The organism is Vibrio tapetis subsp. tapetis, from assembly GCF_900233005.1.
In the GTDB taxonomy this organism is placed as follows: domain Bacteria; phylum Pseudomonadota; class Gammaproteobacteria; order Enterobacterales; family Vibrionaceae; genus Vibrio; species Vibrio tapetis.
On sequence record NZ_LT960611.1, the window covers coordinates 57672 to 115342 of the forward strand.

Genomic DNA, 57671 nt, shown 5'->3' on the forward strand with positions numbered 1-57671 from the left:
ATACCGCGCCTTTAATCTCGTCTTTGATTGAACCAAGGGCATCAATGAAGTGATTTACCGTAGAACCAGTACCTACGCCAACAATGCTGCCTTCTTCTACGTATTTAAGCGCTGCCCAACCAGCGGCTTTTTTCATTTCATCTTGAGTCATGCCTATCTCCTGAATATAAATGGTATCGTTTGCTAAAAACGGCGCGATTATAGCCTGTTACTGTTTGGATTCCCATTGCCAAGTTTGGCTTGGTGTCAAAATAATGGGAAGCGGTACGTCCCAGGTTTCGTAAGTTAGCTTAGTCACTTGTTGGCAATCATGGGCAAGGCCTATAGCGATGGCATTTTGATTGTGAGCAAGCCAAGGGGCAAGGGTTCGGTCATAATATCCACCGCCCATTCCCATTCGCTGGCCAGTGGCATCAAATGCGACAAGCGGAGTAAAAATGATGTCGATGTCGTTAACAGGAACAATATCGAGAGCAGTGAGCTTAGGTTCTTGTATTTTATAGCGATTGAGCACCATTTTAGTATCAGGTTGGTATCGAAGGAACACCAGTTGCCCTTTTGAAAACGGGTGGATAACCGGCAAACAGACTTGGTAGCCTTGTCGCCAGAGCCATTGAATGCTCGGCATAGGATCGATTTCACCATCGGCTGCTAAATAGATAGCGACGGTGTTAGCGTTTTTTAATTCGGGAAGCTGACGAATCTGTTTGAGTAGTTGTTGCGAAGCGTGCTGTTGTTGGGGGGCAGTGAGAGCTTGACGTTTCGTTCTAATAGATTGACGCAGTTGCTTTCGATAAGAAAGGTGATCTAGTTGGTTGTGTGGCGTTTGTTGCATGAGGGTACCCCAGAGTGCCGTTGAGAACAATGACCCTTGAACCAGTTCGTTCAAGGCGGGTCAGCAATGGTTACCGTAGGCTTCTCGGTACAAGCCGAGCATGCTCAATAGCGACTAAATACTAACCCTTAAGGATTGCTTATCGGCTCGGGGACTTAGTCCTCTGACAAACACCCCAGGGTAAAACTATTTTTGCTGTCCTAGCTGTTTTAACGCCCCATCAAGTGACGCTGCAAGCGATTCCATGCGCTCAGTAATTTGGCTCGACTTTCCATCGGCTTTTTCTTTTGATACTTGCAGTTCATAGCAAATATTCAGTGCCGCAATGGTGAGTAGTTTTTCAACATTGTTCACTTTTGTTCGTTCGGTCATGTCTTTTAAACGAGTATCTAGGTCTTCCGCTGCCTTGATCAGTGATTCTTCTTCACCGGGAGGACAGTTTACACGGGTTAACTTACCTAAAATTTCAACTTCAACAGCTTGACTACTCATTCAAATAAACTCTTTTACGTTACAAAGACAGCCTGACTACGTGTATGCCGCCGAGAGGGAAACTATAGGTAATGCCTCTCTAAGATTCAAGCTTTTCACTCACGCTTTGCTTAATTGAGTGGCTAACTAGCTACGAAAGCAGCAAATTGACGCATTGCTGCGCATAATACTCACCTTGAGCGTTTTCGCTGGCAGGCTGAAATGATAGCATTACTGTAATTATTAGCTATCAGTGAATCCTTTGTATATGAGTAAAATATCTTTGCCTAGCTATCAGGCACTTGAACAAGAACTAAAGTCAGCACAAATTTCGGTGACGCCCGCTGAATTACATGGCTTGTTAACAGGGATGGTCAGTGGTGGACTTGAGATGGCTGCCAACACATGGCAAACATTGCTATACGATTACACCAATGACGGTATGGGCTGGCCAGTGACGTCTGTGACGATGGCAGAAAGTATTCTAAAAGCGACCAGTGCAGAGCTGCTAAGTAGTGACTTTGAATTGACTCTGATTTTGGCTGAAGATGGTGCAGAGTTGGTCACATTAGCCGATGGTCTGTCAGATTGGGTTAACCACTTTATCTCAGGGCTAGGTTTGATAGATGCTCAACTAAATAAAGCGGAAGAAGACGTTAAGGAAGCACTGCGCGATCTAGAAGAGATCGCCAAGCTTGGCATTGATGAAGAAGACGATATGGCCGAGCAAGCAATTCTACTCGAGCAAGTGATTGAGCACGTAAAAGCTTGCGTGATGACGGTTCATCTTGCACTTGGCAGTAAGCAGTCCATCGAGACTAAACCGACTCTTCATTAATGGAATAATATGAAACGTTACGACATCGTTATCGCTGGTGGCGCGATGGCTGGGGCAACGCTGGCTCTGGCGCTCAATGCGTATTGCCAAGATACACTCTCAATCGCGGTTGTAGAGCCGTTTTTGGCTCAGCATGAAGAGCATCCTGGCTATGACTCTCGATCGATAGCGCTTTCATATGGCACGGTAGAGTTACTTAAAGACATGCAGTTGTGGTCTGCTATTAAGCCGTATGCGGTGGCGATAAATCACATCCACGTATCCGATCGTGGTCATGCTGGAATGACGGATATGGATGCCAATGAATTAGGCATTGATGCGTTAGGTTACGTGGTTGAATTGGCTGATACTGGCCGGGTTTATCATGAAAAGTTGCAGCAAGCGGCTAATATCGACTTTTTATGCCCAGCTTCGGTGACGTCGATTGAGCGCGATTCAACGTCGGTTTCCTTGTTGTTATCGAGCGGTGAAACTATCCAAGCTCCACTGTTGGTGGCAGCGGATGGTACACAGTCTGTTTGTTGTGATGACATTGGCTTAAAGCAAACGGAACAAGACTTTGGCCAGGTTGCTGTTATTGCAAATATTACGGCTGAACAAGCGCATGAAGGGCGTGCCTTCGAGCGGTTTACTGAGTCAGGACCATTAGCGTTACTGCCTATGTCTGAAGGGCGATTATCGTTAGTTTGGTGTTTGTCTCCTGACGAAGCTAATAAAGTGCTGTCTTTATCTGACAGCCAGTTTTTAGTTGAGCTTCAGAGCGCATTTGGTTGGCGGCTTGGCCAATTTACTCTAGCAGGATCTCGCGCAAGCTATCCATTGCTACTTCGCACCAGAGAGCAGTTTATCTCTCATCGGGTTGCGGTGATTGGTAATGCGGCTCAAACGCTTCATCCCATTGCTGGTCAAGGGTTTAACCTCGGGATTCGTGATGTCGCGACGCTGGCTCAAGAAATATCTAAAGCAGAACAAGATATTGGTGACTACCAACTTCTCAGTTGTTATGCAAAACGTCGTAATTCAGATAGAAATCAAACCATTATGTTGACGGCTGGGTTGGTTCACTTGTTTTCCAATGATTATCCCGCCATGCGTATTGGACGTAACTTAGGCCTTATGTTGATGGATAACGTTTCACTTGTTAGATCACCGTTATTACGCAGGACTATGGGGTTAGTAGAGAGATAATATGATGCAAAGTTTTGATATTGCGATCGTCGGTGGTGGCATGGTGGGTTTGACTCTAGCGGCTGCACTGGCAAAAACGGAACTGAGAGTTGCGATTGTCGAGGGTAAACTGCCAAGTAGTGAATTGAATGAATTGCCGGACATTCGAGTGTCGGCATTGAGTCGCTCAAGTGAGCAAGTGTTGAGACGTGTTGGTGCGTGGTCAGGAATAGAACAGCGCCGCGCTAGCCCATATGTCGCGATGGAAGTGTGGGACAAAGACAGTTTTGCTTCTATCGACTTTCATGCCAATCACTTATCGCAGCCTAATTTAGGCCACATTGTTGAAAACCGTGTCATACAGCTTTCGTTACTGGATCGTATTAAACAACTGGATAACGTAACGTTATTTGCTCCTCAGAAGTGCCAGTCTGTCGTTGTTGGTGAGAGTGAAGCGTGGATAACACTAGATTCGGGTCAAGCGCTCACGGCTAAGTTGGTGGTGGGAGCGGATGGTGCGCATTCATGGTTACGCCAGCAGCAAGACATACCATTAACCCATTGGGATTATGGTCACCATGCTTTGGTTGCCAATATTAAAACTGAACTGCCGCATCATTATACCGCAAGACAAATCTTCACTCCGGAAGGGCCGTTGGCATTTTTGCCGATGCAAGACGCTAATATGAGTTCAATTGTTTGGTCGACAGAGCCTGAACAAGCAGAAGCATTGGTTGCGATGTCTGATGACGAGTTCAACAACGCGCTTGCTGCTGCATTTGATGTTCGACTCGGTCTGTGTGAAGTCAAAGGAGAGCGTCAGGCTTTCCCATTAAAAATGCGTTATGCACGAGACTTTGCCAAGGAGCGTGTGGCACTAATAGGTGACGCTGCACACACAATACATCCGTTAGCAGGGCAAGGTGTGAATCTTGGCTTATTGGATGCAGCAAGCTTGGCACAAGAAGTCACAAGGCTTTGGCAAGAAGGTCAAGATATCGGCTTGAAACGCAACCTAAGGCCGTTCGAACGTTGGCGCAAGGCGGAAGCTGCGAAAATGATAACGTCAATGCAAGGCTTCAAGGATTTGTTTGCAGGGGATCATCCGGCTAAGAAATTGCTTCGTGGTGTTGGGATGTCTGTTGCTGACAAATTACCGGGTGCAAAAAACCTCATTATGGAGAGAGCGCTTGGCTTGAAAGGTCAATTACCGGATATTGCTAAGTAGCCAGTAGGTTAAAATAAAACAGGGCTGATGCATGCATCAACCCTGTATAAATTCTTATATTATTACTAAAGCCTTAATTTAGTGTAAATACTCAATTTTTATGCATACGCACATTTCAATCGAGATATCTCTTGATTAACTTCGTTCACGGTTTGAAAATGACGTTTTTCAGCCTTTGCTGGTAAAATCAGTTTACCGTTATCGAATTCGAATTTCCCTATTCCGTAGATATAAAGTCTGCCTTTAAAAAGCCGACTTATGTGTTTCGCTATCATGCCAGGCGTGTAGCGTTTAAACAGTCTCATACCTTTATCCTTATTTTTCTAGCGCGACAGATTATAAAAAATATACCGCGACAATTTTGTGATTGGACTGGGGTAAAATGCAGTAATTTCAATTTCAATTGGCGAATTGTGCTGGGATTATCATTTACTCAAGACAAATCCCTGCTTTGTGTGACTAGTTCCTCATTTAACACGGACGAAAGATTAAAAAGCAATCAGTGGAAGATGCGCATGTATTCGCACAGATTATAAGAGTAGACCAAGTTAGAAAGGAATTAGTTTCATTGTAACAAAAATAAAAAAAAGCCCGCATTGAGAATGTCGGGCAAATAGTCACAGATGTATTACACAAAAAGTGGATTCACTTTTACCGCCTAGCAGATCGAACGCCCGCATTAAAAGGACTGAATCAGCATTGGCGGCAAGAAACACATTACATGAAAAATATAAAAATGACTAATTATTCATTAATATCGTATAAATATATATTACCTTTGGTTGTTATATGAGGTCGTTGTCTAGTTATTAATGCAAGAATTATCTTGTTACATCTAAAACTATAGATCTCGAACGATATTCGAGATGAGGGGGGAGCAAAGACCCAAGAGGTCTTCTAGCGTGAGCGCTAATCCTGCCATGTTCGAGCCACTGCTAATGGTGACTTCGTTTTGTTTTAACAGCTCAGAGTCAAACACAATAGGCATTTTTGTAGACAGTCCGATCGGAGCCACACAACCCACTTCGTAACCGGTGACTTCTAGTAGCTCATTAGAACTGACACAAGTCATTCGCCTGCAATTCAGCTCCGCTCTAACTTTTTTGGGATCAACTTGCCTATTGCCTGGCACGCAGGCTAAAGCATATTGATTACCCATATCTCTAAGTAAGATGGATTTCACCATTTGCTCTGGGCGGCATTGCCTTTGCGAAGCGGCGTCTTCAATGCTGGTGGCTGGCGTTTTGTGGGGGAGCAGGCGATAATTCACCTGCTTTTTCTCAAGATATTGAGTTATCGAGGTGCTATTACTCATCTTCTTCCAACGAATAAGGCAGCGCTTCAATTTGCCAGCGAGTTTCTGGTTGGTCAGTTAAGCGTAGTGCCGTATCGAACTCGATGTCTTTTGGTAAGACGATGAGGCCACAGGCTTTATTGTCGTCAAACTGGTACTGAACAATAAGAGAGCCAGCATTACGCCAGTTTTCACCAACTGCGCGCTCTAGAGTGGCATCTGCCGGTAACTCTGCTGATAGCTCACCCGTTACCTTAAATAATGCTCGTTTGTTCATACCTCGGTATTTTGCTCTAGCGACGGTTTCTTGTCCTGTATAGCAGCCTTTAGTAAAACTGATCCCGCCTAAAGCTTGTAAGTTGAGAGCCTGAGGAATGTGTTGATTTTGTTGAGATGCCGAGATACTTGGCAAGCCAGATTCAACTTCAGCCCAGTCCCAGATGCTATCGTTCGTCAATTCAACTGGGCTGTTAGCAATAACAGCGTCTGCATGATCCGGTTGAATAGACAGCAACCATCGCTTATCGTCGAGTTTGACTGCGGTCCCACCTTCAAATGCCGTCACACTTTCTTCAGTGTTGACAAAGCTACTGAGCCAATGCTTGGCATCATCACCCATCACACCTAGTAAAATGTCGTCACTTTTTTTGATTTCAACTTTGGAAAAAACCGCGTATTTTTTTATTTCATTCAGTGCGGTTTCAAAAGCGCTGGCACGAGTAATTAAGGCGTAGCCATCAAGGTGATGGAATAGGCGGAAGATGCTCCACATTTTTCCTTTTGCATCACAATGAGCCCCTAATGTGGACTGATTCGCTTCTAGAGAGACAACATCACAAGTGATCTGGCCTTGCAGGTAGGATTTTTTGTCATCTCCAACCATCGAAATGGCCGACCAAGAAGTGAGTGGGCATACAACCAGTGGTGGTAATGCTTGGGTTGAAGTGTGAGCTTGTTGCGTGAGCGATTGTTGCCAATTCATATTGAAGCTACCTAGGTTCTTTATCTATGCAGTTATGGTAAACGGTCTGTTACGGTTTGTCAGTGTTTGTGCTTTTTCTCATCAATAAAAGTTATTCGGCTCTGGAGTCTGTGACTTGCTTAGTGGTTGTAAGCTTTGGCTCTTGCTAAACTGCTTTCACAATGACATAACGCCACTAGTTACGATGCCTACAAGGTATTTTTTGGTGAATTTATTGATTCTTATTGAGGAGTATCCATGTACACGCCAGAAGCAAAAGCACGCGTTAAATGGGGCTGTCGCCGCGGAATGCTAGAATTAGATGTAGTTATGATGCCGTTCTTTGATGAATGTTTTGAAGCATTGACTGAGCAAGAGAAGAACGACTTTGTTTCTTTATTAGAATGCGATGATCCTGATCTATTTACGTGGGTCATGGGGCATGGGCGCAGTGAAAATTTAGGGCATGCCTCTATGGTTGATAAAATTGTTGCTCACAACCTCAGCAAGGTCCGTTAGTTTTCAGTTAGCGACGTCCTATCATGCCTGCATAATTCGTAGTGTGACCGCTGCGATTATTGTGTGGGCGTTATGCTCTTCTTGGTTGCCCACCGCAGCCACGCTGTACCTGTGTTTCGTTATTTTTATTCCACGCAATTGGGTTCAGCTCTATCCTCCACAAACTTTGGGTCTATTTACGTGCTCATTGGATGGAGGCATGGTGATAAATAGCACCGACTATCAAGTTGCGCGAAGTTGGCGATTATTCTTTGCAGTTGTTGTTGTCATTCAGACTCGCGAAAGTGGTCGGATAGTTATTTGGCGCGATCAATGTGAAGAGCAGCACTACCGGAGATTGTTATACCTATTGCAACAATTAGAGAATAGCTAAGTTTAAAATGGTCGAAAAAAAGAGCGCTCAGCGCTCTTTTAAGTCATAAGAAGAATGACATTACTTCTTGTTAACTCTCTGTTCCTATTTCTTATTTGGAACGAGAATTGTAGGCTGGCTGTTTTCAGCGAGCTCTGGGTAATCTAAGGTGTAATGTAGCCCTCGGCTTTCCTTGCGTTGCATCGCACACTTCACCATTAACTCAGCAACTTGCAATAAGTTACGAAGTTCAAGTAAGTTATTAGACACTCTGAACGTGCTGTAATACTCGTTAGTTTCTTGCTGCAACAATTGGATGCGACGTAATGCGCGTTCTAGACGTTTGTCAGTACGAACAATGCCCATATAGTCCCACATGAACAAGCGTAACTCATGCCAGTTATGTTGAATGACGACTTCTTCATCTGAACAGCTAACCTGACTTTCATCCCAATGGGGTAGGCTAGGTGGAAGTTCGGCATCCTTGATGTGTTTAACGATATCTTTAGCGGCCGACCAAGCATACACCACACATTCCAGTAGGGAATTCGACGCCATGCGGTTAGCGCCATGAAGCCCGGTATAGCTCACTTCGCCAATTGCGTAGAGTTGGCTTAAGTCGGTTTTACCCTGTTGATTCACCATCACACCGCCGCAGGTGTAGTGCGCGGCAGGAACAATTGGTATTGGCTCTTTGGTCATATCAATGCCCAAGTCTTGCAAGCGCATATGAATCGTAGGGAAGTGCTTAGTAATGAACTCTGCTGGTTTATGGCTGATGTCGAGATACATGCAATCTGCACCCAGTCGTTTCATTTCAAAATCAATCGCACGAGCAACGACATCTCTTGGTGCCAGTTCTTCTCGTTCATCAAAATCGGGCATAAAGCGAGAGCCATCAGGGCGACGAAGGTAAGCACCTTCACCGCGTAAGGCTTCCGTTAGCAGGAAGTTTCGAGCTTCTGGATGAAACAGGCAGGTCGGGTGGAATTGATTGAATTCCAAATTGGCAACGCGACAACCCGCGCGCCAAGCCATCGCGATACCATCACCAGACGAAACGTCAGGGTTCGACGTGTACTGATAAACTTTCGAGGCTCCGCCTGTAGCAAGCACGACAAACTTAGCACGTACAGTTTCAACGTGCTCTCTGTCCCGATTCCAAATATAAGCACCGACTACTTTGTTCGCATCGCCGCCGACTTTGTCTTCGGTGATCAAATCTAACGCGTTGTGGCGTTCAAAAATATCGATGTTTGGATGATTGTGGACGTTGTCTTGTAGCGACGTTTGCATGGCCATGCCTGTGGCATCTGCCGCGTGTAGAATACGACGATGACTGTGTCCGCCTTCACGTGTTAAGTGATAGCGTGGGCTGTCATCGGAGTCGTCATCTTCGCGGTCAAATGGTACTCCGCCGTCAATGAGCCACTGAACGCATTTCTTTGCGTTTTGGGCAATGAAGGTCACAGTGTCTTCTTCGCACAAGCCGCCGCCAGCAATTTGAGTATCTTCTACGTGAGATTCGATACTGTCAGATTCGTCGAATACAGCGGCGATACCACCTTGTGCGTAAAAGGTGGCCCCTTCGCTGCGAGGTCCCTTGCTAAGTACAATAACTTTACCATGTGGTGCAACACGTAACGCGAGCGATAAACCCGCGGCACCACTACCAACCACTAACACATCACATTGATGTTCACGGTGTATGTTCATATAACTTTCAAAATCCCAGAATATCCTAGAGCCAACTAACGGACTCTATTTACGTCATTAGCAAACTGCTAATCCCTTTATCCACTCAATGGTGATGACGTTTTTTTATTTGTTTTCTACGCCCGACTGAGTCGCTACACTGCAGGATACATCACATTGCGACAGAAAATTGGTAAAAAAAACACAAAGCATTGAACTTTTTTTCTACCAATGAGTCACAATAGTGCTCATGTAAGCGGTGGTGTCAATACTACAATTGGCAGATTTTTAGCTCATCCCTATAAAGGTGAGGGCTAATAACTATAGGAGTACACGCTCGAATGAGCGAGCAGCTAACTGATCAAGTATTGATAGAGCGAGTTCAGCGAGGAGATAAGCAGGCGTTTAACCTTTTGGTGATTAAATATCAAAACAAAGTTTGCAATCTAATTTCTCGCTATGTGAGCAACTCCGGAGACGTACAAGATGTAGCACAAGAGGCGTTTATTAAAGCGTATCGTGCCATTCCTAACTTTAGGGGTGAAAGTGCTTTTTACACTTGGCTCTATCGGATCGCCGTCAATACGGCTAAAAATTATATCGTTGCCCAAAGTCGTAGACCGCCAGCAACGGACTTAGATGCTGAAGAAGCAGAATATTACGAATCAGGCAGTGCGTTAAAAGAAATATCGAACCCTGAGAACTTAACGTTGTCCAAAGAATTGCAGAACGTTGTGTTTGATGCGATTGAAGCACTACCTGAAGACCTAAAAACGGCAATGACGTTGCGCGAGCTGGACGGCCTTAGCTATGAAGAAATAGCTGAAGTAATGGATTGTCCAGTAGGCACAGTACGTTCCCGAATATTCCGTGCTCGAGAAGCGGTTGAGAAAAAAATCAAACCGCTTATTGCGCACTAACCAGTGAATGAAATGGTGAAAATAATGGCTGACAAAGAAAAACTTTCAGCACTCATGGATGGAGAAAGTGTCGATCAAGCTCTGCTTGCAGAATTGGCGCACGATGCAGAAGGTCAGAAGTCTTGGCAGAACTATCACTTAATTGGTGATGTTATGCGGGGTGAGAACCCTGTAAGTGCCGAATGGGACATTGCTGGTAAAGTCGCTTTAGCTCTAGAAGATGAGCCTGCACACCATATTAATCCAACCCCTGCGGTTGAAGCTCAACCCACCCCAAGGGAAGCTCGTTGGACGATGCCGAGTTGGTTATCGCAATTTGGACAAGTTGCAATGGCGGCGTGTGTTTCCCTTGCGGTCATACTTGGTGTTCAACAGTATGGTGGTGTAGAGGGTAATCCGGCTCAAGCTGAATTGCCGGTGTTACAAACTATCCCATTTTCGGGCAGTGCGGAGCCGGTAAGCTTAACGGCAAACAGCGCTCACTCTTCATCATCTGAAGCACAGTTAATGGAGCAGCGCCGTCGCGTGAATGCTTTATTACAAGATTACAACCTTCAGTTGCGTCTAAATAGTAAAGCTATTGATGACCAAGCAAACAATCTGGAACCGGTAGTAGAATGAAAAAAACTCTGATCAGTGCACTAGCACTGTTCAGTTTGGTCAGTTACTCAGCCTCGGCAGAAGAAGCATCTGCCGAGGCTTTGTTGCATCAAATGAACGAAGCTAGTCAGCAATTAAACTATGAACTCTCGTATATTCTGATCAAAAAGAACAGCATTGAGCCTTTGTTGTATCGTCACGCCAAAAGAGATGACCTTCATTTAGCGCATTTGGTTTATTTGAGTGGACCCAATCGAGAAGTGATCCGTCGCGGTGATGAAGTCAGCTATATTGAGCCCGGTGTTGATCCGTTTTCCATCGAATCAGGCGAGATGGTTGCCCCAATCATCCCTATGCTCAAAACTGACGTGACAAAGCTGAGCGATTATTACGATTTTGTTAAGTTAGGGCGTGCTCGTGAAGCGGGCTCTCCAAGTCAAGTGATCCGTATTGTACCTAAAGACGGAGAACGTTATTCCTATGTATTGTGGGTGGATGAGCGCAGTTATTTACCATTGCGTGCCGATCTGGTTGATCGTGATGGTGAAGTTCTAGAGCAATATCGAACCATTTCTTACGCGGTGAACGAAAAAATCTTCGATCACATGTCGGGTCTGAATGACATCCAGTTACCTGAAATTCTTACACTACCTGAAGCGGCGAAAACCGATTCATTTTGGCAGGTTACTTGGGTGCCTGACGGGTTTAAAGCCAACAACATGAACCGCTATCGTATGGCAATAACGGATAAAGTCGTTGAGAGCCAAATGTTTACCGATGGGCTGTTCAGTTTTTCAGTGTATGTTGCTGAAAAAGATGCGATGTCATTAAAAGGGCAACTGGTTCGCCAAGGCAGGCGCACTTTGCACTCTTTTGTTGTTAATGATAAAGAAGTTTCCGTGGTTGGGGATATTCCGCCATCAACAGTAAAACGCATTGCGCTCTCGGTTAAAATGGATCCTGTAGTCAATGTGACCAAACCGGGTGTGAGTGCTGATAGTAAAGCGGTATCCACACCATGATGACTGCATTGGCTACCGTTGCTTCGGTTGAATCGACGGAACATGGCTTTCGGGCTGAGCTAAGCTGTGAGCAGCAAACGAGTTGTTCACATTGCTCATCGCAAAAAAGTTGCGGTACAGGCATAGTGTCTAAAGCGGTTGGCAATAAAAGTCATACATGGTGGCTTGAGACTTCCGACAAGGTTGAATCAGGTCAAGTTGTCGAAATCGGCCTACCTGAGAAACAATTGCTGCAATCTGCTGCTGTTGTATATTTATTCCCGCTGTTTTTTCTTATGCTCGGTGCAGCCGTCGGCCAGTTTTGGCTTGCGCCAATGTTAGGAGGCGGTGAGGGCAGTATCATTTTGTTATCCTTTGCCTTTGCAGTGCTTGGCTTCATGCTTGCTCGTTATTGGACTCAGAGAAATGAGCACCAATCGGTTGAAAAAGTCACTTTAATCCGGATTATGGGGCAACCTTTGAAAGGAATTGCTACATTTGATGATAGCGGCAACGCCTGAAATTCGGTAGAATCGCCCAACTTGATCGAAATGCCAGCAAATTTTGGCGTTTCTCCTATCCATTTTGCAAGAGTTAAGTCACCCCATACCTATGAAAAACATTCGTAATTTTTCGATTATTGCCCACATCGACCACGGTAAGTCGACCCTTTCTGACCGTTTAATCCAAGTTTGTGGTGGATTGAGTGAGCGTGAAATGGACGTACAGGTCCTTGACTCTATGGATATCGAGCGTGAGCGCGGTATTACCATTAAAGCACAAAGTGTAACCCTAGATTACAAAGCGAAAGATGGTGAAACCTACCAGCTTAACTTTATCGATACTCCAGGACACGTAGACTTCTCGTACGAAGTTTCTCGCTCTCTAGCAGCGTGTGAAGGTGCATTACTCGTTGTTGATGCCGGTCAGGGCGTAGAAGCTCAGACACTGGCCAACTGTTATACTGCGATCGAAATGGATCTTGAGGTTGTACCAATCTTAAACAAGATCGATTTACCTGCCGCTGATCCTGAGCGTGTGTCAGAAGAGATCGAAGAAATTGTTGGCATTGATGCAATGGAAGCAACGCGTTGTTCGGCTAAAACAGGTCTTGGCGTTGACGAGGTTCTAGAAAACATCGTATCAGCAATTCCTGCACCTGAAGGTGACCCTGAAGCTCCGTTGCAAGCGTTGATCATCGACTCATGGTTTGATAACTATTTAGGTGTTGTTTCTTTGGTTCGAGTTAAGAATGGCTCACTAAAGAAAAACGCTAAAATAAAAATGATGAGTACTGGTCAGGTATGGGGCGTTGATCGTCTTGGTATCTTCACGCCAAAACAAATTGATACAACGGAATTAAACACTGGCGAAGTTGGCTGGGTTGTTTGTGGTATTAAAGACATCCTAGGTGCACCAGTAGGTGACACCATTACACTTGCAAAAGATGGCTGTGAAACTCCGCTACCAGGTTTCCAAAAAGTGAAACCACAGGTTTACGCGGGACTGTTCCCTGTTTCATCTGACGATTACGAAAACTTCCGTGATGCATTGGGTAAGCTTAGCCTGAATGATGCTTCGTTGTTTTACGAGCCAGAAAGTTCAGCGGCGTTGGGTTTTGGTTTCCGTTGTGGTTTCTTGGGCATGCTCCACATGGAGATCATCCAAGAGCGTCTAGAGCGTGAATACGATCTAGACCTAATCACGACAGCGCCAACCGTAGTATACGAAGTGGTGAAAACAGACGGTGAAATCCTGTATGTTGATAGCCCAGCGAAACTACCAGCGGTTAATGATTTAGAAGAAATTCGTGAACCGATTGCACGTTGTAATATCTTAGTGCCGTCGGACTACCTAGGTAGCGTTATTACCTTATGTGTAGAAAAACGTGGCGTGCAAGTAGACATGGTTTACCACGGTAACCAAGTTGCGATCACTTACGACTTGCCAATGGCAGAAGTTGTATTGGACTTTTTCGACCGCTTGAAGTCAACGTCTCGTGGTTATGCGTCATTGGATTACAACTTCCACCATTACCAAGAATCAAGCATGGTTCGTGTTGACGTTCTACTGAACGGCGACAAGGTAGATGCGCTGGCGATCATCACTCACAAAGACATCGCACAATCACGTGGTCGTCTATTGGTCGAGAAGATGAAAGAGTTCATTCCTCGTCAAATGTTTGATATTGCGATTCAAGCTGCAATTGGTAACCACATCATTGCGCGCTCGACCGTGAAGCAATTGCGTAAAAACGTAATCGCAAAATGTTACGGCGGCGATATCAGTCGTAAGAAGAAACTGCTTAAGAAGCAGAAAGAAGGTAAGAAACGTATGAAGCAGATCGGTAACGTAGAACTGCCTCAAGAAGCCTTCTTGGCAATTTTGCACGTAGGTAAAGATTAATAGAACTTAATCTTGGCTGAAGGCTCCAATAAATAACCAATCAAGGAAAGGGTACTTAGTTGCCCTTTCTTGTTTTATTGATTCAACCTAAATTTCAACCGCAAAGGGATTTTAATGGCTAATACATTTTCACTCATCCTAGTGATCGTAACCTTGGTTACTGGCATTGTTTGGGCGCTAGAGAAGTGGGTATGGGCAAAGAAACGCCAACAAACGCTAGGGCAAGTTGAAGCACAAACCGCAAACGGTCTTGATGCGGCAACTCAAGCTAAAGTGGTTGCGCAACCTTGGTGGATTGAAAATAGCGTTTCAATATTTCCTGTGATTGCGTTTGTATTGGTGCTTCGTTCATTTGTGTACGAACCATTTCAAATCCCATCAGGTTCAATGATGCCAACGCTTTTGGTTGGTGATTTTATCTTGGTAGAGAAATACGCCTACGGCCTAAAAGACCCGGTATGGCGTACCCAGTTGGTTGAAACAGGCAAGCCAGAGCGTGGCGACACGGTGGTGTTTAAGTACCCACCACAACCTAATATTGATTACATCAAGCGTGTTGTTGGTATGCCAGGCGATACGGTGAAATATAATGCTCGTAAAGAGCTATGTATTCAGTCTGCAGGCGAGAAAACCTGTCAACCTGTTCCAATGAACAATGTAAAAGAAAGTCAGTTTGTTCAAAATGGTATTCCGTTGATTCAAATGAATGAGCTGCTTGGTGAACAAGAACATCAAATTTTGGTGCATCCATTAGCACGAGATCAGGTTGAGCGTTATCAGCCTCGTCCAGGCGTTGCAGAATGGGTGGTACCTAAAGGTCAGTACTTTGTTATGGGTGATAACCGTGACAACAGTGCAGACAGCCGTTACTGGGGATTTGTCCCTGAAGGCAATTTAGTCGGCAAAGCGGTCGGTATTTGGATCAGCTTTGAATTTGAACGAGACCCAAGCAGCGTATTACCGTCTTGGATCCCTACTGATGTGCGTTTCAACCGCATCGGTGGCATTAATTAATCGAGAGAGTATGACTACTCCAATAGCGAAACTACAAAGAAGGATCGACTATCAGTTCAATGATATCGATCACCTAGACTTGGCACTGACACACCGCAGTGCCAACAGTAAACACAATGAGCGTCTTGAATTTCTGGGCGATTCAATTTTAAGTTTTGTCATTGCAGATGACCTCTATCACCGTTTCCCTAAAGTGAACGAGGGTGATATGAGCCGCATGCGCGCAACACTTGTGCGTGGAAAAACACTGGCTGAGTTAGGCCGTGAATTTCAACTTGGAGACGACTTAAAATTAGGTCCAGGCGAACTGAAAAGTGGCGGATTCCGTCGTGATTCAATTTTAGCGGATGCCGTCGAAGCCATCATTGGTGCTATATACTTAGACAGTGACAGTGAGACAATTCGTCAAGTCATCCTAGCGTGGTACAAGACTCGTTTAGATGCCATTGAGCCGGGTATTTCACAAAAAGATCCAAAAACTCGCCTACAAGAGTTTTTACAAGGTCGAAGAAAGCCGCTTCCTGTCTACGAAGTGACTAAGATTAAAGGTGAAGCACATAACCAAGAGTTTACGGTTGCGTGTGAAGTGGCAGGTTCAGATGAGCCTGTAATAGGTAAAGGCAGCAGTCGTCGCAAGGCAGAACAGTCGGCCGCTGAATTGGCATTAGGATTATTGACAGATGTCTGATAATAACGAATTCGATTTGGATGCGTACTTTGCGTCTGGTGAAGGAAAAAGCACTGATCCAGAAAATCAGCATTGTGGTTTTGTTGCAATCGTTGGTCGCCCTAATGTGGGTAAATCAACCTTGCTAAACCAATTGCTTGGTCAGAAGATTTCGATTACTTCACGTAAGCCGCAAACCACTCGTCACCGTATTATGGGTGTTGAGACAGAAGGTGACTATCAAGCAATTTTTGTTGATACCCCGGGTCTGCATATAGAAGAAAAACGTGCAATTAACCGTTTGATGAACCGCGCTGCAAACAGCTCACTAAGTGATGTGAACTTAGTGTTGTTCTTGGTTGATGGTACGCATTGGACTGCTGACGATGAAATGGTGTTTAACAAGCTAAACAAAGCCAATTTCCCAGTTGTGTTGTGCATGAATAAAGTCGATAACGTTAAAGACCGTAACGACGTAATGATGCATATGCAAGCACTGACTGAAAAAATGGACTTCGTTGATGTTGTGCCAATTTCAGCAAAACACGATACCAACATCGACGTTTTACGTAAGCATGTTCGTGCGCACTTGCCAAAAGCCGCGCACCACTTCCCTGAAGAATATGTGACTGACCGTTCTCAGCGTTTTATGGCGTCTGAAATTGTCCGTGAAAAGCTGATGCGATTTACCGGTGAAGAACTGCCATACTCAGTAACGGTTGAGGTTGAGCGTTTTGACTACAATCCAGAAACTGATGGTTTTCATATCAATGCGCTTATCTTAGTTGAGCGTCTTGGTCAGAAGAAAATGGTGATCGGTAAAGGTGGTGAGAAAATAAAAATCATCGGCCGTGAAGCTCGTCTGGATATGGAAGAACTATTCGAACGCAAAGTGTACCTAGAAACTTGGGTGAAAGTGAAATCAGGTTGGGCAGATGACGAACGAGCACTGCGTAGCTTAGGTTACATTGACGATTTATAATCGCCACCATCAATAATTTCAAAGGGAGTTTCGACTCCCTTTGTTGTATTTGGAAAACACATGTCAGACGGACTACAGCGTTGCTTTGTTTTACATCGCCGCCCATACAGTGAAACCAGCCTAATACTTGATGTCTTCAGCGAAGAGTACGGTCGCGTGTCTGTCATGGCGAAAGGAGCGCGAGGTAAACGCTCGAATTTGAAAGGTGCCCTACAGCCATTCACCCCATTGTTGATGAAATGGTCAGGCAAGGGCTCTATGCGGACGCTCAGGCAGGCAGAGCCTATTAGTTTAGGTTTGCCTATCTCGGGCATTAACCTCTATTCCGCCATGTATGTAAACGAGCTAATTGGCCGTGTGATTGAAAACGAAACCCCTTATCCAGCCCTGTTTCACGACTACCTGCAAGCACTCACTGAACTCGCTCAAAATGATAATCCTGAGCCGGGTTTACGTCGATTTGAGCTAGCGCTATTGTCAGCATTAGGCTACGGCGTCGATTTTTTACATTGCGCAGGAACGGGCGAAGCTATTGATCCGACTATGACTTATCGTTATCGTGAGCAGAAGGGGTTTATTGCGAGCGTTAGAAACGATAATCTCACCTTTCTAGGCGATGAACTGATTGCTATCAGTGAACGCCGCTTTTTGACTCAACAGCAGCTTAAAGCGGCAAAGCGCTTTACCAGAATTGCATTAAAGCCGTTTTTAGGCGGTAAACCATTAAAAAGTCGAGAACTGTTTATCCCAGTTCTACGAGCACGGAGTATTGGAAAATGAGCTCAATCCTTTTAGGCGTCAATATTGATCACGTAGCCACATTGCGAAATGCACGCGGCACTAAATACCCAGATCCTGTCCATGCAGCGGAAGTTGCAGAACGTGCAGGCGCGGACGGCATTACCATTCATTTACGTGAAGACCGTCGTCATATTACTGATCGCGATGTGCGCATTCTAAAAGAAACCATACAGACCCGTATGAACTTAGAAATGGCCGTTACCGATGAAATGGTCGAGATTGCTCTTAAAACCCAGCCTGAGTTTGTTTGTTTGGTGCCTGAAAAGCGTGAAGAGCTAACAACAGAAGGTGGCTTAGATGTCGTCGGTCAACTCGACAAGATCAAAGCCGCGACAGAAAAACTGACGGCTGCTGGCATCAATGTGTCCTTGTTTATTGATGCAGACCGCGCGCAAATTGATGCGTCAAAAGCGTGTGGTGCTCCTTATATTGAACTTCATACCGGCCAGTATGCGGATGCTGAAAATGAAGTCGACCAAAATGATGAACTGAAAAAAATTGCGGCTGGCGCAAGCTATGCAGATAGCTTGGGTATCAAAGTGAATGCTGGCCATGGTTTGACTTATCATAACGCGGCGCCGATTGCTGCTTTACCTGAAATCTTTGAACTTAACATTGGCCACTCAATTATTGTCCGTTCAATGTTTGATGGATTAGGAAAAGCCGTAGCAGATATGAAAGCGGTTCTGGAACAAGCTCGTCGCTAATGGCAATTTTGGGGCTAGGTACTGACATCGCTGAAATTGAACGGGTCGAGAAGGCATTAGCAAGAAGCGGCGACGCATTTGCGAAACGTATTTTAACCGATTCGGAATATGAACAGTTCAGTCAACTTAAGCAACAAGGGCGATTTTTAGCGAAACGATTTGCCGCTAAAGAAGCCGCCTCTAAGGCTTTGGGGACTGGCATTGCTAGCGGTGTGACATTTCATGACTTTGTCGTTTCAAATGATGATAAAGGCAAGCCTTGTTTGGTCTTACAGAACAAGGCTCAAGAATTGGCACTAGCGATGGGGGCTAAGGGCTATCATCTTTCCATTTCTGATGAGCGTCATTACTCTGTTGCGACTGTGATCATTGAAAGCTAGTGAATAAGTAGTTAAAGCCAAACGTTAAAAAGCCCGTTGATATTAATATCAGCGGGCTTTTCTTTTTAGGGGTTTAGTTGTTACTTATTGGGGCTTTCGTTACCGAGCTAAAATTCATCAATTAATTGGGTTATTCTAGGTATGGCTTGGCACTTGCCATGACCTTTTCCATCTCGTCTTGAAGTTCGAACAGTTCAGGTTCTACATTCTCTATTGAATCGCCAGAACGAAGTGATTTTTCAATAACCGCACATAATTGCTTTAATCTAGGGACGCCGCTGTAGGAGCAGCTACCATGTAGCTTGTGAATATGGTGGATCAATTGATCGTTATCGCTTTGCTCTGTGTTTAAGACTTGTTCAACAAATACTTCGACCTCTTGAATATACTCGACCAGCATCTGCAGCATTTCTTTCGCGAGATCTTCTTTGTTGGCTGCTTGCTTTAAAGCTTGCTGCCAGTCGATGATCACATCGGTAGGAGCTTCTAGTGTAACGGGAACATCCGTCACCGTTGATAGGTCAACTCGGTCCACTTGATGCTCGATAATTTGTGGGCTCCAGTGCACCAAAACTTGCTGTAAAATGTGTTCTTCAATTGGCTTAGTCAGGTAATCATCCATGCCAGCTTTGAGTAATCGGTCACGCTCTCCAACCATAGCGTGAGCGGTGACTGCTATGATGGGAGTGTGCGAATTCAACGCTATTTTTTTAATTTCTTGGCAGGCTGTGACCCCATCCATTTTCGGCATTTGAATGTCCATCAAGATCATATCAAAGCTTTGTTCCAATGCCGCTTGAACGGCTTCTTCACCATTGGAGCATGTAACGACCTCTTCAACACGCTCGGACAGCAGCGCCGAAATTAACTTTAGGTTAGCTCGGTTGTCATCAACCGCCATGATTTTAAGTGGCAGTCGAGTCGATGTTGGCTCGATAGCCGGTTCATACATAATGGCATCGGGTTGATCTTTCGCTAAGCTATTGAGTAATTTACGGCGAGAAATTGGCTTAGTGATGCACTGAACGCTGTTGTTGGCGACTAAATGTTCAGCAAGCGCCAGTTCGTTACTTGGTAAGCCCACCACGACTTGTGGCGCGATGCTTTGAGCCTGTTTTAACCACTTATCAATGGTATTACTATCGTATTTTTGATTGGGTGATAGGTTAAGCAAAGCATAGTCATGAGCTTCAATGTTCTCTGGCATACTTGAACGATAGTTAACGATAAAGCCTTGCTGGCTCAATTGTTGTTGAATGACAGATGCGGCCTGCATGTTTGGTTCAACCAGCAGTAAACGTTTTTGTTGGAACTGGCTTAGATCGATATCGTGTGTCATCGGTAGGTCGCTAGCTGCCAAGCGAAGCGTAAACCAGAACGTAGAACCTTGATGCAATCGGCTGGTTAAGCTGATTTCGCCCCCCATTTGCCCGACCAGTTTCTGAGTAATGACAAGACCAAGGCCTGTACCACCATAGCGGCGGGAAATACTGGCATCGGCTTGGCTAAAGGCTTGGAAAAGCTGAGACTGCTGGCGTTCAGAGATACCAATGCCGGTATCTCTAACCATAAACTGTAATTCAATGATGTCGTCTTTCTGCGAACGAAGTTCAACACTAATGTCGATGTTGCCGCGTTCAGTAAACTTGATGGAGTTGCCAACTAAGTTGGTTAGAATCTGTTGAATACGTAGGGGATCGCCGACTACGCCAGCCGGTACTTTAGGGTCGACCTTTAAAGTCAGCTCTAAGCCTTTTTCATGTGCGCCTGTCGCTTGCAATGCGGCCACTTCTTCCAGGCACTCTTGGAACTCAAATGGAATGTTTTCAAGTGCTAGCTTACCTGCTTCAAGCTTGGAGAAGTCTAAGATGTCGTTGATGATGCTGAGCAAGTTATTGGCTGAGCGCTCGATGGTAACCAAGTAATCCTCTTGGCTAGGAGAGAGGCGAGTTTTGAGCATCTGACGTGTAAAGCCAATGACACCATTTAGTGGGGTTCGCAGTTCATGGGACATGTTGGCTAAGAACTCAGATTTCACTCGTGCCGCTTCTTGAGCTCGTTTCTTCGCAATATCCAATTCAACGTTTTGTATTTCTAGTTGTTCTAGGGTTTCACGTAAATCGGATGTGGCTTGGTCGATACTGTGTTGCATTTCAACATGGTATTCAGACAATGACATGGCCATTGCGTTGATGCCATTTTTTAACGCATCGAGTTCTCCATGCATTTTGCCTTCAATACGTACATCCAAATGACCACGGCGAATTCGATCCACCATGTTTTTCATGTGTGTGATTGGCAGTGTGACATCTTGCATCAGCCGATAGGCGAATAAACCGGACAAACCAAGGCCTAAAATCAATACCAGCAGCGCAGCAAAGATTTCTTGGTACTGTTGAAGGCGTAAGGCGGAGAGATCCAGCTCGATAGCAATATACCCTAACGCCTGATTGAGCTCTGTTTTACCTCTTTGTGGTGAGGAAAACTGACCTTCTGCTAGAATGGGGGTTCGAATGATTAAATCGGTGTCGATCAACTCTATCGTACTGAGCAGCGGAATAGGCCGTGTTTTATCGAAGGTCAATGACGCAAAATTAGGATGGAAGTTAGAGGTGACAAATAGCTCGTGATTGGTGTCAAACACAGCAATGCTACGTACGATCTGAGAATTCTTACGGTGAGCATAACTAATTAGGCGGCGGACAGCCTCTCTACTTTGTTGAGTCATGCCATATTCACTAGCAATAGCTAAAGGCTCTATAATGCTTTGGCCGGTTGAAATCAGCTGATTTTCTAGGTCGTTATAGCGATTTGAAGTGAAGAAGGCACTCAGCAGCAGACCAATAATTAGGGTCGGCGCTAAAGTTAAAGTGATCACGCGCGCTCTTAAGCCGTATCGGGTCATGTTCTCATTACTGTCTGGATATGGGAAAATACTCGTACAGACAAGTATAATCATAGAAATAAGCAGCTAGCTTAATAAAGTCTGTATTATTCGACAATCTCTCTGGTGTCAAATAGTGACTCTATCGGAGAAAACACCGATACCATAGACAAATACACTGAAAAGCACTTGAGCAAATAGGCAAATAACTATGGCCCGCTTCTATAAGCCGACTAAAAATACAAAAATTGATACAAAACACCAACAGGTTACAGTAACAAAGCTGGATCATCACGGCGCAGGGATGGCTTTTGTTAATAAAAAACCGGTATTTATCGAAGGTGTTTTGCCTGGTGAAGAGGTGGTTGTTCAATTTACTGAGCAAAAAAGTAAATACGCTAAAGCCAAGCTCATTAAAATGAAAACAGCCAGCGCACAGCGCGTTGAGGCTCCTTGTCGTTATTACAACGAATGCGGTGGCTGTAACATGCAACACCTTGCTCACGAGGCGCAGGTGGAAAACAAACAGCAAGCGCTCACTCAGTTGATGGGTAAGTTTGCAGGAGAGTCGATTACCTTAACGGATTCGATTATTTCTCAAGCGCAAGGCTACCGTCGTCGCGCTCGTATCAGTATGCAGCGAGATAAGAAAACCCATCAATTTAAGTTTGGCTTTAGGCAAAAAATGAGCAAGCAGATTGTGACGGTAACCGATTGCATGGTGCTAGCTCCAGAGTTAAACGTGTTGCTTCCTAAGCTAGAAAAGTTATTAAGTGGCTTTAAGCCGATCGATAAGCTTGGTCACCTTGAGTTGGTGTTGGCAGATAACGGTGTGGTGCTTGTATTACGACATTTAGCTGAGTTGAAAGCGCAAGAGCATCAATCTTTAGTCGATTTCGCCGAGCAGCACGCATTAACATTGTATTTGATGCCAGAGGCGGGGCAGTTGGATCGTATTTGTGGTGAAGAACCGTATTATCAAGAAGTCGGGTTACCCTTGTCCTTTGCGCCTAATAACTTCGTACAAGTTAATCAAGTGGTGAACCAATCCATGGTTGAGCAAGCGCTTAATTGGTTAGATGCGAAAGAAAATGAACGTGTGTTGGATCTGTTTTGTGGTATTGGCAACTTTAGCTTACCTTTGGCAAAACAAAGCAAAGAAGTGGTCGGTGTTGAAGGGATTGATGAAATGGTGCAACGTGCCACTCACAATGCCCAGTTAAATCAGATTGAAAATGCACATTTTTATCAAGCGGATTTAGAGCAAGACATGACTCAATCTGTATGGGCTCAAAGTCAATTCGATAAAGTCTTGCTTGATCCTGCCAGAGGTGGAGCTGCAGGTATTGTTGAACAGATTTCATCACTGGGCGCCAAAGCCGTGGTGTATGTCTCGTGCAATCCTGCTACCCTTGCTCGCGACAGTCATAGCCTTTTACAACAAGGCTATACGCTAAAAAAACTCGCGATGTTGGATATGTTTCCTCATACCAGTCATTTAGAGAGCATGGCACTGTTTGAAAAATAAAAAATCCCGTAAAATAAGGGAACCATAAGGCCCGGAGTGGTCTATTAGTCTGTTGCTAGAAACTAGGAAAGAAACATGGTCGCAGTACGCAGCGCGCACTTAACTACAGATACAGAGTTTGAGTTAGAAAACTGGGTTGTCAGCTTAAATCAAGACAGCAAAACCAGCCGTAAATTAGTGGATGTCTACCAGCAGTGTGAATTGCTGCTAGAGGGGCATGAAGATGCTGAGCTGCTATTGTGGCGTGGTCGAGAAATGATCGAGATTCTCACTACGTTATCCATGGATAAGCCGACACTGATCGCTGCGCAGTTATTTCCTTTAGTTATTGCCAAGGTTTACGACCGAGAACTGCTCGCTGAGAAGCATGGCAGTGAAATCGTTAAAATGATTGATGGTGTCGAGGAAATGGCGGCGATCGGCCAACTCAACGCAACACTAGACGGCTCGGGAGCCTCTTCTCAAGTCGATAATGTGCGTCGCATGTTGTTGGCGATGGTTGATGACTTCCGCTGTGTCGTTATTAAACTGGCTGAGCGTATTTGTAACCTGCGTGAAGTGAAAGATGAAAGTGATGAAGTGCGCCAAGCGGCGGCAAAAGAATGCGCTAACATTTACGCGCCTTTGGCTAATCGTTTAGGCATAGGCCAACTTAAGTGGGAGATTGAAGATTACGCCTTTCGCTATCAACAATCTTCGACTTATAAGCAAATAGCCAAACAGCTGTCAGAGCGCCGTATTGTTCGCGAGCAGTACATTGAAGACTTCGTCACCGACCTCTCTTCAGAAATGGACACCTTCAGTATCAATGCTGAAGTGAGCGGCAGGCCTAAGCACATTTACAGCATCTGGCGAAAAATGCAGAAGAAGAGCCTCGCATTCGATGAGCTTTTTGATGTTCGAGCTGTACGTATTATTGCCGACCAATTGCAAGACTGTTATGCCGCTTTAGGTGTGGTACATACTAAGTACAAGCATTTACCAAGCGAATTTGATGACTATGTAGCGAACCCAAAACCGAACGGCTATCAGTCGATACATACGGTGATCCTTGGGCCGGAAGGAAAAACCATAGAGATCCAAATTCGTACCAAGCAGATGCATGAAGAGTCTGAACTTGGAGTTGCTGCGCACTGGAAGTATAAAGAAGGTGCCTCAACGGCTCGTTCTGGCTACGATGAAAAAATTACCTGGCTACGTAAGTTACTTGATTGGCAAGAAGAAATGTCAGACTCAGGCGAAATGCTTGATGAGCTGCGCAGCCAAGTATTTGATGACCGTGTGTATGCCTTTACCCCGCGTGGCGATGTCGTTGATTTACCGATGGGCGCAACGCCGCTCGATTTTGCCTACCATATTCATTCAATGGTTGGCCACCGTTGTATTGGTACCAAAGTCGCAGGAAGAATCGTTCCGTTTACCCATAAATTGGCCATGGGCGATCAAGTTGAAATTATCACCCAAAAAGAGCCTAACCCTTCTCGTGATTGGTTAAATCCATCACTTGGGTTTGTTCATTCCGGCCGCGCACGCGCAAAAATTAACGCATGGTTTAGAGCGCAAAGCCGAGAGAAAAACCTCGAGGCAGGGCGAGATATTCTAGAAGTAGAATTAGCGAAGATTGGGGCGACGTTTAAAGATGCTGAGCAGTATGCTCTCAAGCGATTTAACGTTAATACGCCCGATGAGCTGTTCGCAGGCATTGGCAGTGGTGATTTAAGAATTAACCAAGTGGTTAACCATATTAACGCCTTAGTTAATAAACCAACTGCCGAAGAAGAAGATAAGCAAGCGCTAGAGAAGCTGCAAGAATCACAAGACAAACCTGCCGTACAAAGTCGACCTCGTAAAGATGCGGTTGTGGTAGAAGGGGTTGATAATCTGATGACGCACCTTGCTCGTTGTTGCCAGCCGATCCCCGGCGACCCAATCAAGGGCTATATCACTCAAGGTCGTGGTATTTCAGTCCACCGTAGTGACTGTGAGCAGCTTAGCGAACTGAATTTGCACGCGCCAGAACGTATCATTGATACCGTTTGGGGCAGTGGTTTTGTTGGTTCTTATATTTTGACACTCAGAGTTGAAGCATTAGAACGTAATGGCTTACTTAAAGACATTACCGCCTTGTTCACCAGTGAAAAAGTGAAAGTATCGAGCATGAATAGTCGCATTGATTACAAGCGTCAGATGTCGGTGATGGATTTCAACTTAGAAGTGACCAATGTTGAGGTGCTCTCTAGATTGATTACACGACTTGAACAAGTTAAGGACGTTATGTCAGTCAATCGATTGGGATAACCAGCCTAGCGTAAGCCGTTAATCCGCATCCGTGATGATTATTTAATATCGCCGCCTCAATGGCGGCGTTTTGTTAGAGAGTATTATGAAAAACAATATCGAAACGCTTCTTTCTATAATGGCCACCCTACGTGACGATGAAAAAGGGTGCCCGTGGGATAAACAACAAACGTTCGACAGCATCGTTCCGCACACGATTGAAGAAACGTATGAAGTGGTCGATGCAATTCACAATCGTGATTGGCCTAATCTACAAGAAGAGCTAGGAGATTTACTCTTTCAAGTGATCTTCTACAGTCAAATGGCGAAAGAGCAGGGGCTATTTACCTTTGATGATGTGGTTTCTGGGCTCAATGAAAAGCTGACACGTCGTCATCCGCATGTTTTTTCTGATATCAAATTTGAGAATGATGAAGAAATTAATGCCAACTGGGAAAAAGAAAAAATTAATGAAAAAAAACGGCAAGGAAAAACGGATAAAAGTGTTCTAGACTCAATTCCAAGCTCGCTGCCTGCACTCAGCAAAGCCAACAAGATCCAGAAAAAAGTCGCAAAATATGGCTTTGATTGGGCGGCCTTGGGACCTGTAGTGGATAAAGTAAAAGAAGAAATCGATGAAGTGGTCGAAGAAGCACTTCAAGTCACACCCAATGAAGAGAATATTGAAGCGGAGTTGGGTGATTTACTTTTTGCCACGGTGAATTTAGCCAGACATTTGGGTAAAAACCCTGAGTCAGCCTTAAATAAAGCGAATATTAAATTTACGCGAAGGTTTAATGGCATCGAAGATCAGGTCAGATTGCAAAGTAAGCAGTTAACAGACTTTGATCTTAATGAGCTAGACGAAATGTGGAATGAAGTTAAGCGGCAAGAACGAGCTAAAAATTAAACTATCAACAACTTAGGATTGAAACGAGTTAATAGTGACTCAATTCATTTTCAATTAGAATGATTTGAGTCGCTAGATTTGATTTGAAGCAAAAAATAAAAGATCACAGTGTGATAGATTTCACGTTGTGGCGATAAGGGGCTTCTGGTATATTCACATCCCGTCCAGAAGTAATCTATTTCCCTCATTCAACCAATTTCAGGTTAAACATGACGACAAATTATATTTTTGTTACTGGCGGGGTTGTATCCTCTCTAGGTAAAGGTATTGCAGCGGCATCGCTAGCAGCCATTTTAGAAGCTCGTGGTCTTAAAGTTACCATGATGAAGCTTGATCCTTACATCAACGTTGACCCAGGCACAATGAGCCCAACTCAACATGGTGAGGTGTTCGTCACGGAAGATGGCGCTGAAACAGACCTTGACCTTGGTCACTACGAACGTTTTATTCGTACCAAGATGACTAAGCGTAACAACTTCACTGCAGGTCGTGTTTATGCTGACGTTCTACGTAACGAACGTCGTGGTGATTACCTTGGTGCAACTATTCAGGTTATCCCACACATTACTAACTCAATCAAAGAACGTGTGATTTCTGGCGCTGAAGGCCATGATGTTGCTCTCGTTGAAGTTGGTGGCACGGTTGGTGATATCGAGTCTCTGCCATTTATGGAAGCGATTCGTCAGCTAGCAGTTGAATTAGGCCGTGAACGCGCAATGTTCATGCACCTTACTTTGGTTCCTTACCTAGCAGCCGCAGGTGAAGTGAAAACCAAACCGACTCAGCACTCAGTTAAAGAATTGCTCTCTATCGGTATCCAACCAGATATCTTAGTTTGTCGTAGTGATCGTGTTATCCCTGCGAACGAGCGTAAGAAGATTGCTCTTTTCTGTAATGTTCAAGAAAAAGCCGTTATCTCAATGAAGGATGTAGATTCTATCTACAAAATCCCTCAATTGATTAAAGCACAAGGTATTGATGACCTAGTTTGTCAACGTTTTGGTATTGATGCTCCTGAAGCGGACCTATCAGAGTGGGAACAAGTTATTTACGAAGAAGCTAACCCAACGGGCGAAGTGACCATTGGTATGGTCGGTAAATACATCGAGTTACCAGATGCATATAAGTCAGTTAACGAAGCATTAAAACATGCAGGCTTGAAAAATCGTCTTAGCGTCACAATAAAATATGTAGATTCACAAGATGTAGAGTCTAAAGGCGACGAAATGCTTGCAGGTTTGGATGCGATTCTAGTACCAGGTGGCTTTGGCGACCGTGGTGTAGAAGGCAAGATCCTTGCGGCTAAATTTGCACGTGAAAACAAAGTACCATACTTAGGTATTTGTTTAGGCATGCAAGTAGCGCTAATTGAATACGCACGTAATGTCGTTGGCATGAAAGATGCGCATTCAACAGAATTTAATAAAGACTCGAAGTACCCAGTGGTTGGTTTAATCACTGAATGGATCGACGGTGAAGGTAAAGTTGAAGAACGTACCGAAACATCAGATTTAGGTGGTACTATGCGTCTTGGTTCACAGCTTTGTCACCTAGAGAAAGGGACTAAAGCACATGAACTATACGGCAGCACGACGATCCATGAACGTCATCGCCACCGTTATGAAGTCAACAACGTACTTCGTCCGAAACTAGAGAAAGCAGGCCTTAAAGTGTCTGGTTTGTCAGCGGATAAAAAACTTGTAGAAGTTATCGAAAACCCTGCTCACCCATGGTTTGTCGCAGCGCAATTCCACCCAGAATTTACTTCGACTCCTCGTGACGGACACCCATTGTTCTCAGGATTCGTTAAAGCTGCTGGTGAATACCAGAAAGGCGAGCAAGATTAAGTAAAAGGATATGGGCGCTGTTCAAGGTAGAGCAGCCCCTTTAGTTTTGACATTTAAATTCAACGAGAGGAAACATTAATGTCTAAGATCGTTAAAGTTCTAGGTCGCGAAATCATCGATTCACGTGGTAACCCAACTGTAGAAGCTGAAGTTCACCTAGAAGGCGGTTTCGTCGGTATGGCAGCTGCTCCTTCTGGCGCATCTACTGGTTCACGTGAAGCTCTTGAGCTACGTGACGGCGACAAATCACGTTTCCTAGGTAAAGGTGTTCTTAAAGCAATTGAAGCTGTAAACGGCCCAATCGCTGAAGCACTAGCTGGTAAAGATGCGAAAGCACAAGCTGACGTTGACCAAGTGATGATCGACCTAGATGGTACTGAAAACAAATCTAAGTTCGGTGCTAACGCAATCCTTGCTGTTTCTCTAGCGAATGCTAAAGCAGCTGCAGCGGCTAAAGGCATGCCTTTATTCGAGCACATTGCTGAGCTAAACGGTACTGCTGGTCAGTTCTCTATGCCTCTTCCAATGATGAACATCATCAACGGTGGCGAGCACGCTGATAACAACGTTGACATCCAAGAGTTCATGATTCAGCCAGTTGGCGCGAAAACGCTTAAAGAAGCTCTACGTATCGGCGCTGAAGTATTCCACAACCTAGCTAAAGTTCTTAAGGCGAAAGGCCTAAGCACTGCAGTTGGTGATGAAGGTGGCTTCGCTCCTAACCTTGAGTCTAACGCTGCTGCACTAGCTGCAATCAAAGAAGCAGTAGAAGCTGCTGGTTACGAGCTAGGCAAAGACATCACTCTTGCTATGGACTGTGCTGCTTCTGAGTTTTACGACAAAGAAACTGGCAAGTACAACATGAAAGGCGAAGGCAAAATCTTCACTTCTGAAGAATTTAACTTCTACCTTCAAGACCTTGCTAACCAATACCCAATCGTATCTATCGAAGACGGTCTTGACGAATCAGATTGGGCTGGCTTCAAGCACCAAACTGAACTGCTAGGTGACAAGCTTCAACTAGTTGGTGACGATCTATTCGTTACAAACACTAAGATTCTTGCTCGTGGTATCTCTGAAGGTATTACTAACTCGATCCTTATCAAGTTCAACCAAATCGGTTCACTTACAGAGACTCTAGCTGCAATCAAGATGGCTAAAGACGCTGGCTTCACTGCAGTTATCTCTCACCGTTCTGGCGAAACTGAAGATGCAACTATCGCTGATCTAGCGGTTGGTACTGCTGCAGGTCAAATCAAAACGGGTTCTATGAGCCGTTCTGACCGTGTTGCTAAGTACAACCAACTTCTTCGCATCGAAGAAGCTCTAGGTGAGCGCGCACCTTTCAACGGTCTTAAAGAAGTTAAAGGCCAAGCTTAATTCTTAATTGAATTAGACTTAGCATAAAGCTTTGAATGCCCCGCCTAGTGCGGGGCATTTTTTTACCTGTACTTTAGTGAGCCCTGCGAATGCTTTCTTTTCGCCCTAACCGTCTGAATATGGTATATATGCGGTTATTATTTTTTTCTTGGTGAGCATACATGCGAGTTTTTGCTTTTGGACTTTTAACGCTGGTGGCAATACTGCAATACAATGTGTGGTTTGGTAAAAACGGCGAGGCTGATTTAGCCAAGGTTCAAGGGGATATCGTGATCCAAGAAGGCGTAAACGCGAAACTTAAGCAGCGTAACGATGAAATGTACGCAGAGATTGACGACTTACGTCAAGGACTCGATGCTATTGAAGAGAGAGCCCGTCACCAGCTTGGTATGGTGAAAGAGGATGAAACCTTTTACCGTATAATCGGCGACGATGCGCCGTCCAAATAACCTCCGAATAGTGCCCAATATCCATGTTAGATAACACCATAAATCAAGAAAGAATCGCTGTGATTGTGCCTGCCGCTGGCGTGGGTAGCCGGATGCAAGCGTCTGTGCCGAAGCAGTATTTGACCCTTCATGGCGTTACCATTTTAGAACACACCATCGCGTGTTTATTGCAGCACCCGCGTATGGACAAAATTGTTATCGCAGTCGGTGATGATGACCCGTATTTTGCCGAACTACCGATGGCCAGTGATGCAAGGGTCGTAAGAGTAGCAGGCGGCAGTGAGCGAGCGGATTCCGTTCTTTCTGGCTTAAATTATCTTGATACCTACCACTCGGAGTATCAATGGGTAATGGTGCATGATGCTGCGAGGCCATGCCTTGCAGTAGATGACATCGATAAGCTGATTTCAAGCTGCTTGACTCACGAAGTGGGTGGCATTTTGGCGTCTCCGGTACGAGATACCATGAAGCGTGGCAATGGGAACAAACAAATAGGTGAAACGGTGGAACGTGCCGACTTATGGCATGCACTTACCCCTCAAATGTTCCGCCGAGCTGCACTGAAACAGGCGCTAAGTTCCGCGTTGGAGCAAGGTGTTACCATTACGGACGAAGCATCAGCAATGGAGTGGATTGGATTATCCCCATTGTTGGTTAGCGGAAGAGCCGACAATATTAAAGTAACTCAGCCTGAAGATTTGGCCTTAGCTGAGTTCTATTTACAGAAAAATCTTAATAAGGAATGACCATGATTCGTATTGGACACGGCTTTGATGTACACAAATTTGGTGGCGAAGGACCGGTTATTATTGGTGGTGTCGCTATTCCTTATGAGCAAGGTTTAATTGCTCACTCTGATGGTGATGTCGCATTGCACGCACTATCTGATGCACTGCTAGGCGCAATAGCCGAAGGCGATATTGGCCGCCATTTCCCAGATACTGACGATAAATGGAAGGGCGCAGATAGCCGTGCTCTCTTAAGAGAGGTTTATCGCTTTGTGAAAGAAAAAGGTTATATCATTGGTAACGCAGATGTCACCATAATGGCGCAAGCACCAAAGATGGCACCACATATCGAAGCGATGTGTCAGTGTATTGCACAAGATTTAGAAACCGATCTTGGCAACGTCAATGTCAAAGCAACAACCACTGAAAAACTGGGCTTTACTGGCCGTAAAGAAGGCATCGCTTGTGAAGCGGTTGTACTCATAACTAAGAAGTAACACCATGACTGATATTTTAGCTCCATTTGCTTATCAATTGGGTAAGCCGACCGCACGTGCAAAACTGAAAGCAAAACCTGAACATTTTGTGGTTAAAGAAGATTTAGGTTTTGAGTTTACAGGCAGTGGTGAGCATTTAATGGTGCGCATCCAAAAGACCGGTGAAAATACCAGTTTTGTAGCAAATGAGCTGGCGAAAGCGTGTGATGTGAAATCAAAAGACGTAAGTTGGGCTGGTTTAAAAGATCGCCATGCTGTGACTGAACAATGGTTGAGTGTGCACTTGCCAAAAGGCGAGATGCCAGACTTCACTGCGTTTTTACAGCAATATCCATCAATTAAGATTCTGGCAACAGATCGTCACAATAAGAAACTTCGTCCAGGGGATCTTATTGGTAATGAGTTCGAAGTGACGTTATCAGAAGTGACGGACATTGACAGTGTGCTTGCACGACTTGAACAGATCAAATTGCAAGGTGTACCCAACTACTTCGGTGCGCAACGATTTGGTAACGAGGGCAACAACGTGTCGGAAGCACGGCGTTGGGGGCGTGAAAATGTCCGCACGCGTAACCAAAACAAACGCAGCTTGTATCTTTCGGCCGCTCGTTCTTGGATTTTTAACCATATCTTGTCTGCTCGTATTGAAGCAAAAGCATTCGATCAATTACTTCCTGGTGACTTAGTAAAAGAAAACGGTCAACTGACGGCAATTGATGAATCTAACCTTGATGCAATCCAATCTCTAATCACTAACGGTGAAGGTCAGCTAACGGCCGCACTGGCTGGAGATAACGCCTTACCAACGCAGTTGGCAGCATTGGCGATAGAGCAAGCCGTTGTGGATAGCGAGCCTGATCTAATGGCGTTGATTCGTGGTAATCGTATGCGTCATGAGCGCCGAGACATCAGTTTAAAACCTCAAGACTTCAACTGGACGGCTAATGGCGATGAAGTCACGTTAACATTTTCGTTGTCATCAGGTTGTTTTGCTACCGCGATTGTTCGCGAGCTAGTTGAAGAGATTGAAGTTGAGCGTCACTACGATAATTAAGGAATCATGAGCATGAAGATTTTATTGAGTAATGATGATGGGGTGCATGCGCTTGGTATTAAGACGTTGGCCAAACATCTATCGGATATCGCTGAGATCATCATCGTCGCGCCTGATCGAAACCGTTCAGGTGCATCAAATTCATTATCGCTGGATAATCCGTTACGTATTATTGAACTTGAAGATAACATTTTTTCAGTTCAAGGAACCCCGACAGATTGCGTTCACTACGCGCTTAATGAATTACTTAAAGGCCAAGCTCCTGACCTTGTTGTTTCTGGAATAAACCATGGTGCCAACTTAGGTGACGATGTTTTGTATTCCGGTACAGTAGCTGCCGCGATGGAAGGGCACTTTTTAGGTGTCCCATCCATTGCGGTGTCATTAGTTGGACAAACGAATTTTGATACCGCTGCGGTTGTCGTTCGTAATTTGATCGAAAAGCATCGTCAATCTCCCATTCCAACCAATCGCCTGATTAACGTGAATGTTCCAGATGTGCCGTATGAAGCATTAAAAGGTACATCGGTTACTCGATTAGGAGCCCGTCATCACGCAACCGATATGATCAAGCATCAAGACCCTCGTGGTCATGATATATATTGGTTAGGGCCTCCAGGGCCTCGTCAAGATGCAGGGCAAGGGACTGATTTTCATGCGATAGAAGCCGGTCATGTCTCGATTACCCCTATTTTGGTAGACTTAACGGCTCATGAATCGTTGCCTGTTATGAAGAAATGGATTGAAGGTGAGCTGTGATACATAACCCACAAGCTGAAAAGTTGATTAACTTTCTAGTTGAAAGTGGCATTCGTGATCAGAATGTACTTGAGGCGATTCGTCAATTGCCTCGAGAACGGTTTCTTTCTGAAGCAATGATGCATCAGGCATACGACAATAACGCGTTGCCAATTGGTGCGGGACAGACGATTTCTCAGCCTTATATTGTCGGTAAAATGACTGAATTGCTTGATCTGACCGTTCAAAGTAAAGTTTTAGAAGTTGGAACTGGGTCGGGCTACCAGACGGCTGTGCTCGCTCAGTTGGTGGAACATGTATATTCTATTGAGCGTATTAAGTCGTTGCAATGGGACGCTAAACGTCGCTTAAAGCAACTTGATATTTATAACGTATCCACTAAACACGGTGATGGATGGCAGGGTTGGGAAGCGAAGGCTCCGTTTGATGCCATTATTGTAACAGCGGCTGCGGCGTCAATACCGGATGCTCTCCTTAATCAATTGAGTGATGGTGGGCGACTTGTTATTCCTGTTGGTGAAGATCAACAGGCACTGATGAAGATTCAAAGGGTCGGAGATCATTTTGAATCGAGTGTCATCGAGATGGTACGTTTTGTTCCATTGGTTGCGGGTGATCTTGCGTAAAGGATTGGTTGTGTCACTTAAGCTAAAAACTGTTTTTGTTCAATGTGCTGCCATTGTGGTGCTGTCTGGGTGTGCAGCGCATACCCCTGCGCCTGTGACAAACTTGAATAAGAAAGGATACGATACTGTTGATAAAGGCAGTTATCACGGCAGTTTTTATGAAGTTGAAAAAGGTGACACCCTTTACTTTATTGCCTACATGACCGGCAAAGATGTAAAAAAAATCATTTCTTATAATCGCCTAAAAGCGCCGTACACAATTCACCCTGGTCAGAAGCTTCGCTTGTGGACACCATCTTACGTGGCACCAAGTTACGGTGATTCTGGAAGCTCCCCAGCTCCAGTTTCTACCATTTCGGCGACTAAAACAAAAGCTGCGGCTACTAAAGCGAAAACGACCTCATCTGCGACCACAGCGTCTGCAACTGCAACGGCTAGCGCATCCTCCACTTCAACAAAAAGTTTAGATTCGAGTAAAAATTCTAAACCTTCGTCAGCCCAGAAAGCATCAGGGGTTGCTAATGCAACTCAAAAAACGGCCAAAAAAGAATCGACAAAAGCGGTTGATCAATCGAAATCAAAGGAGTATGTTGAAGTTAAAGGTAAACAGAATGTTGCAAAATCTGAACCAAAGACAATAACAAAAAATACTAAAGTTTCTAAATGGTTATGGCCAACTAAAGGTCGAATCATTAAAGGGTTCTCAGCAGGAGATCAGGGCAATAAAGGGATCGACATTGCAGGTCAGCGTGGCCAATCAATCGTATCTACTGCTAACGGAACAGTCGTTTATTCAGGCAATGCTCTTAGAGGTTATGGGAACCTAGTTATCGTAAAACATAACGACAGTTACTTAAGCGCATATGCACATAATGAACGATTGCTAGTAAAAGAAGGACAGAGTGTTAAAGCTGGGCAAAAAATTGCGACCATGGGAAGTTCTGGTGCAAATGGAGTCCGTTTACATTTCGAAATCCGATACCAAGGAAAGTCGGTGAATCCAAATCGCTACTTACCTTAATAATCAAAGAAAGCGACATTGATAGCGACATATTAAGTAGTAATGTCTTGCTAACTCGCCAGGGGGAGGCACTATGAGTATCAGCAATGCAGTAAAAGCCGAAGAATCGTTTGATATTAATGCAGTTGAGAAGGAACAATCACCTGTAAAAGCAGCTTCGAAGCCAAAAAGCACACCTAAGCAAAAAGAAGAATTTGAAGTAACAGCAAAAAGCTTAGATGCCACTCAACTATATCTTGGAGAAATTGGTTTTTCACCGCTCCTAACCGCCGAAGAAGAAGTTCTATATGCTCGTCGTGCCCTGCGTGGTGACGAAGCAGCTCGCAAACGTATGATCGAAAGTAATTTACGTTTGGTTGTTAAAATATCTCGCCGTTACGGCAATCGTGGTTTGGCGCTCTTGGATCTGATTGAAGAAGGTAACCTCGGGTTGATCCGTGCGGTTGAAAAGTTCGATCCTGAACGTGGTTTCCGTTTCTCTACTTACGCAACTTGGTGGATTCGCCAAACGATTGAACGTGCGTTGATGAACCAAACTCGCACCATTCGTTTACCTATTCATGTTGTGAAAGAACTAAACATCTACTTACGAACAGCACGTGAGCTCTCTCAGAAACTTGATCATGAGCCAACAGCAGAAGAAATCGCGCACAAACTGGATAAACCTGTAGAAGATGTCAGTAAAATGCTTCGTCTCAATGAGCGTGTGAGTTCTGTCGATACACCGATTGGTGGTGAAAGCGAAAAAGCACTACTGGATATCATCCCTGATATACACAATTCTGATCCGGAAGTGTGCACCCAAGATGACGACATCAAGTCTTCACTCATTGATTGGCTAGACGAGCTAAATCCAAAGCAAAAAGAAGTGCTCGCACGCCGATTTGGTTTGCTGGGTTATGAGCCTTCAACATTGGAAGAGGTGGGACGAGAAATTAACCTGACGCGTGAACGCGTTCGTCAAATTCAAGTAGAAGGCTTACGTCGCCTAAGAGAGATCCTGATTAAGCAAGGCCTTAATATGGAATCACTTTTTAATGTAGAAAATGATTAGATAAGATCGCTTAAGATCAACAAAGGCGCTGTAAGAAATTACAGCGCCTTTTTTTGTGCTTAATTGTCGTCGCTGATTACAAGAGTTTCTTCAGTCTATACAAAGCTTCTAGCGCTTGGCGTGGACTAAGATCGTCTGGATTAATGCTGCCTAATGCCAATTCCACTTCACTGGGCTCTGGGATCAAGCTCAATTGATTAGCAATATCAACTTCACTAGGAATTGAACTATCACTGACGCTTAATTGCTCTAGCTGGGTTAGCTTGCCTCGAGCATTTTTAATGACGGTTTTGGGTACACCAGCAAGGCTTGCAACGGCCAGGCCGTAAGATTTACTTGCCGCACCTTCTTGAACCGCGTGCATGAATGCAATGGTATCACCGTGTTCTACCGCATCGAGATGAACATTGGCTAAGCCTGCTATTTGGTTAGGCAGCTCGGTTAACTCAAAATAGTGCGTAGCAAACAAAGTCATGGCACTAATTTGGTTCGCTAGCCATTCTGCACTTGCCCAAGCCAAAGAAAGGCCATCATAAGTGCTGGTGCCTCGTCCAATCTCATCCATTAAGACTAAGCTTTTCGCTGTGGCGTTATGGAGAATATTGGCTGTTTCCGTCATTTCAACCATGAAAGTTGAGCGGCCAGAGGCGAGATCATCAGAAGCGCCAATACGCGTAAATATGCGATCTATCGAGCCAATGGTGGCTGACTCTGCAGGCACATAACAACCAATGTGAGCCATCAGTGCAATAAGAGCAGTTTGACGCATGTAAGTCGATTTACCACCCATGTTAGGGCCCGTAACAATCAACATTTTACGCTTTGGATGCAATTCAATCGGGTTTGCGATAAATGGTTCATCCATTACCTTTTCGACCACTGGGTGGCGACCGGCTTGAATGTGTATGCCCGGTTCTTCTGTTAGCGTTGGACGACAGTAGTCTAGACTTTCAGCCCTTTCTGCCAAGTTTTGTAATACATCAATTTGTGAAACCGCAGAGGCGAGATTTTGTAGCTGCTCTAGGTGTGGTAGCAACAGATCGAACAGTTCTTCCCACAGTTGTTTTTCAATAGCCAACGCTTTGGATTTTGAACTGAGCACTTTGTCTTCGTGTTCTTTGAGCTCTGGAATGATGTAGCGTTCAGCATTTTTTAGGGTTTGTCTGCGCACATAATGAGGCGGTACAAGGTGGCTTTGGCCGCGACTGACTTGGATAAAGAAGCCATGCACGTTGTTGTAACCTACTTTTAGTGTATCTATGCCATGGCGTTCGCGTTCTTCTTGTTCAAGCTTAGTTAAAAACTCGGTAGCGCCCTCGGCCAGTGCTCGCCATTCATCAAGTTCTGCGTTGTACCCTTCGGCAAGTACGCCACCATCCCGAATAACGACCGGAGGATTCTCTTTTATCGCTCGTTCTAATAAATGGCAAACCTCGTCTGATGGTGCGATGAATTGACGAAGCTTTTTCAAATACGGCTGAGTGGCAGATTCGAGGTCTTGATGCAACTCAGGTAATTGCTGCATAGCGTGGCGTAAACGCGCAAGATCTCGTGGCCTTGCAGAACGAAGCGCAAGGCGAGCTAAGATCCGCTCAATATCGCCAATTTGCTTCAAGGTCGGTTGCAGTGTGTCGAATAAAGCGGACTCTTTTAGTTCGGTGATCACATCCAGACGTTGATCTAAGGTATCTAAAGTACGCATTGGTTGATGTAACCAACGCTTGAGCATGCGGCTACCCATTGCGGTTGCTGTGTGATCGAGTACCTCAGCCAGAGTATTATCGTATCCGCCCGCCAAGTTTTGCGTTAATTCTAGGTTACGTCGAGTGGCGGCATCTAAGATCACTGAGTGATCTTGGCGATCAATCGTTAATGAGCGAATATGGGGCAGAGCGGTACGCTGAGTATCTTTAACGTATTGAATCAAACAGCCAGCAGCACATAAACCAAGCTTGGCATTTTCAACGCCAAAACCAACCAGATCTTTGGTTCCGAATTGTTGGTTTAGTTGTTGTTTAGCGGTATCTAGTTCGAATTCCCAAACTGGGCGACGACGATTACCATTTCGGTTCGCCATCAAATGAACAGGCTCAAAATCTTCAGAGAAAAGTAGTTCTCTTGGCGCTGTACGTTGAAGCTCCGCGGCCATCGATTCTTCTGTTTCTGGTTCGGTCAGCTGGAAACGGCCCGAGGTAATATCTAACGTTGCGTAGCCAAACTTATCGTTGTGGTGATAAATAGCGGCAATGAGGTTGTCAACACGCTCTGATAGCAAAGCTTCATCCGTAACCGTCCCCGGTGTTACGATGCGTACCACTTGGCGTTCTACTGGGCCTTTACTGGTCGCAGGGTCGCCAATTTGCTCACAAATCGCAATGGACTCTCCGAGCTGAACAAGCTTAGCCAGATAGCCTTCAACGGCATGAAAAGGCACGCCTGCCATTGGTATCGGTTCACCTGCTGAAGAGCCGCGTTTAGTTAACGAAATCTCAAGTAATTGAGAGGCACGTTTGGCATCATCATAAAATAGCTCGTAAAAGTCACCCATACGATAAAAAAGCAGAATATCGGGGTTTTCTGCTTTGAGTCTATGGTATTGCTGCATCATGGGTGTGTGTTTTTGATCTGCTTTCACTTTGATGACCTTAGTAACTGCTTTCGTTTATTGTCTATGGCGCTTAGGATACGTGAATCACCTGCTCGCGCAAAGTTGAAAAGAGGATTTTCCATGATTGAAATAAGAAATGAATTGAGCCTTGAATTGGGACAATACTTGCAAGCAAGCAAACAAGTTATGACCACCGCTGAATCCTGTACCGGTGGTGGGCTATCTATGGCGATAACGGACATCGCGGGCAGTTCGGCTTGGTTTGACCGAGCATTTGTTACCTATAGTAACGAAGCAAAAATGGAGATGCTTGGTGTCAATGAAAGTACGCTAATGACTCACGGTGCAGTCAGTGAGGCAGTCGTCGAAGAAATGGCAGCAGGTGCCCTGACTCATTCAAATGCAACCATTGCTGTATCAATCAGTGGTATCGCAGGCCCTGGCGGGGGCAGTAAAGAAAAGCCTGTCGGTACTGTGTGTTTTGGTTTTTCAGATCAATCAGGCTGGTGCAAAATTTCTACGCAGTTATTTAGTGGCAATAGGTCAGAAGTGCGAGAAAAAGCAATCGTGTATTCGTTGCGTGTTTTGATTGAGTATTTGCAGTCAGGCTCTAAGTTTTCAACTCTGTAGGTTGCGCGCTTTATTGCAAGCGCTAGTTTAGCGAGTCGAACAAACAAATTTATTTTCATACAGGTATAGACACTGTATGAATCAACAGTATAATAAGCAGCATATCAAAAAACACGTTGTGTGGAGAAAGTGATGGATGACAACAAGAAAAAGGCACTAGCCGCGGCGCTTGGCCAAATTGAAAAACAATTCGGCAAAGGCTCTATTATGCGTCTTGGTGATAACCGTACAATGGATGTTGAAACCATTTCTACCGGTTCACTTTCATTAGACATCGCTTTGGGTGCTGGTGGTTTACCTATGGGGCGTATCGTTGAAGTATACGGGCCTGAAAGTTCTGGTAAAACAACCCTGACTCTAGAGCTTATTGCAGCCGCGCAGCGTGTAGGTAAAACATGTGCATTTATCGATGCAGAGCATGCCCTTGACCCGATTTATGCTAAAAAGCTTGGTGTTGATATCGATGCCCTTTTGGTCTCTCAACCGGATACTGGTGAGCAAGCACTAGAAATTTGTGATGCATTAGCACGCTCTGGCGCAATCGACGTAATGGTTATTGACTCCGTAGCAGCGTTAACGCCAAAAGCTGAAATTGAAGGCGAAATGGGCGACAGCCACATGGGTCTTCAAGCTCGTATGCTTTCTCAAGCCATGCGTAAGCTTACGGGTAACCTAAAGCAGTCTAACTGTATGTGTATCTTCATCAACCAAATCCGTATGAAGATTGGTGTGATGTTTGGTAACCCAGAAACCACAACAGGTGGTAACGCGCTTAAGTTTTACGCTTCTGTTCGTCTTGATATCCGTCGTACGGGTTCGATTAAAGATGGCGACGAAATCGTGGGTAACGAAACTCGCATTAAAGTGGTTAAAAACAAAATTGCCGCACCATTTAAGCAAGCTGAAACTCAAATTCTTTATGGCCAAGGCTTTAACCGTAATGGTGAGCTAATTGACCTAGGTGTTAAGCACAAGTTGGTTGATAAAGCCGGTGCTTGGTATAGCTACAATGGTGACAAGATTGGTCAAGGTAAAGCGAACGCAGGTAAATATCTAGCAGAGCACACCAATATTGCCCTAGAGATTGATAGCAAGTTACGTGAAATGCTTTTGACGCCAGTTGAGCTGGATGAGTCAGAAGGTGAGAAAGAAGCACCACAAGAAGAATTATAACCAAAACCTGTTTTATTATTGTTTTGGTTAATAAATATAAAAGCCTCGCATTGCGAGGCTTTTTGCTATTTAAAGAGTAACAATATGTTAGCGAACGTAAATGGCAAATAGTGAACTTTAATATAGATACTATATCTAACTAAATAAATGTGAATTAGTTGTTCGGTGGAGAGAGGGTATTAAATTGAATTCAATTTCTAATATGAATTATGTCTAATATTATTCGTTGTTTAAGTTAATAGTTGAAAACACCTCTCCAAGGTGAGATTGTAATGGTGTCATTTTCTAATTTGGAATACTTATTATGGCTTGGACTTTATCAGAACTCACTTCAATTCTTGGCAAACATGAAGGTTGGAGTGTCGATTCATCTACGTGTGAAGAATCACTGGTGTTAAAAAATGAAGACGGTATTGACGCTTATGTCGCCGTAGCTGGGGAGCAAATTATTGCCGAGGTAATTCTATTTCCTACGTTATCAGTATCTGATGTGCATGCATTGAATAATGTAATTTTGAGAACGCATAAGATGTTCCCACTCTCGACCATTGGTATTAATACCATTGCGGGCGAGGACTACTACGTTGCATTCGGTTCATTGTCTTCTCAATCAAAAGAAGAAAGTGTGGTTATTGAAGTCGCTACTTTGTATCGCAATGTGGAAGCATTTATCGATTTGTATGATGAATATTTAGGAGTGTCAGCATGAGTGTTTGGAAAAAACTATTTACCGCGATTAAAGGTGGCGTAAATGAAGCCGCTGAAGGTGCTGCCGATAATCAAGCGTTACGAATTCTGGATCAAGAGATCAGAGAAGCTAAAGAAGAATTAAGAAAGTCAGATCAAGCTCTTGTGTCTATTGTGGCCAAAAGAAAATTAGCTGAAAACAAAGCGTCAGGGTTTTCTGCCAGTATTTCAGAATACGAAGCGCATGCTCGCTCTGCAATGGAGAAAGGAGAGCAGGCGTTGGCATTGGAGTGTGCAGGTAAGGTTGCTGAATTTACTAGCCAACAAAGTGTTGAGCAAAAGTATGCAGAACAATTTGGCGTGTCAGAGCAAAAATTGAAAGAAAATATTGCTCAGGCGAAAGATAAGTTACGTCAACTTGAACAACAAGTAGACGTAGTGAAAGCCAACGAAGCGGTTCAAAAAGCCCAAACAGCAGTCTCGTCAACCAATGTTGGTGCGAATAGTAAAATGACAACCGCTGTCGAATCGCTAGAGCGAATTAAAAATCGCCAAGCAGAGAAACAAGCGCAATTAGAAGCCGCGGAAGAAATGCATCAAGAACAAACTGGTAGCAGCCTAGATAAAAAATTAGCGCAGGCGGGCATTACTTCTGGTGGACAATCTTCTGCAGAAGATGAGCTTGCACGAATTCTAGGGAAATAAGACAGAGAATTTAGCATGCCAATCTGGATGATTGTGAAAAGGTGGGCTTATACCCACCTTAGTGATCTAAGTAGTCGAAATTTGCTGGTCATATTTGCCGCTTACGTTGTTATATCGTGGCTATTATTAACCGGAGTGGGTGAAAGCGCCCTGACGGCGAATTTTACCGATTTCATTTACTACTTAATAGTAACGTCGTCTACCGTTGGCTATGGCGACATGTCGCCAACAACTGTGATGGGCAAATGGATTGTGGGCCTGTTTGTTATTCCTGGTGGTCTGGGATTATTTGCGGTTTCATTGAGCCGTATTGCAACCGTGTTAATCAGTTCGTGGCGAGCAGGCTTACAAGGAAAACGGAGAGTAAAAGTGGAGAATCATATTCTTTTGTTGGGTTGGAACGAGCAAAGGACGCTTCATTTAGTTCGAATGCTTCAACATGAGGAGTCAGGGCGCAGACCTATTGTACTGTGCGCTCGGGCAGAGATAGAAAATCCAATGCCCTCTGAAATTGAATTTGTTCATGTTGGCAGTTTTACCGACAGCATGAGCATGAACAAAACCAATATAGAGCAAGCCAGCTGTATTATTGTCGACAACCCTGAAGACGATGTGACGTTATCTGCCGCATTGTATTGCGCTAATTTAAACCCTTCAGCCCATATTCTTGCGTATTTTAAAGATGAAGCGTTGAGTCATCTGCTTAAAACTCATTGCCCAAATGTGGAATGTATCCCTTCGGTTGCTATTGAGCTATTAGCAAAAGCGGCCGTCGATCCTGGCTCCAGTGCTTTGCATCAAGAATTATTGAGTTCAACTCAGGGCATGACTCAGTATTCAGTTATTTACTCCGGGCAAGCAACCACAGTGTCGGTGTTATTTGAACAATTTAAAAAGCAATATCATGCGACGCTCATTGGCTTAGATAATGGTGATGGCATTAAGCTAAACCCTGAGTTAGACGTTAACGTCCTCCCTGATACCAAACTATTTTATATTGCAGACGAACGTGTCGAGCATTTTGATTGGAACGAGTAATGTTCAATTGGTTAAAGAAAAAAGCAAGTAAGCCCGAAGAAGTGCAACCTCAAGCACCTGAAGTTTTAGGATTAAGGCTAGGGGGGGCATTTGAACTAGACGATTTGAAGTTTAGAATGCTTGAGCCGGATCTGGTTATTGAGGGCGCCTCACGCACTCAGATTATTCAAGCCGTCGGTGAAGTAATACTCGATGATAATACGCGTTTGCTGCGCTTCTATACGGATGATGATGGCTATTTACAAGTATTGCAGCACGGCTTAGATGATAGCGGCGTGGCGGAAGTTAAGCTGTTTTATTTTTACGATACTAAACCCATTGATGTGCAGTCTGTATGGGATTCATGGCTTGATACTGACTTGGTTAAGCCTAGTGTCTCTCTCGAAGAAAAAACGTTTTACAAAGTATGGGAAAACGGTCGTCCTATCGCAATGACAGAAAAGACGTTTGATCGGGAAGGTCGGATCACTGAAACTGATCAATTTGTCATGCTCTACGAGCGTGAAGTCAATGAACACTATGCCGAATCACTGCTCATCGCGTGTGAAGAGACGGCTAAAACACCTCATCAACTGGAGCGTTGTGTTACCTACATTACAGGTATTAATGTTTCAGCAACAGATTTTACTGTTATCGGATAACTACAGGATTTCAATATGGATTTTATTACACAGTCGCTTGGTGGGCTTGCTGATTTTGCCATTTATTTTGCTACATCGATTGGCTTTTTATTGTTGTTTAAGTTTATTTACACCCGTTTCACTCCGTACGATGAATGGAGCCTAGTTAAAGAAAATAACATGGCCGCTGCGGTTGCATTATCCGGGTCTTTTGTTGGATATAGCATCTCTATTTCTGGTGCGGCCGCGAACTCCGTTAATATTATCGATTTTGTGCTTTGGGGTCTTATCGCATTTATTGCTCAACTGATCGCCTTTGCTTTGGTTCGGTTTCTATTCTTACCAAAGATTGTACAACGAATTGAAAACAACGAAGTGTCTGCTGGTATCGTATTAGCGTCTGTATCGGTTTCGGTCGGTATGTTGAATGCTGCGTGTATGACCTATTAAAAGGGGCTCAATGATGAAACGAAGTCAACGAGTCATACTGCCGTCTATGCGTAAAGATTGGAGTAAAATTAACATTACTCCTTTTGCTGTAGCGGTGAGTGCTGTTGTAATTGCGGGTTGTTCAGACTCCGATCCCGACAATGATGCTCGGATTTATGCCGATGTCGAAGATTGCTCTCTTGATAATCCTGGCTATACCGAACAGTGCCAAGCAGCCTATGAAAATGCAGTGAACGAAGCGATGCGTACAGCGCCACGCTATGCGTCAGAAAATGATTGTAGGGTGGAGTTTCCTGGGGAAGAGTGCTTTCAGCCAAGAAATTCGTCTTGGTTTATCCCTGCGATGGGGGGCTATCTCTTTAGTAAAATGATCAATAATTCTCGTGGTTATTATAGTGAGCCTGTCTATCGTTATGGTGGTTCTTGGTATTCGACGAATGGTCGTTCGTATGGCTCTTATAATAGTGGCTACAATAAAGTCAAGATTAAGACCTCTGAGATGAAAAAAAAGCCAGCCGCAACACGAACCATGTCTCGCGGTGGTTTTGGTTCAACCGTTTCTGCGAAATCCAGTTGGAGTAAAAGTAGCTCGAGTAAGTCCAGTAAATCAAGCTGGGGTGGGTAAAGCCTCATGCTTCGTTTAGACACGAAAGAGCGGCCAAATTGGCGTGACTTGGCTAAGAAGTTTGGTTTTGGCTACCACAGCATGTACGACGAACCTTATTGGGATGAGCGAGCTTATTATCAATTTAGCTTAGAGCAAGTTGAAAGAGATATTGAAGCTCCGACCGAAGAAATCCATCAAATGTGTTTGCAAGTGGTGGACAAGGTCGTCGCTGATGAGAATTTGCTGCGTCGCTTTCAAATACCCCAATCAATGTGGGATAGCGTTGCTGCGTCTTGGAAGCGCAATGAGCCGTCGCTTTATTCACGAGTGGATTTTGCATATTCAGGAAAAGGAGATGCAAAACTTCTGGAAAATAACGCAGATACTCCAACAAGTTTATACGAAACGGGTTTTTGGCAGTGGGTTTGGTTGGAAGATAAGGTTAATGCGGGCCAGTTAAGTCGTAATGCAGACCAATTTAATATTCTGCAGGACTACTTAATTGAGCGGTTTCATCAGTTATCTAAGCAACAACCTGGGCAAACTTTGCATTTCTCTTGCTGTAAAGAGACGGAAGAAGACCGAGGAACGGTGCAATATTTAGAAGATTGCGCAAAAGAGGCCGGTTTAGAAACGGCCTTCGTACACATCGAGGATATTGGCATCAATTGCCTTGATGAATTTGTCGATATGAAATCAAAGCCCATTCGGTGGATGTTTAAATTGTATCCATGGGAGTTTATGTTCGACGAAGAATATAGTCGACACCTACCGACCAGTAATATCAATTGGCTCGAGCCGATGTGGAAGTCAATTTTATCCAATAAAGCTTTGCTGCCTCTTCTGTGGCAAATGTTTCCTAACCATCCCAACCTGTTACCTGCTTACTTTATGGATGATGCTAAAGCCTCACAGTTAAAAGACTACGTCGTGAAACCGATTTTTTCACGTGAAGGCGCCAATATCTCTATTTTTAAAGGAGGGAAGCAGATTGCAAAAGCGGATGGGCCGTATGGTCAAGAAGGGATGATAGTACAGGCTTATCATCCGCTACCTGTCTTTAATGGAAGTAATACATTGATTGGTAGTTGGTTAGTCAACGACCGAGCGGCAGGTATGTCGATCCGTGAAGATGACAGCTTAATTACCCAAGATTACGCACGTTACATGCCTCATATTATTTTATAAATACCTTGTCAGTTTTTTCATCTGAGTATATTGGCTCTATTTTGTCTGTTTATGGCATACAAAATAGGCCAACAACTACTTAGAGCTCAAATGGTCACAGAATCCCCTAGTCGAATTTCTATCCATGATCTACAATGTTGCAAAATTCTAACTTGAATATTTCAGGAAGAGCTGCATGTACATGAGCACCGATGAGGTACGCCTTGCGTTCCTTAAGTTCTTTGAAAGCAAAGGACACCAAATTGTAGATAGTTCATCATTAGTACCCGCTAATGATCCTACCCTGCTATTCACCAACGCAGGTATGAACCAGTTTAAAGACTGCTTCTTAGGTTTAGAAAAACGTAATTATACTCGTGCGACGACAGCTCAACGCTGTGTGCGTGCTGGTGGCAAACACAATGACCTAGAAAACGTAGGCTTTACAGCCCGTCACCATACATTCTTTGAGATGTTAGGTAACTTCAGCTTCGGCGATTATTTCAAGCGAGATGCGATCCAATTTGCATGGCAGTTTCTAACGGAAACTCTGCAATTACCGGCTGATCGCCTGCTTGTTACTGTTTATGAAACAGACGATGAAGCGTTTGAAATCTGGAATAAAGAAATTGGTGTTCCTGCTGATCGTATCGTCCGCATTGGCGATAAGAAAGGCGGTAAGGCATACGAATCTGATAACTTCTGGCAGATGGGTGATACTGGTCCTTGTGGTCCTTGTTCTGAGATTTTCTACGATCACGGCGAACATATCTGGGGTGGCCGTCCTGGCACGCCTGAAGAAGATGGCGATCGCTTCATCGAGATCTGGAATAACGTATTCATGCAGTTTAACCGTCAAGCCGACGGAACAATGGAACCGCTACCTAAGCCTTCTGTTGATACTGGTATGGGTATTGAACGTATCTCCGCAATTATGCAAGGTGTGCATTCAAACTACGAAATCGATGTATTCCAAACTTTGATTAAAGCGGCGTCTGAAATCATCGGTCACGAAGATTTATCGAACCAATCATTGCGTGTAGTTGCGGATCACATTCGTTCATGTGCATTCTTGATCGTTGATGGTGTGATGCCATCAAATGAAGGTCGTGGTTACGTATTGCGTCGTATTATTCGCCGTGCGGTTCGCCATGGTAATAAGATCGGAGCTAAAGGCGTCTTCTTCCACAAGCTAGTAAGCACCTTGATTGAAGTGATGGGTACTGCTGGTGAAGAACTTAAAAAGCAGCAAGCAATTGTTGAAAAAGTACTTCGCATCGAAGAAGAGAACTTTGGCCGTACACTTGAGCGTGGCATGGCGATTCTAAATGAAGCGCTGGATGAGCTAGATGGCAAAGAGCTAGATGGCGAGACCGTATTCAAGCTTTACGATACTTACGGCTTCCCTGCTGATTTGACTAATGATGTAGCGCGTGAGCGTGAATTCACTATCGATGAAGCTGGCTTCGAAAAAGCGATGGAAGCTCAACGTAAGCGCGCTCGTGAAGCAGGCCAATTCGGGACTGACTACAACGACGTGATTAAAGTTGATACCAACACAGAGTTCTGCGGCTATTCGGCCACTGAAGGTCAAAGCATTATTGCTTCCATGTTTGTTGAAGGCAACGAAGTTCAGTCGTTGTCTGCGGGTGATAAGGCGATCATCGTCTTAAGCCAAACGCCATTTTACGCTGAGTCTGGCGGTCAATGTGGTGACGCAGGCTTGCTTAAAACTGACACGGGTGTGTTCAAAGTAGAAGATACTCAAAAGCTTGGTAATGCGTTTGCCCACCATGGTGAGCTTGTTGAAGGCGTGTTAGCAACTCAAGATACCGTAATGGCTGAAGTTGACGCGACTCGTCGTGCTGCGATTATCTTGAATCACTCAGCGACTCACTTATTGCATTCGGCTCTACGTTTGGTTCTTGGTGAGCACGTTACGCAAAAAGGTTCTTTGGTTAAAGCGGAAGGTCTTCGCTTCGACTTTTCAAACCTCGAAGCGGTAACACCGGCAGAACTTCGTGAAGTAGAGCGCCTGGTGAATAACCATGTGCGTCGCAATCACAGTATTGAAACGAACCTAATGGATATCGAGTCTGCGAAAGCAAAAGGTGCGATGGCTCTATTTGGTGAAAAGTACGACGAAGAAGTTCGTGTCCTATCGATGGGTGACTTCTCTACCGAGCTGTGTGGTGGTATTCACGCGAACAGCACGGGTGACATCGGTCTATTTAAGATCACCTCTGAAGGCGGTATTGCTGCCGGAATTCGTCGTATTGAAGCGGTAACCGGTGAAGCCGCGTTAGACGCTATCGAAACTCAACAAACGGCTTATGAAGCTAAGTTGGCTGAATCGGCTAAGAAAGCAAAATCTCTAGAAAAAGAGATTCAGCTGCTTAAAGAAAAAATGGCGGTTGCTGAAAGCGCAAACATCATGGGCCAAGTAAAAGATATCGGCGGAACGAAAGTGCTCGTAGCAGCGCTTGAAGGCGCTGATAACAAGAATTTACGTACTATGGTCGATAACGCTAAAAACCAAGTGGGTAGCGGTATCATCTTAATTGCAAATATTGCGGATGGTAAAGTTGGCCTGATTGCAGGTGTAACAAAAGACCTGGTTGGCAAAGTGAAAGCTGGCGAACTGGTTAACATGGTTGCTCAGCAAGTGGGTGGCAAAGGTGGCGGTCGTCCAGACATGGCACAAGCGGGTGGTACTAACCCAGAAGCACTACCAGCAGCTCTTGCATCGGTAGAAGCGTGGATAGAAGAGCGCCTGTAAGGGCGCTTTACTCGAATCAATCACGGGGATAAAAGCCCCAGGAAGGTGAAGTCAAGTGACACGTACTACGCGTGACTCGTTAATTGTTCAAAAATTTGGCGGCACTTCAGTGGGTTCAATTGAACGCATTGAAGCGGTTGCACAACGAGTCATCAAAGCCAAATCTGAAGGCAACCAATTGGTTGTTGTTGTATCTGCTATGTCTGGTGAGACAAACCGTCTTATGGACTTAGCTCTGCAAGTTGATGCTGTACCTACAGCGCGAGAGCTTGATGTTTTGTTGTCTGCTGGAGAGCAGGTAACAATGGCGCTTCTGGCCATGACACTCAATAAAATGGGCACGCCTGCGGTGTCGATGACTGGCTTTCAAGCCGGAATTCAAACCAACGACCAACACAATAATGCGTCTATTAAGCATATTGATACCCAACTTATAGAGTCGTATTTGGAACAGGAACAAGTGGTTATCGTTGCTGGTTTTCAAGGTATTACTGATGACGGTAATATCAGCACGTTAGGGCGTGGAGGTTCGGATACCACTGCAGTTGCTCTGGCTGGAGCACTAAGAGCGTCAGAATGTCAGATATTTACAGATGTCGATGGGGTTTACACTTGCGATCCAAGAGTGGTACCGTCTGCGACAAAATTGGCGACCATAGACTTCCCTAGTATGGAAGAAATGGCGCGTAAAGGTGCGAAAGTTCTCCACCTTCCGTCAGTGCAGCATGCTTGGAAACAACGCGTGCCACTACGAGTTTTATCATCGTTTTCACATGATACCGGAACATTGGTTTGTGGAGAAAAGGGTGACAATCAGATTTGCGGCTTAGCAATGCAGCAGGATCTTATTTTGGTCCAAGTGGTGCCTGCTGAGCTGCATAGTTTGATTAATCAATGCCAACTTCTTGGTATTGAAGTTTGGGATGTGTTGAAGACGGAAAACTATCAAGGTGTGATTATCAAACAAAATCAGTTTGCTAAGCTCGCTTTAGTTCTGTCCGATAAAATTTGCGCAAGTAAGAATGTCAGTGCGTTAACCTGCGTTGGTGATGCAGCTCCAGAGCGTTTAAATGCTATTCATTCATTATTGAAAAAACATAATGTGGATGTATTTTGGTCAATGAAAACAAAAAACTCTGTGATGTTGCTGATTTGTCCCGAGCAACTTGAGGTTGCAGCGAATCTTGTTCACAATTCCTTTGTTGTTACAAATATAGAGCTTGATGGACACCAAGTGCTTATGGTTTCATGACAGTGTACATGGAATCATTTCGCCAATAGTGGTGTATAGTAGAAAAATATTTCAGAGATTACTCAAGGAGCACAAGAATGCTAATTTTGACTCGCCGTGTAGGTGAAACTCTTATGATCGGTGATGAAGTAACCGTGACTGTATTGGGTGTTAAAGGCAACCAAGTTCGCATCGGTGTTAATGCACCTAAAGAAGTATCTGTTCACCGTGAAGAGATCTACATGCGAATTCAAGCGGAAAAAGGAAATAGCACCCCAACAACGGGTACTTTCTAACTTCCGAAATGAGGCCAGCTAATGCTGGTCTTTTTTTTAATAAGATTATGAGTAAAATGGTTCTAAGGCTCAGATAAGTTTAAAATTACAGCTCTTTGGTTAAATACCCAACGGTTAAGTGATTTTTTGCAATTTTTACCAAAAAAATGTTTGACATATTTTTGGTAAATCGTAATATGTGCCTCCGCAAGACGGTGAGGTGGCCGAGAGGCTGAAGGCGCTCCCCTGCTAAGGGAGTATGTGGTTTATAGCCGCATCGAGGGTTCGAATCCCTCCCTCACCGCCATTCTTGCACTGCTTATTTTGAGTGAAGCAGCTCAAGTGTTTAAGCAAATGTTGCGCCCTTAGCTCAGCTGGATAGAGTACCTGGCTACGAACCAGGCGGTCGGAGGTTCGAATCCTCCAGGGCGCACCACTTCCTTTTGCAACGGAAGATTAGCAATACAAGACGGTGAGGTGGCCGAGAGGCTGAAGGCGCTCCCCTGCTAAGGGAGTATGTGGTTTATAGCCGCATCGAGGGTTCGAATCCCTCCCTCACCGCCATTATTGACCTTAGGTCAATTTTTTTGTTCCCAAGGAATGAAAGTGTGATATAGTTCACGTCCCGTGCGCCCTTAGCTCAGCTGGATAGAGTACCTGGCTACGAACCAGGCGGTCGGAGGTTCGAATCCTCCAGGGCGCACCACTATTTAAGGTCATTGACCTTGATATGGTTTTCTTTAATTAGAATATCAATATCTAAACCTGTGCGCCCTTAGCTCAGCTGGATAGAGTACCTGGCTACGAACCAGGCGGTCGGAGGTTCGAATCCTCCAGGGCGCACCACAATTTAAGGTCATTGACCTTGATATGGTTTTTTTTAATTAGAATATCAATATCTAAACCTGTGCGCCCTTAGCTCAGCTGGATAGAGTACCTGGCTACGAACCAGGCGGTCGGAGGTTCGAATCCTCCAGGGCGCACCACAATTTAAGGTCATTGACCTTGATATTGTCTTCTTTAATTAGAGTATCAATATCTAAACCTGTGCGCCCTTAGCTCAGCTGGATAGAGTACCTGGCTACGAACCAGGCGGTCGGAGGTTCGAATCCTCCAGGGCGCACCACCTTATAAAAAGGCTCCGTATTTACGGAGCCTTTTTTGTTTGCCCAGCGAAGCTGGCAAACCCATTAGGCTGAAAGAAGCCTAAATCACCCTGATTGAGGGGAAGATAATCCGAATCGCAAGGGCGTTGCTGGCCAACGGCAGGGTTTGAAGGAAGCGATAGGAAGTTAACAGTACACAACGAAAGTGAACCTGATTCGGCAATTTAGGTGGGTAAGCGTGCAAAATAGCGTGAAGCCCGATACTCAATCAGACCTAGATTGTGCTTGAGGGTGGCATTGTTAACAGGGAGCCAGTGCAGTAACTGGGGAAGCCTGACATCACATCCGAGCAAACGTCGGAAGCATAAACTCAAGGCGAGAGCCAAGATCTATGTTGGTGCGAGGTGGCAGATGAATCCGTAGTAGTGAGTAAAGCTCGGCCGGTGAAGCCCAGTAATGGTGTGGAGGATAAAACTGAGCTGACCATCAGTAACACGTCTGATGGGACAACATTTTGCCAAAAGCAATCTGGTGTTGCGAAGGGATGAAGTACATTTTAAGTCTGTGATGAGCAGATGTTTTTTTTCAGTGGTATACAAGTTGATTAGCTATCGAGGTCCTCTGTCGCGGTCTTTGTGAAAGCAAAGCACTGAAGCGAGAAACCGTACAAGGGAGTAACTCTGACTCACTCTAGTAAATTGCCATTGAGCTAGAAGGCTAGAGAGTGGAGTGAAATACACCAACACTGTGAGAGAGCATTTGTCCCCACACGGCACACAATCTAAAGGAAAAAGTTGAGAGTTTACTACAGTTTATATGGTCACTTGCTCCACAAAGAGCGACTCTATAAAGGATTTAAAAAAGTGTGGAAAGCGAAAGGCGCGGCCGGAATAGATAGGCAGAGCCTAAGCGACTACGCCCAAAATCTGAGTGATAACCTAGATCAACTTCTTCTGGAACTCAAAACCAAGCGATACACCCCTCAACCCGTCAGACGGGTAGAAATACCGAAAGATGATGGTGGGGTGCGATTACTTGGGATCCCAACAGTACGGGATAGAGTTGTCCAACAAGCTCTAAATGATCTATTAACCCCAATCTTCGAAGAGCAGTTTCACCCATCCAGCTTTGGGTATAGACCGAATCGAAGTTGTCACGATGCTATAAACAAAGCGACGATGTTCATCCGTCGATACGGAATGCAACACGTCGTAGATATGGACTTATCGAAGTGCTTCGATAAGCTCGATCATGAGCTTATTCTAAAAAGCATTAAGAAACGAGTCACAGACAGTAGCGTACTGGAGCTCATCAAACAGTTCCTGAAAAGTGGCGTAATGGTTGATGGAGAGTGGCAGCATACCGAGATAGGTAGTCCGCAAGGTGGAGTAATAAGCCCACTGATAGCGAACATCTATCTGGATGCGTTTGATCAAGAGATGCGAAAGCGAGGACATCGAATAGTCCGTTATGCCGACGACATACTGATCTTCTGTCGCAGCCGTAAAGGTGCAGAAAATGCGCAAGTACAGGCAACGAAGGTCCTGGAAAAACAGCTCAAGTTAACGGTGAACGAAACCAAATCACACATAGCGCACAGCGGCGAAGGTGTGAAATTCCTTGGAATAGAAATCGGTAGCCATTATAGCCGTATTCAGCCAAAGAAAATGTCGACGTTCAAAGGAAAGTTGAAGCGAGTGACAAGACGCAATGGCGGTAAGCCATTGTTAGAAGTCATTAAACAACTGAATCCACTTCTGAGAGGGTTCAGCCAGTACTTTCGAATAGCGAATGCCAACAGGGAGTTTAAGAAACTGGCCGCGTGGTTAAGGCGAAGACTTCGCAGCGTCCAATTACGATTATGGAAAAAACCGACCCGACTCCACCGCAGGCTAAGACAGCTAGGTTACGAAGGGTCATTCAGGTATATCTGTATGGATAGTTGGAGAAATGCTGCGAGTCCATTAGCCAGTTACTCGATGCCAAATCAATGGTTTAACGACCTTGGATTAGTGAATCTTGAACACGTTAGGACAGGATATGTGTTCAGCCATTATGCTGAATGGAAATGTGCATGAGCCGTATACGAGGTCCGTACGTACGGTTCTGTGAGAGGGATGAGGCGGAGACGCCTCACCCTACTCGATGTTTTCATTTCTGCAACATTAGTACAACAAGAAATTTACACTTCAAATTTTATCTCTTTGTTTTTAAACGCCAAAAATTCCTTTTTTTAACTGTATCTCAGTATTAGCATCTTATTTCTTATATCGTGAAAATAGTTCTAGTGACTTACGCTAAGAAAGCTTAAACATAAAGTAGATTATAGATTTATTGGCCAGTATATGCCCGATTTTGTGGCGTATGCTAGAAGGTTCCTTAAACAAAATTGACAAACTTTTACCAATCGAGATAATCCTTAGATAGTGTGGTAGTCGTAAATTGAAGAATTTGCAACTAACAACGTTGTCAGGATGACATAGAAAGGAAGCTACATGACAAATATTGGAAGTCTGCTAGGAGATGCAGCGGTACTCATGGTTACAGGTATGGGTGTCGTATTTATCTTCTTAACTATTCTCGTTTACCTTGTTCGATTGATGTCCTCTTTGGTTCCCGAAGACGCACCTCAATCGCATACAGCCCCAGTTCGTAAACAAAAAATTTCATCAGACCCTTCTGCTGTTAAGCCACAAGTAGTGGCTGCAATTTCTGCAGCGGTGCATCAGTACCGTACAGCAGCAGCTAAGTAGATTTGGTTCAAAATTAAAAGGAGTTAATGAGCATGTCTAAACCACTTGCTATTACGGACGTTGTATTACGTGACGCCCATCAATCGCTATTTGCTACTCGCATGCGTATTGAAGATATGTTGCCTATTGCAGCGGAATTAGACAAGGTAGGCTACTGGTCTCTTGAAACTTGGGGCGGTGCAACGTTCGATTCATGCATTCGCTTTTTAGGCGAAGATCCATGGGTTCGCTTGCGCGAGCTTAAAAAAGCAATGCCAAATACACCCATGCAAATGTTGCTGCGTGGCCAGAACTTACTGGGCTACCGCCATTACGCAGATGATGTGGTGACTAAGTTTGTAGAGCGAGCTCATACAAACGGTATGGACGTATTCCGTATCTTTGATGCGATGAATGACGTGCGTAATTTCCAAACCGCGGTAAAAGCAGCGGTTGATGTTGGCGCTCACGCTCAAGGCACACTGTCATACACAACCAGCCCGGTACATAATCTAGAAGCATGGGTCGACCTTGCTAAGCGTTTGGAAGATCTTGGCTGCAACTCTTTGTGCATTAAAGACATGGCAGGCTTGCTTCGACCTTACGAAGCGGAAGAGCTCATTACTCGCATTAAAGCTTCTTGTGATGTCCCTCTGGCGCTGCATTGCCATGCGACGACGGGTTTGTCGACGGCAACAGCGATAAAGGCCGTTGAAGCCGGCATCGATATCTTAGATACCTCTATTTCATCAATGAGCCAAACATACGGTCATACGCCAACAGAAACCGTTGTCGCTATGCTGGAAGGCACTGAACGTGATACCAACCTTAAGTTAGAGCAAATAGAACCGATTGCTGCATATTTCCGTGAAGTACGTAAAAAGTACGCTAAGTGGGAAGGTGCAATGAAAGGCATCGACTCACGTATTCTCATTGCTCAGGTTCCTGGCGGCATGTTAACTAACATGGAAGGGCAGCTAAAAGAGCAAGGCGCTGCAGATCGCATTGATGAAGTGCTAGAAGAGATCCCTCGTGTACGTAAAGACTTGGGCTACATTCCACTGGTAACGCCAACGTCTCAAATTGTCGGTACTCAGGCCGTAATCAATGTGCTTACCGGTGAGCGTTATAAAAGCATTACCAAAGAGACTACTGGCCTACTGAAAGGCGAATACGGTTCAGCTCCAGCTGAGTTAAATAAAGAGCTTCAAGCAAAAGTACTGGAAGGCAAAGACCCGATCACATGCCGTCCTGCAGACTTGCTCGAAAATGAACTGGAAGTGTTATCTGCTGAGTTGTTTGAAAAAGCACAAGCCGATGGCATTAAATTGGCTGAAGAACGAGTAGATGACGTATTAACGTATGCGCTCTTCCCACAAGTTGGTTTGAAATTCCTGAAAAATCGTAATAACCCTGACGCATTTGAACCGGCTCCAACACTTGAAAGTGCCGCGCCTGCAGCACCCGTTGCCGCGTCCTCACAAGGTGGTATCGAAGCATACAGCGTTAAAGTTGATGGCCAAGTTTACGATGTAGAAGTCGGCCCGCAAGGTCAACTGACATCGGTGACTCCTGTTGCTAATACTGCGGCTGCACCTGTTGCATCGTCTGCGCCTGCAGCTGAGGCTGAGGCCATTAACGCTCAGCTTGCTGGTAACATTTTTAAAGTGAATGTTGAAGCCGGGCATCTCGTTGAAGAGGGCGATGTACTGCTGATCCTAGAAGCGATGAAAATGGAAACACCAGTTACAGCACCAAGTTCAGGTGTTGTGCAAGGTATTCACGTGAAAGAAGGTGACTCAGTCACGGTTGGCGCACCTTTAGTTAGTATCGCGTAAGGGAGAAACATGGACGGTTTATTGATCTTATGGTCGGAAACAGGGATTGCCAATTTTCAGTTTGGTCAGTTATGCATGATCTTTGTTGGATCAATGTTGTTGTTTTTGGCCATTCGCAAGGGTTTTGAGCCTTTGCTGCTGTTACCTATTGGTTTTGGTGCAATCTTAGCGAATATTCCAAACGCTGGTTTTACTGATCCCGGCGGTTTACTTTACTACGTTTATTATATTGGCATAGAAACTGGGGTCTTCCCGCTGCTGATATTTATGGGTGTTGGCGCCATGACCGATTTTGGTGCCTTGATTGCTAACCCTAAAACCTTATGGTTAGGGGCGGCAGCTCAGTTTGGTATTTTTGCTACGCTATTCGGTGCTATTTTGCTGAACTACGTTCCTGGAATGGAATTTAGCATGGCCGATGCGTCTTCAATCGCGATTATCGGTGGAGCCGATGGCCCTACAGCCATTTTCTTAGCAAGCCGTTTGTCTCCTGATTTACTTGGAGCAATTGCGGTTGCCGCGTATAGCTACATGGCATTGGTGCCGATCATTCAGCCACCGATAATGAAAGCATTGACGACACCGGAAGAACGCCAAATCAAAATGGCTCAGCTGCGTCACGTTAACAAAGGAGAAAAAATTCTTTTCCCGTTAGCGGTATTGCTAATGACTATTTTGTTTTTGCCTTCAGCAACGCCACTTGTCGGCATGTTCTGTTTAGGTAACTTAATGCGTGAAGCGGGTGTGGTTGATCGTCTTTCTAATACAGCGCAAAACGAACTCATTAACATAGTAACGATCTTCTTGGGCTTAGGGGTTGGTTCTAAACTTCAGGCAGACGAATTTCTGAATGTTGAAACCCTTGGTATCTTAGCGCTTGGTGCGGTGGCCTTTAGTATTGGCACTGGTGCGGGTGTTTTGATGGCTAAGCTGCTGAACAAATACTCGAAAGAAGACATAAACCCATTGATTGGCGCAGCCGGTGTTTCTGCTGTACCAATGGCAGCACGAGTTGTGAATAAGGTTGGCCTTGAAGCGAACCCACAAAACTTCTTGTTGATGCATGCGATGGGGCCAAACGTTGCTGGTGTATTAGGTTCAGCCGTTGCTGCGGGTATCTTGCTTGCTTTAGCGGGTTAAATAATCTGCTAAATTGCGACCTGATGGTTAACGTAGTTTAATAAAATGGTATATATTCAAAGGGATGCTTTTGCATCCCTTTATTATTTTTAGCGCAAAGGGCCCCAGAGTATGACGGACAACAAAAGAGTCGTAATAACGAAATTCGGTGATGCCGATACGTTAGCTATTCAAACTGCTGCGATACCGACACCAAAAGAGGGTGAAGTAGTAGTTCAAGTCTGCTTTGCTGGCGTGAACCCGATTGATGTTAAAACGCGAGCTGGTCTGGGTTGGGCTGCGGCGCAAAACAAAGATAAACTGCCGTGGACACCGGGCTATGACATTTCAGGAAAAATTGTCGGCTTAGGTGAAGGGGTGACGCAATTTGAACTTGGCGACTCGGTCGCGGGCTTTATTGGCTTTCCATTGCAAGGTGGTGGCTACAGCCAGTACTTAAGTCTGGATGAAAAAGTGCTGAGCCGAGTGCCTGATGCCGTTACTTTGGAAGCGGCCGCTGTGCTTCCTTTAGCGGGACAAACCGCAGCTCAGGCACTGACAAAAGGAGAAGTCGGAGCGAACGATCGTGTTCTCATACTTGCGGGAGCGGGTGGCGTAGGGCATTTAGCGGTGCAAATTGCAGTTGCCGCTCAAGCAGAGGTATACACAACCTGTAGCGAAGCCAATCTTGACTATCTTGCCACACTGGGCGCTCATGCGATTAACTATCAATTTGCCCCTGTTTCTGAGCGGGTTGAAGACGTCGATGTTTTGATCGATTTAGTGGGTGGAGACGCCGCGTTAGATGCATTGAAGTGCTTAAAAGATAACGCACGAGTGATCACTGTACCGACGTTAAGTGCAGAGCTGATTTGCGAAAAAGCTCAGATACTTGGCTTTAAAGCCTCTGGTATGCTCGTTGAGGCCGATCCTGAGCAGCTTGATACTATGTTATACATGGTTAGCGTAGGGATATTAAAAACTGAGATCCAGAAAATATACCCTTTCTCTTCGGTTTCTGATGCTCATCGTCAAGTCGAAACTGGGCGTACTC

General features: G+C 44.8%; 55 protein-coding genes, 7 tRNA genes and 1 other RNA gene (2 of these 63 cut by a window edge). 53 read left to right on the top strand and 10 right to left on the bottom strand.

What is annotated here, in order from left to right:
* The 4 genes from rpiA to zapA all read right to left on the bottom strand — a co-directional run.
* Nucleotides 1-151: the 5' portion of a ribose-5-phosphate isomerase RpiA gene (gene rpiA / locus VTAP4600_RS00315; protein WP_102520970.1), read on the bottom strand. 506 nt of this gene lie to the left of the window's left edge; only the first 151 of its 657 coding nucleotides appear in the window; it begins with the start codon at nucleotides 149-151; the stop codon falls past the left edge of the window.
* Nucleotides 152-208: 57 nt separating this feature from the next.
* A complete protein-coding gene (locus VTAP4600_RS00320) occupies nucleotides 209-835 on the bottom strand; it encodes a 5-formyltetrahydrofolate cyclo-ligase (RefSeq protein ID WP_102520971.1) in 627 nt (208 codons plus the stop codon).
* A gap of 2 nt (nucleotides 836-837) precedes the next feature.
* A non-coding RNA gene (gene ssrS / locus VTAP4600_RS00325) (6S RNA) lies at nucleotides 838-1020 on the bottom strand.
* Between the two features lies 1 nt (nucleotide 1021).
* Nucleotides 1022-1327 (bottom strand): cell division protein ZapA, encoded by a 306-nt coding sequence (gene zapA, locus VTAP4600_RS00330; RefSeq protein WP_102520972.1) that lies wholly within the window; start codon nucleotides 1325-1327, stop codon nucleotides 1022-1024.
* A gap of 247 nt (nucleotides 1328-1574) precedes the next feature.
* Between zapA and VTAP4600_RS00335 the strand changes: the two genes are divergently transcribed.
* From VTAP4600_RS00335 to VTAP4600_RS00345, 3 genes are read left to right on the top strand one after another with little or no spacing between them, the layout of a single operon-like run.
* A complete protein-coding gene (locus VTAP4600_RS00335) occupies nucleotides 1575-2144 on the top strand; it encodes a YecA/YgfB family protein (RefSeq protein ID WP_102520973.1) in 570 nt (189 codons plus the stop codon).
* A gap of 9 nt (nucleotides 2145-2153) precedes the next feature.
* Nucleotides 2154-3332 (top strand): 2-octaprenyl-6-methoxyphenyl hydroxylase, encoded by a 1179-nt coding sequence (gene ubiH / locus VTAP4600_RS00340; RefSeq protein WP_102520974.1) that lies wholly within the window; start codon nucleotides 2154-2156, stop codon nucleotides 3330-3332.
* 1 nt (nucleotide 3333) lies between these two features.
* Nucleotides 3334-4539: an FAD-dependent 2-octaprenylphenol hydroxylase gene (locus VTAP4600_RS00345; RefSeq protein ID WP_102520975.1), complete on the top strand. Its 1206-nt coding sequence runs from the start codon at nucleotides 3334-3336 to the stop codon at nucleotides 4537-4539.
* Between the two features lie 98 nt (nucleotides 4540-4637).
* Here the strand turns inward: VTAP4600_RS00345 and VTAP4600_RS00350 are convergent, their stop codons facing one another.
* The 3 genes from VTAP4600_RS00350 to ygfZ all read right to left on the bottom strand — a co-directional run bounded on the left by VTAP4600_RS00350 (nucleotide 4638) and on the right by ygfZ (nucleotide 6815).
* Nucleotides 4638-4844 carry a DUF1107 domain-containing protein gene (locus tag VTAP4600_RS00350; protein WP_102520976.1) on the bottom strand — a complete coding sequence of 69 codons (207 nt, stop codon included), beginning with the start codon at nucleotides 4842-4844 and terminating at the stop codon, nucleotides 4638-4640.
* A 536-nt stretch (nucleotides 4845-5380) separates the two neighbouring features.
* The gene (locus VTAP4600_RS00355; protein WP_102520977.1) at nucleotides 5381-5854 is read right to left on the bottom strand and encodes an aminoacyl-tRNA deacylase; all 474 of its coding nucleotides are present in this window, start codon (nucleotides 5852-5854) and stop codon (nucleotides 5381-5383) included.
* Entirely contained in the window at nucleotides 5847-6815 is a 969-nt protein-coding gene (gene ygfZ / locus VTAP4600_RS00360) for a tRNA-modifying protein YgfZ (RefSeq protein ID WP_102520978.1), read from the bottom strand. Before ygfZ ends, VTAP4600_RS00355 begins: the two co-directional genes overlap by 8 nt.
* Nucleotides 6816-7052: 237 nt before the next feature.
* On the opposite strand from ygfZ, the gene VTAP4600_RS00365 reads away from it, so the two are divergent.
* Nucleotides 7053-7313 (top strand): FAD assembly factor SdhE, encoded by a 261-nt coding sequence (locus VTAP4600_RS00365; RefSeq protein WP_102520979.1) that lies wholly within the window; start codon nucleotides 7053-7055, stop codon nucleotides 7311-7313.
* Complete coding sequence (locus tag VTAP4600_RS26650) at nucleotides 7261-7686, top strand: protein YgfX (RefSeq protein WP_415239669.1); 426 nt, start codon at nucleotides 7261-7263, stop codon at nucleotides 7684-7686. Before VTAP4600_RS00365 ends, VTAP4600_RS26650 begins: the two co-directional genes overlap by 53 nt.
* Before the next feature lie 84 nt (nucleotides 7687-7770).
* Here the strand turns inward: VTAP4600_RS26650 and nadB are convergent, their stop codons facing one another.
* On the bottom strand, nucleotides 7771-9381 hold the full coding sequence (nadB, locus tag VTAP4600_RS00370; protein WP_102520980.1) for an L-aspartate oxidase: 1611 nt from the start codon (nucleotides 9379-9381) through the stop codon (nucleotides 7771-7773).
* 320 nt (nucleotides 9382-9701) lie between these two features.
* On the opposite strand from nadB, the gene rpoE reads away from it, so the two are divergent.
* From rpoE to acpS, 11 genes are all read left to right on the top strand, one after another.
* Nucleotides 9702-10280 carry an RNA polymerase sigma factor RpoE gene (rpoE, locus tag VTAP4600_RS00375; RefSeq protein WP_102520981.1) on the top strand — a complete coding sequence of 193 codons (579 nt, stop codon included), beginning with the start codon at nucleotides 9702-9704 and terminating at the stop codon, nucleotides 10278-10280.
* 12 nt (nucleotides 10281-10292) lie between these two features.
* Nucleotides 10293-10901 (top strand): RseA family anti-sigma factor, encoded by a 609-nt coding sequence (locus VTAP4600_RS00380; protein ID WP_172443041.1) that lies wholly within the window; start codon nucleotides 10293-10295, stop codon nucleotides 10899-10901.
* The gene (rseB, locus tag VTAP4600_RS00385) at nucleotides 10898-11902 is read left to right on the top strand and encodes a sigma-E factor regulatory protein RseB (protein WP_102520983.1); all 1005 of its coding nucleotides are present in this window, start codon (nucleotides 10898-10900) and stop codon (nucleotides 11900-11902) included. Before VTAP4600_RS00380 ends, rseB begins: the two co-directional genes overlap by 4 nt.
* Nucleotides 11899-12402, top strand: a complete 504-nt coding sequence (locus VTAP4600_RS00390) for a SoxR reducing system RseC family protein (protein WP_102520984.1) — start codon at nucleotides 11899-11901, stop codon at nucleotides 12400-12402. Before rseB ends, VTAP4600_RS00390 begins: the two co-directional genes overlap by 4 nt.
* Before the next feature lie 91 nt (nucleotides 12403-12493).
* Nucleotides 12494-14287 (top strand): translation elongation factor 4, encoded by a 1794-nt coding sequence (gene lepA, locus VTAP4600_RS00395; protein WP_102520985.1) that lies wholly within the window; start codon nucleotides 12494-12496, stop codon nucleotides 14285-14287.
* 114 nt (nucleotides 14288-14401) lie between these two features.
* Complete coding sequence (gene lepB, locus VTAP4600_RS00400; RefSeq protein ID WP_102520986.1) at nucleotides 14402-15301, top strand: signal peptidase I; 900 nt, start codon at nucleotides 14402-14404, stop codon at nucleotides 15299-15301.
* A gap of 10 nt (nucleotides 15302-15311) precedes the next feature.
* On the top strand, nucleotides 15312-15989 hold the full coding sequence (gene rnc, locus VTAP4600_RS00405) for a ribonuclease III (protein WP_102520987.1): 678 nt from the start codon (nucleotides 15312-15314) through the stop codon (nucleotides 15987-15989).
* Nucleotides 15982-16950 carry a GTPase Era gene (gene era / locus VTAP4600_RS00410; RefSeq protein ID WP_102520988.1) on the top strand — a complete coding sequence of 323 codons (969 nt, stop codon included), beginning with the start codon at nucleotides 15982-15984 and terminating at the stop codon, nucleotides 16948-16950. Before rnc ends, era begins: the two co-directional genes overlap by 8 nt.
* A gap of 60 nt (nucleotides 16951-17010) precedes the next feature.
* On the top strand, nucleotides 17011-17730 hold the full coding sequence (gene recO, locus VTAP4600_RS00415) for a DNA repair protein RecO (RefSeq protein ID WP_102520989.1): 720 nt from the start codon (nucleotides 17011-17013) through the stop codon (nucleotides 17728-17730).
* Nucleotides 17727-18458 (top strand): pyridoxine 5'-phosphate synthase, encoded by a 732-nt coding sequence (pdxJ, locus tag VTAP4600_RS00420; protein ID WP_102520990.1) that lies wholly within the window; start codon nucleotides 17727-17729, stop codon nucleotides 18456-18458. The genes recO and pdxJ overlap by 4 nt, the downstream gene beginning before the upstream one ends.
* Entirely contained in the window at nucleotides 18458-18838 is a 381-nt protein-coding gene (acpS, locus tag VTAP4600_RS00425; protein WP_102520991.1) for a holo-ACP synthase, read from the top strand. The genes pdxJ and acpS overlap by 1 nt, the downstream gene beginning before the upstream one ends.
* Nucleotides 18839-18968: 130 nt before the next feature.
* Here the strand turns inward: acpS and barA are convergent, their stop codons facing one another.
* On the bottom strand, nucleotides 18969-21743 hold the full coding sequence (gene barA / locus VTAP4600_RS00430; protein ID WP_102520992.1) for a two-component sensor histidine kinase BarA: 2775 nt from the start codon (nucleotides 21741-21743) through the stop codon (nucleotides 18969-18971).
* 190 nt (nucleotides 21744-21933) lie between these two features.
* On the opposite strand from barA, the gene rlmD reads away from it, so the two are divergent.
* From rlmD to rpoS, 13 genes are all read left to right on the top strand, one after another.
* Nucleotides 21934-23250 carry a 23S rRNA (uracil(1939)-C(5))-methyltransferase RlmD gene (rlmD, locus tag VTAP4600_RS00435; RefSeq protein WP_102520993.1) on the top strand — a complete coding sequence of 439 codons (1317 nt, stop codon included), beginning with the start codon at nucleotides 21934-21936 and terminating at the stop codon, nucleotides 23248-23250.
* A gap of 75 nt (nucleotides 23251-23325) precedes the next feature.
* The gene (relA, locus tag VTAP4600_RS00440; protein WP_102520994.1) at nucleotides 23326-25548 is read left to right on the top strand and encodes a GTP diphosphokinase; all 2223 of its coding nucleotides are present in this window, start codon (nucleotides 23326-23328) and stop codon (nucleotides 25546-25548) included.
* An 85-nt stretch (nucleotides 25549-25633) separates the two neighbouring features.
* Nucleotides 25634-26437: a nucleoside triphosphate pyrophosphohydrolase gene (gene mazG / locus VTAP4600_RS00445; protein WP_102520995.1), complete on the top strand. Its 804-nt coding sequence runs from the start codon at nucleotides 25634-25636 to the stop codon at nucleotides 26435-26437.
* A gap of 209 nt (nucleotides 26438-26646) precedes the next feature.
* Entirely contained in the window at nucleotides 26647-28284 is a 1638-nt protein-coding gene (locus VTAP4600_RS00450) for a CTP synthase (RefSeq protein ID WP_102520996.1), read from the top strand.
* A 78-nt stretch (nucleotides 28285-28362) separates the two neighbouring features.
* Nucleotides 28363-29664 carry a phosphopyruvate hydratase gene (gene eno, locus VTAP4600_RS00455; protein WP_102520997.1) on the top strand — a complete coding sequence of 434 codons (1302 nt, stop codon included), beginning with the start codon at nucleotides 28363-28365 and terminating at the stop codon, nucleotides 29662-29664.
* Nucleotides 29665-29825: 161 nt separating this feature from the next.
* Nucleotides 29826-30113 carry a cell division protein FtsB gene (gene ftsB / locus VTAP4600_RS00460; protein WP_102520998.1) on the top strand — a complete coding sequence of 96 codons (288 nt, stop codon included), beginning with the start codon at nucleotides 29826-29828 and terminating at the stop codon, nucleotides 30111-30113.
* A gap of 23 nt (nucleotides 30114-30136) precedes the next feature.
* Nucleotides 30137-30859 (top strand): 2-C-methyl-D-erythritol 4-phosphate cytidylyltransferase, encoded by a 723-nt coding sequence (ispD, locus tag VTAP4600_RS00465; RefSeq protein ID WP_102520999.1) that lies wholly within the window; start codon nucleotides 30137-30139, stop codon nucleotides 30857-30859.
* 2 nt (nucleotides 30860-30861) lie between these two features.
* Entirely contained in the window at nucleotides 30862-31338 is a 477-nt protein-coding gene (gene ispF, locus VTAP4600_RS00470; RefSeq protein ID WP_102521000.1) for a 2-C-methyl-D-erythritol 2,4-cyclodiphosphate synthase, read from the top strand.
* A gap of 4 nt (nucleotides 31339-31342) precedes the next feature.
* Nucleotides 31343-32392 (top strand): tRNA pseudouridine(13) synthase TruD, encoded by a 1050-nt coding sequence (gene truD, locus VTAP4600_RS00475; RefSeq protein WP_102521001.1) that lies wholly within the window; start codon nucleotides 31343-31345, stop codon nucleotides 32390-32392.
* A gap of 12 nt (nucleotides 32393-32404) precedes the next feature.
* Nucleotides 32405-33151, top strand: a complete 747-nt coding sequence (gene surE / locus VTAP4600_RS00480; RefSeq protein WP_102521002.1) for a 5'/3'-nucleotidase SurE — start codon at nucleotides 32405-32407, stop codon at nucleotides 33149-33151.
* The gene (locus tag VTAP4600_RS00485) at nucleotides 33151-33777 is read left to right on the top strand and encodes a protein-L-isoaspartate(D-aspartate) O-methyltransferase (RefSeq protein WP_102523840.1); all 627 of its coding nucleotides are present in this window, start codon (nucleotides 33151-33153) and stop codon (nucleotides 33775-33777) included. Before surE ends, VTAP4600_RS00485 begins: the two co-directional genes overlap by 1 nt.
* A 10-nt stretch (nucleotides 33778-33787) precedes the next feature.
* Nucleotides 33788-34798, top strand: coding sequence for a peptidoglycan DD-metalloendopeptidase family protein (locus VTAP4600_RS00490; RefSeq protein ID WP_102521003.1), 1011 nt, complete (start codon nucleotides 33788-33790; stop codon nucleotides 34796-34798).
* A gap of 73 nt (nucleotides 34799-34871) precedes the next feature.
* Complete coding sequence (gene rpoS / locus VTAP4600_RS00495; RefSeq protein ID WP_102521004.1) at nucleotides 34872-35852, top strand: RNA polymerase sigma factor RpoS; 981 nt, start codon at nucleotides 34872-34874, stop codon at nucleotides 35850-35852.
* A gap of 76 nt (nucleotides 35853-35928) precedes the next feature.
* On the opposite strand, the gene mutS is transcribed toward rpoS, so the two are convergent.
* Nucleotides 35929-38487, bottom strand: coding sequence for a DNA mismatch repair protein MutS (mutS, locus tag VTAP4600_RS00500; protein WP_102521005.1), 2559 nt, complete (start codon nucleotides 38485-38487; stop codon nucleotides 35929-35931).
* A 96-nt stretch (nucleotides 38488-38583) separates the two neighbouring features.
* On the opposite strand from mutS, the gene pncC reads away from it, so the two are divergent.
* The 24 genes from pncC to VTAP4600_RS00620 form a co-directional block, all read left to right on the top strand.
* A complete protein-coding gene (pncC, locus tag VTAP4600_RS00505; protein ID WP_415239679.1) occupies nucleotides 38584-39090 on the top strand; it encodes a nicotinamide-nucleotide amidase in 507 nt (168 codons plus the stop codon).
* A 132-nt stretch (nucleotides 39091-39222) separates the two neighbouring features.
* Nucleotides 39223-40263, top strand: coding sequence for a recombinase RecA (recA, locus tag VTAP4600_RS00510; protein WP_102521007.1), 1041 nt, complete (start codon nucleotides 39223-39225; stop codon nucleotides 40261-40263).
* 304 nt (nucleotides 40264-40567) lie between these two features.
* Nucleotides 40568-40972: a DUF2170 family protein gene (locus tag VTAP4600_RS00515; RefSeq protein WP_102521008.1), complete on the top strand. Its 405-nt coding sequence runs from the start codon at nucleotides 40568-40570 to the stop codon at nucleotides 40970-40972.
* Nucleotides 40969-41655, top strand: a complete 687-nt coding sequence (locus VTAP4600_RS00520) for a PspA/IM30 family protein (RefSeq protein ID WP_102521009.1) — start codon at nucleotides 40969-40971, stop codon at nucleotides 41653-41655. The genes VTAP4600_RS00515 and VTAP4600_RS00520 overlap by 4 nt, the downstream gene beginning before the upstream one ends.
* 15 nt (nucleotides 41656-41670) lie before the next feature.
* Nucleotides 41671-42693 (top strand): potassium channel family protein, encoded by a 1023-nt coding sequence (locus tag VTAP4600_RS00525; protein WP_102521010.1) that lies wholly within the window; start codon nucleotides 41671-41673, stop codon nucleotides 42691-42693.
* The gene (locus VTAP4600_RS00530; protein ID WP_102521011.1) at nucleotides 42693-43334 is read left to right on the top strand and encodes a YjfK family protein; all 642 of its coding nucleotides are present in this window, start codon (nucleotides 42693-42695) and stop codon (nucleotides 43332-43334) included. The genes VTAP4600_RS00525 and VTAP4600_RS00530 overlap by 1 nt, the downstream gene beginning before the upstream one ends.
* A 15-nt stretch (nucleotides 43335-43349) precedes the next feature.
* Entirely contained in the window at nucleotides 43350-43763 is a 414-nt protein-coding gene (locus VTAP4600_RS00535; protein ID WP_102521012.1) for a DUF350 domain-containing protein, read from the top strand.
* Nucleotides 43764-43773: 10 nt separating this feature from the next.
* Complete coding sequence (locus VTAP4600_RS00540) at nucleotides 43774-44388, top strand: DUF1190 domain-containing protein (RefSeq protein WP_231897841.1); 615 nt, start codon at nucleotides 43774-43776, stop codon at nucleotides 44386-44388.
* Nucleotides 44389-44394: 6 nt separating this feature from the next.
* Nucleotides 44395-45558 (top strand): glutathionylspermidine synthase family protein, encoded by a 1164-nt coding sequence (locus VTAP4600_RS00545; RefSeq protein ID WP_102521014.1) that lies wholly within the window; start codon nucleotides 44395-44397, stop codon nucleotides 45556-45558.
* Nucleotides 45559-45733: 175 nt separating this feature from the next.
* A complete protein-coding gene (alaS, locus tag VTAP4600_RS00550; RefSeq protein WP_102521015.1) occupies nucleotides 45734-48316 on the top strand; it encodes an alanine--tRNA ligase in 2583 nt (860 codons plus the stop codon).
* Nucleotides 48317-48371: 55 nt separating this feature from the next.
* Nucleotides 48372-49568, top strand: a complete 1197-nt coding sequence (locus VTAP4600_RS00555) for an aspartate kinase (protein WP_102521016.1) — start codon at nucleotides 48372-48374, stop codon at nucleotides 49566-49568.
* Between the two features lie 77 nt (nucleotides 49569-49645).
* Nucleotides 49646-49843, top strand: a complete 198-nt coding sequence (gene csrA, locus VTAP4600_RS00560) for a carbon storage regulator CsrA (protein WP_102521017.1) — start codon at nucleotides 49646-49648, stop codon at nucleotides 49841-49843.
* Between the two features lie 193 nt (nucleotides 49844-50036).
* Nucleotides 50037-50129: transfer RNA gene (locus VTAP4600_RS00565), tRNA-Ser, on the top strand.
* Between the two features lie 52 nt (nucleotides 50130-50181).
* A tRNA-Arg gene (locus VTAP4600_RS00570) sits at nucleotides 50182-50258 on the top strand.
* Between the two features lie 35 nt (nucleotides 50259-50293).
* Nucleotides 50294-50386 (top strand) — tRNA-Ser (locus VTAP4600_RS00575).
* A gap of 65 nt (nucleotides 50387-50451) precedes the next feature.
* Nucleotides 50452-50528, top strand: a tRNA-Arg gene (locus VTAP4600_RS00580).
* 63 nt (nucleotides 50529-50591) lie between these two features.
* Nucleotides 50592-50668 (top strand) — tRNA-Arg (locus VTAP4600_RS00585).
* A 63-nt stretch (nucleotides 50669-50731) separates the two neighbouring features.
* Nucleotides 50732-50808, top strand: a tRNA-Arg gene (locus tag VTAP4600_RS00590).
* Nucleotides 50809-50871: 63 nt separating this feature from the next.
* Nucleotides 50872-50948, top strand: a tRNA-Arg gene (locus tag VTAP4600_RS00595).
* A 774-nt stretch (nucleotides 50949-51722) separates the two neighbouring features.
* Entirely contained in the window at nucleotides 51723-53006 is a 1284-nt protein-coding gene (gene ltrA / locus VTAP4600_RS00600) for a group II intron reverse transcriptase/maturase (RefSeq protein ID WP_102521018.1), read from the top strand.
* A gap of 417 nt (nucleotides 53007-53423) precedes the next feature.
* Nucleotides 53424-53681, top strand: coding sequence for an oxaloacetate decarboxylase subunit gamma (locus VTAP4600_RS00605; protein WP_102521019.1), 258 nt, complete (start codon nucleotides 53424-53426; stop codon nucleotides 53679-53681).
* Between the two features lie 32 nt (nucleotides 53682-53713).
* Complete coding sequence (gene oadA / locus VTAP4600_RS00610; RefSeq protein ID WP_102521020.1) at nucleotides 53714-55498, top strand: sodium-extruding oxaloacetate decarboxylase subunit alpha; 1785 nt, start codon at nucleotides 53714-53716, stop codon at nucleotides 55496-55498.
* A 9-nt stretch (nucleotides 55499-55507) separates the two neighbouring features.
* The gene (locus VTAP4600_RS00615; RefSeq protein ID WP_102521021.1) at nucleotides 55508-56638 is read left to right on the top strand and encodes a sodium ion-translocating decarboxylase subunit beta; all 1131 of its coding nucleotides are present in this window, start codon (nucleotides 55508-55510) and stop codon (nucleotides 56636-56638) included.
* A gap of 111 nt (nucleotides 56639-56749) precedes the next feature.
* Nucleotides 56750-57671, top strand: partial view of an NADP-dependent oxidoreductase gene (locus tag VTAP4600_RS00620; protein ID WP_102521022.1) — the 5' portion only. The gene runs 32 nt beyond the window's last position; only the first 922 of its 954 coding nucleotides appear in the window; its start codon is at nucleotides 56750-56752; the stop codon falls past the right edge of the window.

Coding starts and splice junctions, on each gene's coding strand:
- VTAP4600_RS00320 (WP_102520971.1), bottom strand. CDS start 835: ATGCAACAAACGCCACACAACCAACTAGATCACCTTTCTTATCGAAAG.
- zapA (WP_102520972.1), bottom strand. CDS start 1,327: ATGAGTAGTCAAGCTGTTGAAGTTGAAATTTTAGGTAAGTTAACCCGT.
- VTAP4600_RS00335 (WP_102520973.1), top strand. CDS start 1,575: ATGAGTAAAATATCTTTGCCTAGCTATCAGGCACTTGAACAAGAACTA.
- ubiH (WP_102520974.1), top strand. CDS start 2,154: ATGAAACGTTACGACATCGTTATCGCTGGTGGCGCGATGGCTGGGGCA.
- VTAP4600_RS00345 (WP_102520975.1), top strand. CDS start 3,334: ATGATGCAAAGTTTTGATATTGCGATCGTCGGTGGTGGCATGGTGGGT.
- VTAP4600_RS00350 (WP_102520976.1), bottom strand. CDS start 4,844: ATGAGACTGTTTAAACGCTACACGCCTGGCATGATAGCGAAACACATA.
- VTAP4600_RS00355 (WP_102520977.1), bottom strand. CDS start 5,854: ATGAGTAATAGCACCTCGATAACTCAATATCTTGAGAAAAAGCAGGTG.
- ygfZ (WP_102520978.1), bottom strand. CDS start 6,815: ATGAATTGGCAACAATCGCTCACGCAACAAGCTCACACTTCAACCCAA.
- VTAP4600_RS00365 (WP_102520979.1), top strand. CDS start 7,053: ATGTACACGCCAGAAGCAAAAGCACGCGTTAAATGGGGCTGTCGCCGC.
- VTAP4600_RS26650 (WP_415239669.1), top strand. CDS start 7,261: ATGCCTCTATGGTTGATAAAATTGTTGCTCACAACCTCAGCAAGGTCC.
- nadB (WP_102520980.1), bottom strand. CDS start 9,381: ATGAACATACACCGTGAACATCAATGTGATGTGTTAGTGGTTGGTAGT.
- rpoE (WP_102520981.1), top strand. CDS start 9,702: ATGAGCGAGCAGCTAACTGATCAAGTATTGATAGAGCGAGTTCAGCGA.
- VTAP4600_RS00380 (WP_172443041.1), top strand. CDS start 10,293: ATGGTGAAAATAATGGCTGACAAAGAAAAACTTTCAGCACTCATGGAT.
- rseB (WP_102520983.1), top strand. CDS start 10,898: ATGAAAAAAACTCTGATCAGTGCACTAGCACTGTTCAGTTTGGTCAGT.
- VTAP4600_RS00390 (WP_102520984.1), top strand. CDS start 11,899: ATGATGACTGCATTGGCTACCGTTGCTTCGGTTGAATCGACGGAACAT.
- lepA (WP_102520985.1), top strand. CDS start 12,494: ATGAAAAACATTCGTAATTTTTCGATTATTGCCCACATCGACCACGGT.
- lepB (WP_102520986.1), top strand. CDS start 14,402: ATGGCTAATACATTTTCACTCATCCTAGTGATCGTAACCTTGGTTACT.
- rnc (WP_102520987.1), top strand. CDS start 15,312: ATGACTACTCCAATAGCGAAACTACAAAGAAGGATCGACTATCAGTTC.
- era (WP_102520988.1), top strand. CDS start 15,982: ATGTCTGATAATAACGAATTCGATTTGGATGCGTACTTTGCGTCTGGT.
- recO (WP_102520989.1), top strand. CDS start 17,011: ATGTCAGACGGACTACAGCGTTGCTTTGTTTTACATCGCCGCCCATAC.
- pdxJ (WP_102520990.1), top strand. CDS start 17,727: ATGAGCTCAATCCTTTTAGGCGTCAATATTGATCACGTAGCCACATTG.
- acpS (WP_102520991.1), top strand. CDS start 18,458: ATGGCAATTTTGGGGCTAGGTACTGACATCGCTGAAATTGAACGGGTC.
- barA (WP_102520992.1), bottom strand. CDS start 21,743: ATGACCCGATACGGCTTAAGAGCGCGCGTGATCACTTTAACTTTAGCG.
- rlmD (WP_102520993.1), top strand. CDS start 21,934: ATGGCCCGCTTCTATAAGCCGACTAAAAATACAAAAATTGATACAAAA.
- relA (WP_102520994.1), top strand. CDS start 23,326: ATGGTCGCAGTACGCAGCGCGCACTTAACTACAGATACAGAGTTTGAG.
- mazG (WP_102520995.1), top strand. CDS start 25,634: ATGAAAAACAATATCGAAACGCTTCTTTCTATAATGGCCACCCTACGT.
- VTAP4600_RS00450 (WP_102520996.1), top strand. CDS start 26,647: ATGACGACAAATTATATTTTTGTTACTGGCGGGGTTGTATCCTCTCTA.
- eno (WP_102520997.1), top strand. CDS start 28,363: ATGTCTAAGATCGTTAAAGTTCTAGGTCGCGAAATCATCGATTCACGT.
- ftsB (WP_102520998.1), top strand. CDS start 29,826: ATGCGAGTTTTTGCTTTTGGACTTTTAACGCTGGTGGCAATACTGCAA.
- ispD (WP_102520999.1), top strand. CDS start 30,137: ATGTTAGATAACACCATAAATCAAGAAAGAATCGCTGTGATTGTGCCT.
- ispF (WP_102521000.1), top strand. CDS start 30,862: ATGATTCGTATTGGACACGGCTTTGATGTACACAAATTTGGTGGCGAA.
- truD (WP_102521001.1), top strand. CDS start 31,343: ATGACTGATATTTTAGCTCCATTTGCTTATCAATTGGGTAAGCCGACC.
- surE (WP_102521002.1), top strand. CDS start 32,405: ATGAAGATTTTATTGAGTAATGATGATGGGGTGCATGCGCTTGGTATT.
- rpoS (WP_102521004.1), top strand. CDS start 34,872: ATGAGTATCAGCAATGCAGTAAAAGCCGAAGAATCGTTTGATATTAAT.
- recA (WP_102521007.1), top strand. CDS start 39,223: ATGGATGACAACAAGAAAAAGGCACTAGCCGCGGCGCTTGGCCAAATT.
- VTAP4600_RS00515 (WP_102521008.1), top strand. CDS start 40,568: ATGGCTTGGACTTTATCAGAACTCACTTCAATTCTTGGCAAACATGAA.
- VTAP4600_RS00520 (WP_102521009.1), top strand. CDS start 40,969: ATGAGTGTTTGGAAAAAACTATTTACCGCGATTAAAGGTGGCGTAAAT.
- VTAP4600_RS00525 (WP_102521010.1), top strand. CDS start 41,671: ATGCCAATCTGGATGATTGTGAAAAGGTGGGCTTATACCCACCTTAGT.
- VTAP4600_RS00530 (WP_102521011.1), top strand. CDS start 42,693: ATGTTCAATTGGTTAAAGAAAAAAGCAAGTAAGCCCGAAGAAGTGCAA.
- VTAP4600_RS00535 (WP_102521012.1), top strand. CDS start 43,350: ATGGATTTTATTACACAGTCGCTTGGTGGGCTTGCTGATTTTGCCATT.
- VTAP4600_RS00540 (WP_231897841.1), top strand. CDS start 43,774: ATGATGAAACGAAGTCAACGAGTCATACTGCCGTCTATGCGTAAAGAT.
- VTAP4600_RS00545 (WP_102521014.1), top strand. CDS start 44,395: ATGCTTCGTTTAGACACGAAAGAGCGGCCAAATTGGCGTGACTTGGCT.
- alaS (WP_102521015.1), top strand. CDS start 45,734: ATGTACATGAGCACCGATGAGGTACGCCTTGCGTTCCTTAAGTTCTTT.
- csrA (WP_102521017.1), top strand. CDS start 49,646: ATGCTAATTTTGACTCGCCGTGTAGGTGAAACTCTTATGATCGGTGAT.
- VTAP4600_RS00605 (WP_102521019.1), top strand. CDS start 53,424: ATGACAAATATTGGAAGTCTGCTAGGAGATGCAGCGGTACTCATGGTT.
- oadA (WP_102521020.1), top strand. CDS start 53,714: ATGTCTAAACCACTTGCTATTACGGACGTTGTATTACGTGACGCCCAT.
- VTAP4600_RS00615 (WP_102521021.1), top strand. CDS start 55,508: ATGGACGGTTTATTGATCTTATGGTCGGAAACAGGGATTGCCAATTTT.